Origin of the sequence: Polynucleobacter kasalickyi (assembly GCF_900176405.1) — a bacterium.
Taxonomy (GTDB): domain Bacteria; phylum Pseudomonadota; class Gammaproteobacteria; order Burkholderiales; family Burkholderiaceae; genus Polynucleobacter; species Polynucleobacter kasalickyi.
In genome coordinates this window covers 1-57671 of the sequence record NZ_FWXJ01000015.1, presented here as the reverse complement: position 1 = coordinate 57671, position 57671 = coordinate 1, and the positions used below count along the sequence as shown (strand labels likewise).

The 57671-nt window shown below is 38.1% G+C and carries 54 protein-coding genes, 1 tRNA gene and 1 pseudogene (1 of these 56 running past the window's edge); 23 read left to right on the top strand and 33 right to left on the bottom strand.

Going from position 1 to position 57671, the window contains the following annotated elements:
* The 3 genes in view from gcvT to gcvP are tightly spaced (at most 14 nt apart) and all read left to right on the top strand, a layout consistent with a single transcriptional unit that may run on beyond the window.
* Positions 1–790: the 3' portion of a glycine cleavage system aminomethyltransferase GcvT gene (gcvT, locus tag B8983_RS12165; protein ID WP_084285404.1), read on the top strand. 320 nt of this gene lie to the left of the window's left edge; only the last 790 of its 1110 coding nucleotides appear in the window; the start codon falls outside the window, past its left edge; the stop codon is at positions 788–790.
* Between the two features lie 14 nt (positions 791–804).
* Positions 805–1185 carry a glycine cleavage system protein GcvH gene (gene gcvH, locus B8983_RS12160; RefSeq protein ID WP_084285402.1) on the top strand — a complete coding sequence of 127 codons (381 nt, stop codon included), beginning with the start codon at positions 805–807 and terminating at the stop codon, positions 1183–1185.
* A 6-nt stretch (positions 1186–1191) separates the two neighbouring features.
* Entirely contained in the window at positions 1192–4068 is a 2877-nt protein-coding gene (gcvP, locus tag B8983_RS12155; RefSeq protein ID WP_084285400.1) for an aminomethyl-transferring glycine dehydrogenase, read from the top strand.
* Here the strand turns inward: gcvP and priA are convergent.
* The 27 genes from priA to dnaA form a co-directional block, all read right to left on the bottom strand.
* Entirely contained in the window at positions 4065–6152 is a 2088-nt protein-coding gene (priA, locus tag B8983_RS12150) for a replication restart helicase PriA (RefSeq protein ID WP_084285398.1), read from the bottom strand. The two genes, gcvP and priA, sit on opposite strands and share 4 nt — an antisense overlap.
* Positions 6153–6431: 279 nt before the next feature.
* Positions 6432–7568 (bottom strand): uroporphyrinogen decarboxylase, encoded by a 1137-nt coding sequence (gene hemE / locus B8983_RS12145; RefSeq protein ID WP_084285397.1) that lies wholly within the window; start codon positions 7566–7568, stop codon positions 6432–6434.
* Between the two features lie 6 nt (positions 7569–7574).
* Positions 7575–7991, bottom strand: a complete 417-nt coding sequence (locus B8983_RS12140) for a F0F1 ATP synthase subunit epsilon (protein ID WP_084285395.1) — start codon at positions 7989–7991, stop codon at positions 7575–7577.
* Positions 7992–8011: 20 nt separating this feature from the next.
* A complete protein-coding gene (atpD, locus tag B8983_RS12135; RefSeq protein ID WP_084285392.1) occupies positions 8012–9412 on the bottom strand; it encodes a F0F1 ATP synthase subunit beta in 1401 nt (466 codons plus the stop codon).
* A 41-nt stretch (positions 9413–9453) separates the two neighbouring features.
* Entirely contained in the window at positions 9454–10329 is an 876-nt protein-coding gene (gene atpG / locus B8983_RS12130; RefSeq protein WP_084285387.1) for a F0F1 ATP synthase subunit gamma, read from the bottom strand.
* Between the two features lie 25 nt (positions 10330–10354).
* The gene (atpA, locus tag B8983_RS12125; protein ID WP_084285381.1) at positions 10355–11896 is read right to left on the bottom strand and encodes a F0F1 ATP synthase subunit alpha; all 1542 of its coding nucleotides are present in this window, start codon (positions 11894–11896) and stop codon (positions 10355–10357) included.
* Between the two features lie 38 nt (positions 11897–11934).
* A complete protein-coding gene (locus B8983_RS12120) occupies positions 11935–12471 on the bottom strand; it encodes a F0F1 ATP synthase subunit delta (protein ID WP_084285376.1) in 537 nt (178 codons plus the stop codon).
* Position 12472: 1 nt separating this feature from the next.
* Entirely contained in the window at positions 12473–12943 is a 471-nt protein-coding gene (locus B8983_RS12115; protein WP_084285374.1) for a F0F1 ATP synthase subunit B, read from the bottom strand.
* Between the two features lie 67 nt (positions 12944–13010).
* Positions 13011–13280, bottom strand: coding sequence for a F0F1 ATP synthase subunit C (gene atpE / locus B8983_RS12110; protein ID WP_084285372.1), 270 nt, complete (start codon positions 13278–13280; stop codon positions 13011–13013).
* Between the two features lie 49 nt (positions 13281–13329).
* Positions 13330–14184 carry a F0F1 ATP synthase subunit A gene (atpB, locus tag B8983_RS12105; RefSeq protein WP_084285371.1) on the bottom strand — a complete coding sequence of 285 codons (855 nt, stop codon included), beginning with the start codon at positions 14182–14184 and terminating at the stop codon, positions 13330–13332.
* Positions 14185–14203: 19 nt separating this feature from the next.
* The gene (locus tag B8983_RS12100) at positions 14204–14695 is read right to left on the bottom strand and encodes an ATP synthase subunit I (protein ID WP_159460902.1); all 492 of its coding nucleotides are present in this window, start codon (positions 14693–14695) and stop codon (positions 14204–14206) included.
* An 11-nt stretch (positions 14696–14706) separates the two neighbouring features.
* Positions 14707–15588 carry a ParB/RepB/Spo0J family partition protein gene (locus tag B8983_RS12095; RefSeq protein WP_084285366.1) on the bottom strand — a complete coding sequence of 294 codons (882 nt, stop codon included), beginning with the start codon at positions 15586–15588 and terminating at the stop codon, positions 14707–14709.
* Positions 15581–16357 (bottom strand): ParA family protein, encoded by a 777-nt coding sequence (locus B8983_RS12090; RefSeq protein ID WP_084285362.1) that lies wholly within the window; start codon positions 16355–16357, stop codon positions 15581–15583. The genes B8983_RS12095 and B8983_RS12090 overlap by 8 nt, the downstream gene beginning before the upstream one ends.
* A gap of 14 nt (positions 16358–16371) precedes the next feature.
* Positions 16372–17055 carry a 16S rRNA (guanine(527)-N(7))-methyltransferase RsmG gene (gene rsmG, locus B8983_RS12085; RefSeq protein ID WP_084285358.1) on the bottom strand — a complete coding sequence of 228 codons (684 nt, stop codon included), beginning with the start codon at positions 17053–17055 and terminating at the stop codon, positions 16372–16374.
* Positions 17045–18970, bottom strand: coding sequence for a tRNA uridine-5-carboxymethylaminomethyl(34) synthesis enzyme MnmG (gene mnmG, locus B8983_RS12080; protein WP_084285356.1), 1926 nt, complete (start codon positions 18968–18970; stop codon positions 17045–17047). The genes rsmG and mnmG overlap by 11 nt, the downstream gene beginning before the upstream one ends.
* Before the next feature lie 64 nt (positions 18971–19034).
* Entirely contained in the window at positions 19035–19835 is an 801-nt protein-coding gene (locus tag B8983_RS12075) for a TSUP family transporter (protein ID WP_234987041.1), read from the bottom strand.
* 8 nt (positions 19836–19843) lie between these two features.
* Positions 19844–20806, bottom strand: coding sequence for a branched-chain amino acid ABC transporter permease (locus B8983_RS12070; RefSeq protein WP_084285354.1), 963 nt, complete (start codon positions 20804–20806; stop codon positions 19844–19846).
* The gene (locus B8983_RS12065) at positions 20806–21690 is read right to left on the bottom strand and encodes a branched-chain amino acid ABC transporter permease (protein WP_084285352.1); all 885 of its coding nucleotides are present in this window, start codon (positions 21688–21690) and stop codon (positions 20806–20808) included. Before B8983_RS12065 ends, B8983_RS12070 begins: the two co-directional genes overlap by 1 nt.
* Positions 21691–21699: 9 nt before the next feature.
* A complete protein-coding gene (locus tag B8983_RS12060; protein WP_143736178.1) occupies positions 21700–22896 on the bottom strand; it encodes an ABC transporter substrate-binding protein in 1197 nt (398 codons plus the stop codon).
* A gap of 24 nt (positions 22897–22920) precedes the next feature.
* Complete coding sequence (locus B8983_RS12055; RefSeq protein WP_084285350.1) at positions 22921–23622, bottom strand: ABC transporter ATP-binding protein; 702 nt, start codon at positions 23620–23622, stop codon at positions 22921–22923.
* Positions 23622–24383, bottom strand: coding sequence for an ABC transporter ATP-binding protein (locus B8983_RS12050; protein ID WP_084285348.1), 762 nt, complete (start codon positions 24381–24383; stop codon positions 23622–23624). Before B8983_RS12050 ends, B8983_RS12055 begins: the two co-directional genes overlap by 1 nt.
* A 73-nt stretch (positions 24384–24456) precedes the next feature.
* Positions 24457–26067, bottom strand: coding sequence for a GMC family oxidoreductase (locus tag B8983_RS12045; protein WP_084285343.1), 1611 nt, complete (start codon positions 26065–26067; stop codon positions 24457–24459).
* 4 nt (positions 26068–26071) lie between these two features.
* Positions 26072–26302: a DUF3717 domain-containing protein gene (locus tag B8983_RS12040; RefSeq protein ID WP_084285340.1), complete on the bottom strand. Its 231-nt coding sequence runs from the start codon at positions 26300–26302 to the stop codon at positions 26072–26074.
* A gap of 5 nt (positions 26303–26307) precedes the next feature.
* Positions 26308–26793: an SET domain-containing protein gene (locus tag B8983_RS12035; RefSeq protein WP_084285337.1), complete on the bottom strand. Its 486-nt coding sequence runs from the start codon at positions 26791–26793 to the stop codon at positions 26308–26310.
* Complete coding sequence (gene gyrB / locus B8983_RS12030; protein WP_084285334.1) at positions 26786–29287, bottom strand: DNA topoisomerase (ATP-hydrolyzing) subunit B; 2502 nt, start codon at positions 29285–29287, stop codon at positions 26786–26788. The genes B8983_RS12035 and gyrB overlap by 8 nt, the downstream gene beginning before the upstream one ends.
* 14 nt (positions 29288–29301) lie before the next feature.
* Positions 29302–30417, bottom strand: coding sequence for a DNA polymerase III subunit beta (dnaN, locus tag B8983_RS12025; RefSeq protein ID WP_084285332.1), 1116 nt, complete (start codon positions 30415–30417; stop codon positions 29302–29304).
* 273 nt (positions 30418–30690) lie between these two features.
* On the bottom strand, positions 30691–32157 hold the full coding sequence (dnaA, locus tag B8983_RS12020) for a chromosomal replication initiator protein DnaA (RefSeq protein WP_084285330.1): 1467 nt from the start codon (positions 32155–32157) through the stop codon (positions 30691–30693).
* A 254-nt stretch (positions 32158–32411) separates the two neighbouring features.
* On the opposite strand from dnaA, the gene rpmH reads away from it, so the two are divergent.
* The 6 genes from rpmH to B8983_RS11990 all read left to right on the top strand — a co-directional run bounded on the left by rpmH (position 32412) and on the right by B8983_RS11990 (position 38256).
* Positions 32412–32546: a 50S ribosomal protein L34 gene (rpmH, locus tag B8983_RS12015; protein WP_084285325.1), complete on the top strand. Its 135-nt coding sequence runs from the start codon at positions 32412–32414 to the stop codon at positions 32544–32546.
* Positions 32547–32593: 47 nt separating this feature from the next.
* On the top strand, positions 32594–32953 hold the full coding sequence (gene rnpA / locus B8983_RS12010) for a ribonuclease P protein component (protein WP_084285323.1): 360 nt from the start codon (positions 32594–32596) through the stop codon (positions 32951–32953).
* Positions 32904–33173 (top strand): membrane protein insertion efficiency factor YidD, encoded by a 270-nt coding sequence (yidD, locus tag B8983_RS12005; protein WP_369405860.1) that lies wholly within the window; start codon positions 32904–32906, stop codon positions 33171–33173. Before rnpA ends, yidD begins: the two co-directional genes overlap by 50 nt.
* Positions 33174–33228: 55 nt before the next feature.
* A complete protein-coding gene (gene yidC, locus B8983_RS12000) occupies positions 33229–34920 on the top strand; it encodes a membrane protein insertase YidC (RefSeq protein WP_084285321.1) in 1692 nt (563 codons plus the stop codon).
* 14 nt (positions 34921–34934) lie between these two features.
* A complete protein-coding gene (gene mnmE, locus B8983_RS11995; RefSeq protein WP_084285319.1) occupies positions 34935–36305 on the top strand; it encodes a tRNA uridine-5-carboxymethylaminomethyl(34) synthesis GTPase MnmE in 1371 nt (456 codons plus the stop codon).
* An 85-nt stretch (positions 36306–36390) separates the two neighbouring features.
* Positions 36391–38256, top strand: a complete 1866-nt coding sequence (locus tag B8983_RS11990; protein ID WP_084285317.1) for a phosphoenolpyruvate carboxykinase (GTP) — start codon at positions 36391–36393, stop codon at positions 38254–38256.
* Positions 38257–38259: 3 nt separating this feature from the next.
* On the opposite strand, the gene B8983_RS11985 is transcribed toward B8983_RS11990, so the two are convergent.
* Entirely contained in the window at positions 38260–39438 is a 1179-nt protein-coding gene (locus B8983_RS11985; protein ID WP_084285316.1) for a M23 family metallopeptidase, read from the bottom strand.
* A gap of 70 nt (positions 39439–39508) precedes the next feature.
* Here B8983_RS11985 and B8983_RS14235 point away from each other — a divergent pair.
* Positions 39509–40531, top strand: a pseudogene (locus B8983_RS14235) (FAD-dependent oxidoreductase); the annotation flags it as partial.
* A 17-nt stretch (positions 40532–40548) separates the two neighbouring features.
* Here B8983_RS14235 and B8983_RS11975 read toward each other — a convergent pair.
* Positions 40549–43218, bottom strand: coding sequence for a DNA topoisomerase III (locus B8983_RS11975; protein ID WP_084285312.1), 2670 nt, complete (start codon positions 43216–43218; stop codon positions 40549–40551).
* A gap of 242 nt (positions 43219–43460) precedes the next feature.
* Between B8983_RS11975 and def the strand changes: the two genes are divergently transcribed.
* Complete coding sequence (gene def / locus B8983_RS11970) at positions 43461–43970, top strand: peptide deformylase (protein ID WP_084285310.1); 510 nt, start codon at positions 43461–43463, stop codon at positions 43968–43970.
* Between the two features lie 10 nt (positions 43971–43980).
* On the opposite strand, the gene B8983_RS11965 is transcribed toward def, so the two are convergent.
* The 3 genes from B8983_RS11965 to B8983_RS11955 are packed head-to-tail and all read right to left on the bottom strand — an operon-like array spanning position 43981 to position 46134.
* Positions 43981–44793, bottom strand: a complete 813-nt coding sequence (locus B8983_RS11965; protein ID WP_084285306.1) for a ChbG/HpnK family deacetylase — start codon at positions 44791–44793, stop codon at positions 43981–43983.
* Positions 44790–45194: a GtrA family protein gene (locus B8983_RS11960; protein ID WP_084285302.1), complete on the bottom strand. Its 405-nt coding sequence runs from the start codon at positions 45192–45194 to the stop codon at positions 44790–44792. Before B8983_RS11960 ends, B8983_RS11965 begins: the two co-directional genes overlap by 4 nt.
* Positions 45169–46134, bottom strand: coding sequence for a glycosyltransferase family 2 protein (locus tag B8983_RS11955; protein WP_084285299.1), 966 nt, complete (start codon positions 46132–46134; stop codon positions 45169–45171). The genes B8983_RS11960 and B8983_RS11955 overlap by 26 nt, the downstream gene beginning before the upstream one ends.
* 100 nt (positions 46135–46234) lie before the next feature.
* On the opposite strand from B8983_RS11955, the gene B8983_RS11950 reads away from it, so the two are divergent.
* From B8983_RS11950 to B8983_RS11910, 9 genes are all read left to right on the top strand, one after another.
* Positions 46235–47845 carry a glycosyltransferase family 39 protein gene (locus B8983_RS11950; protein ID WP_159460901.1) on the top strand — a complete coding sequence of 537 codons (1611 nt, stop codon included), beginning with the start codon at positions 46235–46237 and terminating at the stop codon, positions 47843–47845.
* Entirely contained in the window at positions 47842–48831 is a 990-nt protein-coding gene (gene fmt, locus B8983_RS11945) for a methionyl-tRNA formyltransferase (protein WP_234987036.1), read from the top strand. Before B8983_RS11950 ends, fmt begins: the two co-directional genes overlap by 4 nt.
* A gap of 41 nt (positions 48832–48872) precedes the next feature.
* Positions 48873–49730 carry a zinc metalloprotease HtpX gene (htpX, locus tag B8983_RS11940; RefSeq protein ID WP_084285286.1) on the top strand — a complete coding sequence of 286 codons (858 nt, stop codon included), beginning with the start codon at positions 48873–48875 and terminating at the stop codon, positions 49728–49730.
* Positions 49730–51052, top strand: coding sequence for a 16S rRNA (cytosine(967)-C(5))-methyltransferase RsmB (rsmB, locus tag B8983_RS11935; protein ID WP_159460900.1), 1323 nt, complete (start codon positions 49730–49732; stop codon positions 51050–51052). Before htpX ends, rsmB begins: the two co-directional genes overlap by 1 nt.
* Positions 51052–51633, top strand: a complete 582-nt coding sequence (locus tag B8983_RS11930) for a DUF4390 domain-containing protein (protein ID WP_084285282.1) — start codon at positions 51052–51054, stop codon at positions 51631–51633. Before rsmB ends, B8983_RS11930 begins: the two co-directional genes overlap by 1 nt.
* Complete coding sequence (locus tag B8983_RS11925) at positions 51630–53855, top strand: sensor histidine kinase (RefSeq protein WP_084285280.1); 2226 nt, start codon at positions 51630–51632, stop codon at positions 53853–53855. The genes B8983_RS11930 and B8983_RS11925 overlap by 4 nt, the downstream gene beginning before the upstream one ends.
* Positions 53856–53916: 61 nt before the next feature.
* Positions 53917–54636, top strand: a complete 720-nt coding sequence (locus B8983_RS11920; protein WP_084285278.1) for a response regulator — start codon at positions 53917–53919, stop codon at positions 54634–54636.
* A 182-nt stretch (positions 54637–54818) separates the two neighbouring features.
* Positions 54819–55340: a hypothetical protein gene (locus tag B8983_RS11915; RefSeq protein WP_084285276.1), complete on the top strand. Its 522-nt coding sequence runs from the start codon at positions 54819–54821 to the stop codon at positions 55338–55340.
* Between the two features lie 122 nt (positions 55341–55462).
* Positions 55463–55538, top strand: a tRNA-Phe gene (locus tag B8983_RS11910).
* Positions 55539–55649: 111 nt separating this feature from the next.
* On the opposite strand, the gene B8983_RS11905 is transcribed toward B8983_RS11910, so the two are convergent.
* A complete protein-coding gene (locus B8983_RS11905) occupies positions 55650–56615 on the bottom strand; it encodes an alpha/beta hydrolase (protein WP_084285275.1) in 966 nt (321 codons plus the stop codon).
* Positions 56616–56735: 120 nt separating this feature from the next.
* On the opposite strand from B8983_RS11905, the gene B8983_RS11900 reads away from it, so the two are divergent.
* From B8983_RS11900 to B8983_RS11890, 3 genes are read left to right on the top strand one after another with little or no spacing between them, the layout of a single operon-like run.
* Positions 56736–56972, top strand: coding sequence for a CopG family ribbon-helix-helix protein (locus B8983_RS11900; RefSeq protein WP_084285272.1), 237 nt, complete (start codon positions 56736–56738; stop codon positions 56970–56972).
* Positions 56962–57246 carry a type II toxin-antitoxin system RelE/ParE family toxin gene (locus B8983_RS11895; protein ID WP_084285270.1) on the top strand — a complete coding sequence of 95 codons (285 nt, stop codon included), beginning with the start codon at positions 56962–56964 and terminating at the stop codon, positions 57244–57246. The genes B8983_RS11900 and B8983_RS11895 overlap by 11 nt, the downstream gene beginning before the upstream one ends.
* A 47-nt stretch (positions 57247–57293) precedes the next feature.
* Positions 57294–57503 carry a BrnA antitoxin family protein gene (locus B8983_RS11890; RefSeq protein WP_084285267.1) on the top strand — a complete coding sequence of 70 codons (210 nt, stop codon included), beginning with the start codon at positions 57294–57296 and terminating at the stop codon, positions 57501–57503.
* Positions 57504–57671: the final 168 nt, after the last annotated feature.

Here is a 57671-nt window from a genome sequence, read left to right as displayed (position 1 = left end):
TTATCGTTTAGTCATTAACGCTAGTACTGCCGAAGCAGATTTAGAGTGGATGAGAAGTGTTGCTAAAGATTTTCTCGGTATTGAAATTATCCCTAGGCGTTCGAATCTCCAAGGTATGCAAAGTCCTCTCGTCTTACTTGCCCTACAAGGCCCTCTGTGCCTTCATTTCTTGAAGCAAGTATTTCCACTGATATCTGAAGAAATTTCTGAAATACCCTATTTTGGCTCCAAGCGATTTGAAACTAATTTTGGTGAAATCATGTTTTCTCGAACTGGCTATACCGGTGAGGATGGTTTCGAATTATTTTTACCGATAGCATCGGGCTGTCAAATTTGGGATCTATTTATCCAACAAGGCGTTTTGCCTGCCGGTTTAGGGGCTCGTGATACCTTACGAATTGAGGCTGGTTACAATTTATATGGACAAGACATGAGTGTGGGAGTTAATCCGTTTGACTGTGGATTAGCTTGGACAGTAGATTTAAGTAACGAAAGAAATTTTTTGGGGTCATCCGCACTTCGGGCGTATACCAAAAAATTCGCATTCGTTGGTTTAGTTTTACTTGGTAAGGGTATATTAAGAGCTCATCAAATAATCAAGACTGAATTTGGTGATGGTGAAATTACTAGTGGTACCTTTAGTCCCAGCCTACAAAAGTCAATCGCTTTTGCAAGAGTGCCTCTTTTGGTTCCCATTGCATCCCAAGTTGAAGTTGTTATTAGAGATCAAACAATTCCCGCAAAAGTAGTAAAAACTTCTTTTGTTCGTCGCGGTAAAAATTTAATTTAATTTAGGAGATTTATATGTCATTACCTCAAAACCTTCATTATGCTGAATCACACGAATGGAGCCTTCTCAATGATGATGGCACTGTTTCTGTTGGTATCACTCACCATGCTCAAGATGCCCTGGGTGATATTGTATTTCTTGAACTTCCTAAAGTTGGAGCGGCTCTTCAGGCAAAACAATCCTGCGCTGTAGTTGAGTCCGTGAAGGCTGCAAGTGATATTTATGCTCCTGTATCTGGTGAGGTTGTCGCTATTAATGAAGATTTAGCCAGTCAACCTGAACAGATCAATTCAAGTCCATATGAGTCTTGGTTTTTTAAAATTGCACCAGCAAATGTAGAAGACCTCAAATCTCTTTTAGATGCTAATTCTTATAACGCTTTAATAGGAGGTTAGTTTTCGATGTCAATTTCTCATGCTAACGAATCAATTGGAAATTTTTTATCCAGGCACATTGGTCCAGCTGTTGAAGACCAATCTTCCATGCTGAAGAGTCTTGGTTACGCCTCCCTTGATCAATTTATTGATGATGTAGTGCCTGAAAATATTCGTGTTCGTTCGGAAATTAATCTGCATGGTTTTGACACCCCCCTAAGCGAGTCTGATGCACTGGCCTATTTATCAGAAATTGCAAAGAAAAATCAAGTTTTTAAAAGTTGGATTGGTCAAGGATATTACAACACTATTACGCCAACCGTAATTCAACGGAATATCCTTGAAAATCCATCTTGGTACACGTCTTATACGCCTTATCAACCAGAAATTTCACAGGGACGATTAGAGGCAATTATTAATTTTCAACAAGTGATTATAGATTTGACAGGCATGGATATTGCCAATGCCTCAATGTTAGATGAAGGAACTTCAGCTGCAGAAGCAATGACTTTAGCAAAAAGATCCTCCTCTTCCAACTCAAATAATTTCTTTATTGATTCTTCCGCTTTTCCTCAAACCATTGAAGTCATTAAGACTCGGGCTAAACCGCTCGGTATTAATATTATTGTCGATGACTTGAATCAAATTCATCAATATCAATTTTTTGGCGCCTTTATTCAATACCCTGGTGGTGATGGTGCCTTGTTTCCTATTGACACGTATCTCACTGTTAGCCAGTGTGTTCATCAACAACAAGCTCTTCTCATTGTTGCCGCGGATCTTTTAGCTTTAACCTTAATTGAGGCTCCCTCCTCTTTTGACGCTGATATTGTAATTGGCAACTCCCAAAGATTTGGTGTTCCATTAGGATTTGGTGGTCCCCACGCTGCTTACTTAGCAACCAAAGACAAGTTCAAGCGGAGTATGCCGGGACGGCTCGTTGGGGTTAGTGTCGATAAGTTTGGAAATCCCGCGTATCGTTTAGCCCTTCAAACCAGAGAACAGCATATTCGTCGTGAAAAAGCCACCTCTAACATCTGCACCGCCCAAGCCTTACTTGCAATTATTGCTGGCATGTATGCTACTTATCATGGGCCTGATGGCTTAAAGCAAATTGCGTTCAAAACTCACCGTCTAACAAGCCTTTTAGCACAATCTCTTATTTCTTCCGGCTTTGACTTAGTTCATCAATTCTGGTTTGACACTCTTTGTATTCAATCCCCTCAAGCTCAATCTATTTATCAAACAGCACAAGATCATGGAATTAACTTAAGGCTAATCAGTAACAGTCTTTTAGGCGTTTCTTTTGATGAAACGACCTCAATAAAAGATGTTGAAGCCTTAGTATCAATCTTTAATAGTTCGCAAGTCTCAGTTGCCTCTGAAGTTGCAGTGAATCTACCGCAGACCATTCTACGTTCGACCTCTTTCTTAACACATGCAACATTCCATCAATATCATTCTGAACATGAAATGTTGCGATATATGAAGAGGCTTTCAGACAAAGATCTAGCTCTAGATCGCACGATGATTCCGTTGGGCTCTTGTACGATGAAGCTCAATGCGACTAGTGAAATGATGCCAATCTCATGGCCATCTATTAACGCCATTCACCCTTTAGCGCCCTCTGAACAAACTTCAGGTTACTCTACCCTAATCGAACAACTAGAACAGATGTTATGTGGTGCTACTGGCTATGATGCTATTTCTTTACAACCAAACGCTGGCTCTCAAGGAGAGTATGCAGGTTTATTGATCATCAAAGCTTACTTGGACTCTATTGGGCAAGGTCACCGGAATATTTGTCTAATTCCCGCATCTGCTCATGGCACAAACCCCGCTTCAGCTCAAATGGTTGGGATGGAAGTAGTTCTTGTATTGTGTGATGAGCTTGGTAATGTTGATATTGCAGATTTGACAGCTAAAGCCTCTTTACATAGTAAAAATTTAGCAGCAATTATGATTACTTATCCCAGTACTCATGGTGTTTTTGAAACGGGTGTAATTGATATTTGCAATATTATTCATTCACATGGAGGTCAAGTTTATATTGATGGGGCAAATATGAATGCCCTTGTTGGAACTGCTCCTCCCGGACTTTTTGGTGGAGATGTTAGTCATCTAAACTTACATAAAACATTTTGTATTCCTCATGGTGGCGGTGGTCCTGGTGTTGGCCCTGTAGCTGTTAAGTCTCATTTAGCGCCTTTTTTACCATCCTCCTTTACGGGTAAAACAGTTGGCAAGTCCTTTCCAGAAGTACCACGTATTTCATCTGCACCCTTTGGCTCTGCTTCGATTCTTCCTATTTCATGGATGTATATTGCAATGGTTGGCTCTTATGGTCTTCGTAAGTCATCTGAAATTGCGATTCTTAATGCAAACTACATTGCAAATCAGCTCTCCTCCTTTTATCCAATTCTATATTCTGGACGTCATGGATTAGTTGCCCATGAGTGTATTTTAGACATTAGGCCTATTCAAAAAATCTCTGGTATCTCAAACGAAGATATTGCTAAAAGATTAATTGACTTTGGCTTTCACGCACCAACGATGAGCTTTCCTGTACCTGGAACCTTAATGATTGAACCAACTGAAAGTGAGTCCAAACAGGAGTTGGATCGTTTTATTGAAGCCATGGTAACAATTAAGGAAGAAATTAATCAGGTAATTCGTGGGGACTTTGACTCTCTGGATAACCCACTAAAAAATGCTCCTCACACAGCTTTATCTTTAATTCAATCTGATTGGTCCCATCCTTATTCCCGTGAAATTGCCGCATACCCTGTTAAACGGTTGATGGAAAATAAGTATTGGTCGCCAGTTGGAAGGGTTGATAACGTCTATGGGGACCGTAATTTATTTTGTGCTTGTATACCGGTTTCTGATTACACTACTGTTTAAAAACTGATGGGATCTCGTTCAATAATGATTCTTATTGAACGATTTTTACTTTTTTGCGCCTCAGCATAATCCAAGATTTTTTCTAAACAAGTTTGAAGTTTTTTTCGATCTGTTGACTCTAATAGAACCTGTGTTCTTTCCACTCCACTAACTCTTTGAATGCTTCTTGGAACGGGGTCATAGATAATGCAACCGTTGTTTTTATTGCCTATGTTTTCTAAGAAATTTTTCAACCCTTTTAATACTTCTTCATTCATTGTCTGATTCTTTGATTCAGCCATCACTAATGCTTGATATGAAAATGGTGGTAGTTGTGCAATTTTTCTTTCCTCAAGTAGCTCGTTATAAAACTCATATAGATTTTCATCTTTGATAGCATTAAAGATCTTATGTTCAGGAAATGCTGTTTGAATAATGATTTTAGAGTTTTCTAAATTATCACCTCTACCACCTCTTCCTGCGACTTGAACCAATTGCGCATACATTTTTTCTGTTGCCCGAAAGTCATAGGAATAAAGACTTTTGTCTATATCAACCACGACGACTGTTTCTACATTACTAAAGTCATGGCCCTTTGATAACATCTGAGTTCCAACTACTACATCTACTTCTTGTTGATGTATTTTCTGAAAGAGCTCTTCCGCTGAACCTTTAGACCTTGTGACATCCGTATCTATCCTTAATATTCGTAATTCTTGGAGAGTTTTTTCTATATTTTCTTCGATGCTTTGGGTGCCAACTCCTAAATGTCTAAGGTCTTGGTTACCACATTCTGGACACGCTTCAGGTATCCGTTCAATCAGTCCACAATGATGGCATTGCAACATTGGTTTTTTGTTTTTCCCACTAATTTTATGGAATACTTGCCACGTACTACAGTTTTTACATTCGGATTTCCAATTACAGGCATGACATGTAAGGATTGGTGCGTAACCTCTTCTGTTGATGAAGATTAACGATTGTTTTTTCCTTAATGCGGTTTTCTTTATTTCTTCTAATGTGTAATCACATAAACCAAGGTTTTTGAATTTACTTTGATTTACTTCATTTTTGATATCAATTATTTCTATGCTTGGTATTGTTGCGCCAGGTTTGGCTCTTTTTGATAAGGATAATAGGTCAATTTTTTTCTTTAACACCTTATCCCAGGTTTCTAAAGAGGGTGTCGCTGAACATAGCAATACTGGTATCTTTAAATCAGCTGCTCGCCATATTGCAACATCTCTAGCCGAATATCGCATTCCATCTTGTTGCTTATATGAATTGTCATGTTCTTCATCAATGACTATTGCTGACAAATTTTTGATCGGTGTAAATACACTCAGTCTAGTTCCAACAATAATTTGTCCCACCCCATTTTGAATTTTCCACCATGCATAATTTCTTTCGCTTGGCGTCAAATTACTATGTAGTATGACGACCTCTTTCCCTATGCAGATATTTTTAACTGTCTGTTCTAATTGTGGCGTTAAATTTATTTCTGGTACTAATACTAAACATTGTTTTGCTGTATCTTCAGTTATTCTTTTTATCCATTCTAAATATACAGCCGTTTTACCACTACCCGTAATTCCTTTCAAAAAGGTTATCGAGTATTTTCCTTCTTTACTTAGGTTGATGAGTGCCTCGATTGCTTTATCTTGTTCTTCATTAAATGTTAAGGTTAAGGGTTCTCTAATGGCTTCCTTTATCCCTAAATTCTCTTTCTTCTTGATTGATTTTTGTAGTTTTGGCCAATTAACTGGTTTTTTCCAATCTGAAGGAATTGATGAAAAAACTACTTCTCCAATTGGTCGTAAGTAATACTTTGACGCGAATTGAAATAGTTTTAGCTCAGCATCCTTAATTCTCGGACACGGGCTAATTTGTATTACTTCTTTGATTGTGTAAGCTGAGTTTTCTTTTTTGCTAATTGATTCAGAGTTTATCTCATAGACAATTCCAGAGACTTTCTTTTTACCAAACTCTATCTCGACAATGAGCCCTATCTCTGGTTCCTGACCAAGTTGCTCTGAATTCCAAGAATATTCAAAAAGTTTGAAAAGGGGGATGTCAATTGCAATTTGTACGAAATATGTTTTCATTTACATCCAGTTTACTGAAAGTTTTCGTTTAATCGTAAACCTGAACTTTTAAATTGCCTGTGGATAACTCTGTGGATTACTTTTAATAAGTTAAGTATAACTTTTGCGTGTAACCTTATAAATAAAACAACCCTTCTTGCTGTCCGTGAAATTTCTTAATTATTTCAAGTAGTTACACACTTAACTTATAAAGTAAATTAAGTTTATTCCACAAATCCTTGTTCTTTAAAACTTCTGAGTGGCTGTGTATAACTTTTGAAAAAATTTTTTATATCAGGACTAGATTTTAGCAAGTCTTAATTTTTTTGATTCTGTTTTAATCGTATCAATCAAACAAGTTACATTCTCAGGGGGGGTAAATTGTGAGATACCATGACCCAAATTAAAGATATGTCCATCTAAAGGTGATAGTTCAGAACTGTATGGGGCTGTGGTCGACAAGTCTTTTAATATTCCCGCAGCCTTCTGTTGGATAATATTATGACTACCCATTAGTACCATAGGATCTAAGTTTCCTTGTAGAGCAACTTGCGATTTTTTGGCTAATATTTGATTTTTAATGTTTCCAATAGAAACTGTCCAGTCAAGGCCTAAAACATTCGCATTTGAATCAGCTAAATCATCAATCCAAACCCCTCCACCCTTCGTAAAGAGCAAGATGGGTACATTTTGATTAATATGGGTATTTTGTTTTAACCTTTTAATAATTTCTTTCATCGGCTCAAGAGAAAACTTTTGATAATCTCCATTTGCTAACATGCCACCCCAGGTATCGAATAGCATTAAAGCTTGAGCACCTGCCTCTACTTGTAATTCGAGATATTTTGTAACTGAAGCAATATTAATATCCAAAATTCTTTGTAATAAATCTGGTCTTTTAAATAATAAGGTTTTTGTTTGCAAAAACTCTTTTGATCCACCGCCATCAACCATATAGCAAGCCAAAGTCCATGGACTTCCTGAAAAGCCAATTAACGGTACTCTTTGTTTACCATTTTGCATTAAGTCTTTTCTGATTAAAGAAACTGCATCAAAAACGTACTTTAACTGATCCATATCAGCTTCTTGCAAATCTAATATACTTTTTTCTGACTGTAGCGGATTGGAGAACCTTGGTCCCTCACCTTGTTCAAAGCTCAGTCCAAGGCCCATTGCATCAGGTATAGTTAATATGTCTGAAAAGAGAATAGCAGCATCTAATGGATAACGATCTAGTGGCTGTAGAGTTACCTCTGAACAAAAGCCAGGGTTTTTTGCAAGTTGTAGAAAACTTCCCGCCTTGGCCCTGGTTTTATTGTATTCTGGCAAATATCTGCCTGCCTGTCGCATAAGCCATACAGGCGTAGATTCTACGGGCTTTAAAAAACAAGCCCTCAAAAAACTATCGTTGATAAATTGGGATTGATAGTTTTCCATAGAATTTTATTTCTTTCTTCTTAACCTTGCTATTGTTGCTAACTCAGCCGCAGCCATCGCAAATTCAGATTGAGCTGTTGCAAAATCAATGTCTGATTGACGATTTGCTAAATTCTCTTCTGCTCGTCTTTTTGCTTCTAGTGCTTTAGCTTCGTCGAGATCTTTGCCACGTATTGCCGTGTCAGCTAAAACAGTAATGCATTTAGGTTGAACTTCTAAAATACCACCAGCCACGAATACAAACTCATCAGTTCCGTCTTCTTTTTCAATACGAACTGGACCAGGTTGAATTCGTGTAATTAGTGGAATATGTCCAGGTAGGATACCAAGCTCACCAGACTCTCCTGGCAAAGAAACAAACTTTGCTTCGCCAGAAAAGATGGATTCTTCAGCACTTACTACATTAATATGTATGGTTGACATGTATCACTAAACCTTTTTTATTAAAGCTTCTTCGCTTTTTCAATTGCTTCGTCAATCGTTCCAACCATATAAAATGCTTGCTCAGGTAAATGGTCTAATTCACCGGCTACAATCATTTTAAATCCTCTGATTGTTTCTTTTAATGGAACGTATTTTCCTGGTGATCCTGTAAATACTTCAGCAACGTGGAAAGGCTGAGATAAAAAACGTTGAATTTTACGAGCACGTGCAACAGATAATTTATCTTCTGGAGACAACTCATCCATTCCTAAAATTGCAATGATATCTCTTAGTTCTTTATAGCGCTGTAAAGTAATCTGCACACTACGTGCAACTTCATAATGCTCCGAACCAACAACTAATGGATCTAATTGACGGCTTGTTGAATCTAATGGATCAACCGCTGGATAGATACCTAAAGCTGCAATGTCTCTTGACAACACGACTGTTGAATCTAAATGTTGGAACGTCGTTGCTGGAGATGGATCTGTTAAGTCATCAGCTGGCACATAAACTGCTTGAATAGAAGTAATAGAACCTGTTTTTGTGGATGTGATACGTTCTTGTAAACGACCCATTTCTTCTGCTAAAGTTGGCTGATATCCTACTGCTGATGGCATACGACCCAACAAAGCAGACACTTCAGTTCCAGCCAATGTGTAACGGTAAATATTATCAACGAAGAATAGAATGTCTCTACCTTCATCTCTAAAACGTTCTGCCATTGATAATCCAGTTAATGCAACACGTAAACGGTTTCCTGGAGGCTCGTTCATTTGACCGAAGACCATTGCTACCTTGTCTAGAACATTTGAATCCTTCATTTCGTGGTAAAAGTCATTACCTTCACGTGTACGTTCACCAACCCCTGCGAATACTGATAAACCAGCGTGTTGTTTAGCGATGTTATTAATAAGTTCCATCATGTTCACTGTTTTACCAACACCGGCACCACCGAACAAGCCAACTTTACCGCCTTTTGCAAATGGGCAAACTAAGTCGATCACTTTAATACCAGTTTCTAACAAATCTACTGATGGTGAAAGTTCATCAAATTTTGGGGCTGGTTGATGGATAGCACGGCGCTCATCTGTTGCAATTGGACCAGCTTCATCAATCGGTCTGCCTAATACATCCATAATACGACCAAGAGTTGCTTGACCTACAGGAACTGAAATTGGAGCTCCTGTTGATGTTACTGACATGCCTCTACGTAAACCATCACTTGAACCTAAAGCAATCGTTCTAACAATACCGTCACCTAATTGCTGTTGAACTTCAAAGGTTAACCCTTTTTCTGCAAATGAAGCTTCATTGTTTTCATCTAAAACTAAAGCTTCATAAACTTTAGGCATACCTTCGCGTGGAAACTGGATATCTACTACAGCTCCAATACATTGAACGATATTTCCGTTACTCATTGCATCTCTCCAATCAAATCAATATTTACAATTCTTATAAATTAAACAGCGGCTGCTCCGCCAACAATTTCTGATAGCTCTTTGGTAATGGCAGCTTGTCGTGTTTTGTTGTAGACCAGTTGTAATTCACTAATAACATTTTTGGCATTATCAGAAGCAGCTTTCATGGCAACCATTCTTGCTGATTGTTCTGATGCAATATTTTCTGAAACAGCAACATAGATCAAAGACTCAATGTATCTTTTAACTAGCTCATCAATTACAGTTTGAGCATCTGGTTCATAGATATAGTCCCATCCTGATTCTTCTCTAGCACCACCTTTTGTACCAAGTTCATCTGCAGAAATTGGCAGGATTTTTTCGAGAACAGCTTCTTGTTTCATTGTGTTGATAAATCTGTTGTAAGCGATATAAACCTCGTCTACTTCTTGATTTTCAAATGCATCCAATTGAACTTTTATTGTCCCAATCAAATCTTCAAAACGGGGATAGTCCCCAATGTGTGATGCTTGAGATAAGATGTTGCCTTTTACTCTATTTAAAAACTGAATACCCTTAGAACCAATAGCAGTGCATAAAACATTAACGTCTTTGCCTGACCATTCTTTCATTGAGTTAACTAGAGTTCTTAAAATGTTTGTATTTAAACCACCACACAAACCTTTGTCTGTGGTTATTAAAATTACTCCAACATTTTTTACAGTTCTAGTTTCTAAATAAGAAGGACGGTATTCAGGATTAGCTTTACTTAAATTTGCTGCAATCGTTTTTACTTTTTCAGCATAAGGTCTAGCCGCACGCATCCGTTCTTGCGCTTTACGCATTTTAGATGCGGCGACCATTTCCATCGCTTTAGTAATCTTCCGCGTATTTTGTACGCTTTTGATCTTATTTCGTATCTCTTTTGTTCCAGCCATTGAGGCTCTCCCTTAGCTTCTTAATTTAGAAAGAAGCAGAACGCTTGTAATCCTCAACAGCTGCTTTGAGGGCAACTTCGTCATCCTTGCCTAGGTCTTTTGTATCTTCGATACGACCAACTAAATCAGCAAATTTTGACTTGAGGTGCTCTAGCAATCCCTTTTCAAAAGGCAGAATATTTTTGACATCAACATCATCTAAATATCCATGATTAGCAGCATATAAAACTGCTGATAACTGCCATACTTGTTGTGGAGAGTATTGAGCTTGCTTTAAAAGTTCTGTCACTCTGCGACCACGCTCTAACTGCTTACGTGTAGCATCATCCAAATCTGAAGCGAATTGAGCAAAAGCTGCTAATTCACGATACTGCGCTAAGTCCGTACGAATACCACCAGACATTTTCTTTACAACTTTAGTTTGTGCAGCTCCACCAACGCGAGATACTGAAATACCGGCGTTAATAGCTGGACGAATACCAGAGTTAAACAAGTCAGTTTCCAAGAAAATTTGACCGTCTGTAATTGAGATTACGTTAGTTGGAACGAATGCAGAAACGTCGCCAGCTTGAGTTTCAATAATTGGCAATGCAGTTAATGAACCTGTTTTACCTTTTACTTCACCATTTGTGAACTTCTCGACATAATCAGCATTAACTCGAGCTGCGCGCTCTAGTAGTCTTGAGTGTAGATAAAACACATCGCCAGGGAACGCTTCACGTCCTGGAGGTCTTCTCAACAACAATGATACTTGACGGTATGCTACAGCTTGTTTTGTTAAGTCATCATAGACAATCAATGCATCTTCACCACGATCACGGAAATACTCACCCATCGTACAACCTGAATATGCTGACAAATATTGCATCGCTGCAGATTCTGACGCAGTGGCGGCAACTACGATTGTGTAAGATAAAGCGCCATGTTCTTCAAGCTTTCTAACTACGTTACTTACTGTTGAAGCCTTTTGACCAATAGCTACGTATACGCAATATACGCCTTTACCTTTTTGATTAATGATTGCATCTACTGCAACAGCTGTTTTACCAGTCTGTCTGTCGCCAATAATCAACTCACGCTGACCACGACCAACAGGAACCATTGCATCAATTGACTTTAACCCAGTTTGTAAAGGTTGGCTAACCGATTGACGCGCGATAACGCCCGGTGCAACTTTTTCAATAATGTCGGTCAACTTTGCATTAATAGGACCTTTGCCATCAATTGGCTGACCTAATGCATTAACAACACGACCTAATAGTTCTGGACCTACTGGAACCTCTAAAATACGGCCTGTACACTTAACTGGATCTCCTTCAGAAATCAGTTCGTACTCACCCAATACCACAGCGCCAACTGAATCGCGCTCGAGGTTCAATGCTAATCCAAAAGTATTGTTAGGGAACTCTAACATTTCACCTTGCATCACTCCAGATAGACCATGAATACGACAAATTCCGTCCGTAACTGATATTACCGTGCCTTGATTACGAACTTCTGTATCAACGCCTACTCCGCTGATTTTACTTTTGATCAGTTCACTGATCTCAGATGGGTTAAGTTGCATTTATAACTCCTAAGGTCTTTTAATTTCGTTTATTCTCATTAAGCTGACATCGCAGCTTGCATCGCTTGTAGTCTTGACTTTACTGATGAGTCCAACACCTCATCGCCAACCTGAACTCTCACACCACCAATTAATTCTGGATCTATGGTTACGGTTGGACGTAAGTTTCTGCCACCAAATCTTTTTGTTAGTGAAGCAAGTAAAGTTGCCAATGTTGCTTCATCAATAGGAAAAGCACTGGTAATCATTACTTCCGCAGCACCTTCTCTTTGATTCTTAATTTGCTCAAACTGTATAGCAATTTCAGGAATCGCAGAAATACGATGGTTCTGTGCAACTAAATTAATGAACTGTTTAATTGGTTCACTTGCAGTTGTCTTTATCCCAGTCGTCAAAAGCTCACAAATTTGCTGAATAGAAACATTTGGGTTGTTTGCTAAAGAAGCTATGTCCGGATGTGAGGCTAGCTGTGCCAGCTCGAACAAAGATTCAGACCAATTTACTAATTCAGTATCTTTAGCCAACTCGGACAATGCTTCTGCGTATGGGCGTGCTATTGTGGCGATATCTGCCATATTAGAGCTCAGCTTTCAATTGATCTAAAAGTGCTTGATGAGCATTTTGATCTACCTCACGGCGTAAAATTTGCTCTGCACCTTTAATGGCTAAAGAAGCCACTTCATTCCTAAGAGTATCTCTAGCGCGGATTATTTGTTGATCTGCTTCAGATTTAGCTTGAGCAATAATACGAGCTGCTTCATTTTGTGCATTTGACTTAATCTCATCTGCACTCATTTGAGCTTTTTTCTCTGCTTCAGCAATTCTTTGAGCACCTTCATTCTTAGCATCAGCTAAGGCTTGATCAGCACGTTTTGTGGCAATTTCCAAATCTGTCTTGCTTTTTTCTGCTGCAGCAAGACCATCTGCAATTTTAGTTGCTCTTTCATCTAAGGCTTTTACTAGGGGTGGCCAAACAAATGTAGCCACTACCCACCAAAGTATAAAAAACACAACCATTTGCGCGAATAGGGTCGCGTTCAGATTCACGGCTTTTCCTTTCGGTTGATTTTAATAACTACCAGATTGTTCTGGTAGTTTTCCAAATAACTAATTATTAGCTACCTAATTTTGATAACAATGGGTTTGCGAACGCAAACAACATAGCGATACCAACACCAATCAAGAAAGCCGCATCAATCAAACCAGCTAACAAGAACATTTTTGTTTGTAATGGCTCAATCAATTCAGGTTGACGTGCACATGCTTCAATATATTTACCACCCATTAGTGCGATACCTAAACAAGCGCCGATAGCACCTAAACCGATAATGATACCGATAGCGATTGCTGTCATACCTTGAATGTTAGCGATGAATTCTTGCATTGTTGACTCCTAGTGTTAAAAAATAAAAAATGAAAAATGAAACCGTAAATTAATGATGACTATGCGCCTGACCAATATAGACCAGAGTCAACATCATGAAAATAAATGCCTGTAACAAAATTACCAAAATGTGGAAGATGGCCCATGCTGCACCAGCTATGACGTGGCCAATGAAACCCAAGATTGTCAAATCTACACCAAAGGTCCAAACACCACCTAAAAGTGCAATTAACATGAAAATTAATTCGCCGGCATACATATTACCAAATAGTCGCATACCCAACGAAACTGTCTTCGCAACATATTCGATAATATTCAACATCAAATTGAATGGAGCCATATACCACTTAGCACCGAATGGCGCGGAGATTAGCTCATGGGCAAAACCACCAACACCTTTGATCTTAATGCTGTAATAAAAAATAATCAGCAGAACAGATAATGACATTCCCATTGTTCCATTTAAATCTGTAGTTGGAACAATCTTATGATGAGGAATATGCAAATGAAAAACACCGAGAAGGCCGTTAACACCATTAATCCAATCAATTGGAATTAAATCAAGTGTATTCATGAAAATGATCCAGCAAAACACAAGTAAAGCTAAAGGGGCGATAAATGTTCTGTCGCCATGCACAATACTTTTCGATTGAGCCTCAACTAACTCAACTACCAACTCAACTAAGCCTTGGAATCGACCTGGGACACCGGCAGTTGCCCTGCGTGCAGCAAATATTAAGAAAGCAATTGTTAATAGTCCCATCATTGTGGACCAAAAAACTGTATCGTAGTTAATGATGCTGAAGTCTACGATTTTTGATTGAACCTCACCTAGATTATTTAGGTTCGTTAAATGTTCAATAATGTATTCGGTTGGTTGCAAACCTTCAGCTGGTGTTGACATTACTTTTTATCCTGATAACTTATCGTAAAAACTTCAATTTTAACCCTCGCAGCCAATTCGCCTGCAAAGTAATTATGAACATACCCAAAAAGGGTAACCACTTCAATTGAGGAACATTGCTTACTACTAGAAACATGATAATTAACAAAAGTGTAATTTTTATGAATTCTGCAGAGACTAGAGTATAAACAAACTTTTCTGCAGACTCTTTGTAATTACTTTCGCTTATTTTCATACGCATTATAAACGCAACATTAGGGAATACCCCTAAAATTGATCCAAGTAGTACTGAAATTACAACACCTTCAACCTTTAATTTTACATTAATTAGAGCAACTAGGATTGTAAACAATATTGTCAAATAACATTGCAAAATAACTATTTCCCAAGGAGAATTAATTCTTGGTTTTAAGTTTTCTCCAAATAATTTTATGGCCTGGTCTTCATTTAGCGGCTTAAAAGCATCATCAAATAACCCATTCTTATCAGGATCGTCTCTGTGTTGTTGCAATTTTTTTCCTTTTAAGACAAGTCTAATTTCTTTAAAAAACTATCCAGTTCATCAGGGTGCGAGAATTTTATTTTGATCTCACCGCCTTTTGATTTTGTTTTAATTTCGACATTTAATCCAATCATGTCAGACATTCTAGTTTGTAAATTTTGAATATCTGGGTCGTGTTTTATGATTTTTACTTTAGCTATTTCATCTGGATTTTTTTTACTCGACTGGATAATTTGATTTGCTAATTTTTCTGTTTCTCTGACGGAAAGGCCTTGTGCTGCAACTCTTTGAGCCAAACCAACCTGTCTAGCCGCCGGAACATTCAACATTGCTCTAGCATGCCCCATATCGATGTCCCCGGCCATTAAAAGTGCTTGGACATGCTTTGAAAGTTGCGTAAGTCGAAGTAAATTCGTTACTGCACTTCTTGATTTTCCAACCACCTTAGCTGCCTGCTCATGAGTAAAGCCAAAGTCAGAAATTAATCTAGCTAAACCATCAGCCTCTTCTAATGGATTTAAATCTTGACGTTGCATGTTTTCGATCAAGGCCATAGCTGCGGCTGTTTGATCATCTACTTTTTTAATCAACGCTGGAACCGACTCTAAGCCAGCTAATCCAGCAGCTCGAAAACGACGCTCTCCGGCAATAATCTCATATTTACCCTCAGCAATTTGCCTTACCAGCAGAGGTTGCATGATGCCCTGTTGCTTAATACTCTCTGAAAGCTCTTGTAGCTCACCTTCTTTCATTTGCATTCGAGGTTGATATTTTCCTCTTTGCAAATCGGACAAGTTTATAAACTTAATTTGATCTGCGCTGTCAACGCTTGAAGAGCCCAAATCTAACGACTCTCCCAACAATGCTTCAAGCCCTCTACCTAAACCTTTTTTCTTAATCATTTTTTATCCCTGCTCGTTGAATCATTTCTTGGGCAAACTCAACATAAGCTTTTGCCCCCCTTGATGCCTTGTCATAAACGACCCCAGGCAACCCATAGGACGGGGCTTCGGCTAAGCGAACATTCCTTGGAATAACCGTCTTAAAAACTTTGTCACCGAAGTGATTAATTAATTGATCTGACACTTGTTGTTGCAATGCGGTCCGAGGATCAAACATTACTCTTAATAAACCAATAATCTTCAGATCACTGTTTAAATTGGCATGAACTTGTTTAATACTATTTACCAAATCTGATAATCCTTCTAAAGCAAAATACTCGCATTGCATCGGCACAATTACACCATTAGCTGCGCACAACCCATTAAGCGTGAGTAAGGATAATGCGGGCGGACAGTCTATCAAAACAAAATCATAATTAACATGCTCCTTAGCTAATGCAGCCCTAAGAAGGGACTCCCTATGCTCAAAATCTACTAGCTCAATTTCAGCACCTGCTAAATTTCTATTAGCAGGAAGAACATCGTAACCACCTGATTCTGAACGATATTTAGAATTTTGTATATCCTCTAAACCGAGTAACACTTGGTACACAGAGCTTTTTAATTGATGTTTATCAACACCTGATCCCATGGTTGCATTTCCCTGTGGATCTAAGTCAATTAACAAAACACGTTGTTTTAAAGTAGACAAACTCGCAGCCAAATTAATCGCCGTAGTTGTTTTTCCCACCCCACCCTTTTGATTTGCTATACAAAAAACTTGTGCCATTATATGTCCCTTTTTTAATATTTTCTCATGGAAGAGATGACCAATAAACATCTATAGGCATCAAAACTTGGTATTTTTAATTCGATATTTTCGATGAGGTTCCACTCATCAATTACACCTTTTAATTCCTCTTCAACTCTTTGAGATTTCATAGCAAATACGTAAGAGTCCTCTTTTATCAGAGATTGAGAATATTTCAAAAAATTATTTAACTCTGTAAAAGCCCTTGAAATTGTTGCATCAAAAATATTAGGCTGTTGTTTGGCATAAACTTCAATTCGCTGACCTACAACCTCATAGTTTTCGAGCTTTAGTCGAGTTTTTATATTTTGCAAAAATGCTGTCTTTTTCTTAATAGATTCGATTGCATAAAAACTGATGTGTGGCAGTAATATCGCCAACACCACACTAGGAAAACCTCCTCCAGAGCCTAAATCGGCAACCTTCATCTTGCTGAGATTTTTTAACTTTTTTAGATAACCATCTACTGGTGAAATTACCGCCATTGAATCTAATAGATGCGCTCTCATTAGAGATTCAAATGAGTTTACTGCGCTTAAATTATGAACGGCATTCCACTTAATAAACTCATTGATAAATGTCTTTAATTGCTCCACTTGAAGTCTTGACAACTTTAGAGAAAATTGATGGCTTCCCTCCTCAATTATTTGGTCAAAAACCAATGGATCAAATTGCATCCGTTTGAGCCTTTCTTCCAACACCTCTTTTCAAGTGAACTAACAACAGGGAAATTGCAGCTGGAGTTACACCAGAGATTCTTGAGGCCTGCCCTAAAGTTGTTGGCTTGCCTTTATTTAATTTTTGTTGAACCTCATTTGACAACCCCAACACATCGCCATAATCTAAACCAACTGGCAACTCTAAATTCTCATAATATGAATGACGGTCAATTTCAATCGTTTGACGATCAATATAACCCTGATATTTAATGCCAATCTCCACCTGCTCCTGCAGTTGTTTTAGCAAAAGCTCATCATACTGATTTACTGAACTAGCCCATCGCCCATCTAAAACGCTTGTTAAGTGGTCATAAGTTATTTCTGGCCGCTTGAGCAATTCAGCGAGGCTATACTCATGTGATAACACCTGCCCAAAGACACTAAGGCTATCTTCTGGAGTAATATTTTTCGGCGACACCCAAGTTGATGCAAGCCTAGATGTTTCACGTGAAACACCCTCAAGCTTCCTACTAAAAAACTCCCACTGCTTATCACCAACCAAGCCCAAAGATCGCCCAATCTCAGTTAAACGAATATCTGCATTATCTTCACGCAAACTAAGACGATACTCAGCGCGACTTGTAAACATTCGATACGGCTCTTGAACACCCTTAGTAATCAAATCATCTACGAGAACGCCAAGGTAGGCGTCGCTACGCAACGGATGCCATGATGGCTTACCTTGCGAATGAAGGCCAGCATTAATTCCTGCCAACAAACCCTGAGCGGCAGCCTCTTCATAACCAGTTGTACCATTAATTTGACCAGCAAAGAAAAGTCCCTTGATACTTTTAGACTCTAATGATGGATTTAAAGACCTAGGATCAAAATAGTCATATTCAATCGCATAGCCTGGACGAAGAATATGAGCGCTTTCCAACCCAGGAATACTATGTACTAAATCAATTTGAACATCAAAAGGAAGGCTCGTTGATATTCCATTTGGATAAAACTCGTTTGTAGACAACCCCTCAGGCTCCAAAAATATTTGGTGGCTATTTTTGCTGGCGAATCGATGTATCTTATCTTCTATTGATGGACAATATCTAGGACCAACCCCCTCAATAACCCCCGTATACATTGGAGAGCGATCCAGACCACCACGAATAATATCGTGAGTTTTTTCGTTAGTATGCGTAATCCAACAAGGAACTTGCTTAGGATGCTCTTCAGGCCGCCCCAAAAAAGAAAATACAGGAACTGGATCCAGATCGCCTGGTTGTTCAGTCATTACCGAGAAATCGATAGTTCTTCCATCAATTCTAGGTGGAGTACCCGTTTTTAAACGACCTTGTGGTAATTTAAGTTCTTTTAATCTTGAGGAGAGTCTAACCGAAGCAGGATCACCTGCTCTACCACCGGAATGATTATCTAAGCCCACATGAATTTTCCCATCCAGGAAAGTACCCGCAGTTAATACAACTTGCTCGGCATAGAACTTTACTCCCAGCTGGGTTATTGCACCTTGCACTTGATCACCAACCACAATTAAGTCATCGACTGCGGCTTGAAATAAAGTTAAATTTTGTTGATTCTCCAACAGGGTGCGCATTGACGACTTATATAGAGCACGATCTGCTTGAGCCCTAGTAGCGCGTACAGCGGGTCCTTTACTGGAGTTAAGAATCCTAAATTGAATGCCTGACAAATCGGTAATATGAGCCATGGCTCCACCTAGCGCATCAATTTCTTTTACCAAATGCCCTTTACCAATTCCACCAATTGATGGATTACAACTCATGGTACCCAATGTTTCAATATTATGAGTGAGAAGTAAAGTTTTACACCCCATCCTAGCGCTTGCTAATGCGGCTTCACAACCGGCATGACCACCGCCTATAACAATAACTGCGAATTTTTCTTGATAGTCCATAGATGAATTTCCCTTAGGGAAAAGATAATAACACTTAAACAATGTTTCACGTGAAACAAAGAATTTAAATAGTTATCAATTGTAACCAATGGTAGGAGTCATTGGATGTTTTTAAGATTAAAAGAATCACAACAAGAATAAATACTTTTCTAACTAGAGTACTGCCCTTAGCAATCGCAAGTCGGCTTCCAGAAAAACTACCTAAAATATTAAAAAACATCATCCACAAAGCAATAGTCCAATTGATATGTCCAGTAGGGATAAACAATGCAAGAGCCGCAAAATTAGTTATGCAATTAATCACCTTCGTGGCGGCCGCACCATTAATAAAGTCAAAACCAAGAAACTGAACAAATAAAAACATGAGGAACATACCGGTTCCGGGACCAAAAAACCCATCATAGAAACCAATCAAGCCAGTTCCAAAAACCAAAAGAGAAAATTTTTGCTTAGTATTAGTAAAGGGCTGATGGACCATGCCCATATTTTTATTAATAAGAGTAAATATTAACAACGCGACAAGAAGAAAAGGCAAACACTGACGCAAAAAATTAGCAGGGGTTTGGGTAACAGCCCAAGCGCCAAAAAATGAACCCAATAAAGCAAATAAACCACCAAGCAAAAAAACTTGCCTTGGTAACTGAACAGATGACAGGAACTTTTTAGCAGCAACAGCAGTGCCGCCCAAGGAAGCTAATTTATTGGTACCGAATAAGGTTGCTGGGGTTTCACCGGGAAAAGCAACAAACAACGCAGGAACTTGTATTAAGCCTCCACCACCAACAATGGAGTCTATAAATCCAGCAATAAATGCTAAGGCACCAAGAAAAAATATAGATGCATCAAAAAATTCAGAAAAGGACAAAATTTTACTTACTTAATTTTCGCTAAAATTTCGCCTACAATTCCTTTGCGAAACAGCATAACGCAGACCACAAAAATTAAGCCAGTTACAATAGTAACGGACTCTCCAAGCGATCTAAACCACTCGACGTTGGTCAGATTATAAAGACCCACCCCAATATCACCAACCTTATGCTCTAATACTGTAATTACAACCGCACCAACAATGGGACCGATGAGTGTACCAACACCACCTACTAGAGTCATAAGAATTACTAGGCCTGACATTGACCAATGTGAATCTGATAAGGTTTCAAAGCCCATCATTAAAGCTTGTAAACTTCCAGCAAGCCCCGCCAAAGTACCAGATAAAACAAAAGCAAGCAATTTAAATCTATTGACTTGATATCCAAGAGATATCGCTCTAGGTTCATTCTCTTTAATAGCAAATAATACTTTACCGAAAGGCGATGAAACAACGCGCGCAATTAAAAGCATAGCTAATACAGTAAACAGTAAGAAAACATAATACATGTTCAAGTCATTACTTAAATCAATTAGGCCAAGAAAAACACCACGAGGAATGCCCTGCATTCCATCTTCACCACCCGTAAACTTGGCTTGCAAAAAGATAAAGTAAATCATTTGAGCCAAAGCCATGGTTATCATCGCGAAATATATACCTTGTCGGCGAATCGCCAGACTACCCATAATCAAACCTAAAATAGCAGCAAATGAAGTTCCCGCTAATAAACCAACCTCAGGTGAAAACCCTAAATCACGAATAAAGTAACCGCAAATATATCCGGCCCCCCCCAAAAAGGCTGCATGACCAAAGGATAACAAACCGGTATACCCCAGCAATAAATTAAAGGCCGCGGCAAATAAAGAAAAACACAAAATCTTCATTAAAAAGATCGGATAAATAATTACCGGAGCAACTAGAGAAAACCCAAGCAAAAGAATATAAAAAAGTTTACTAGTAACTTTCATTACCTCTCCCGACCAAAAAGACCAGCTGGACGAACTAAAAGAACCATTGCCATAATCACAAAAACAACGGTACTAGAAGCCTCGGGGTAAACGACTTTAGTAAGAGCCTCTATTAGTCCAAGCCCTAAACCAGTAAAAATAGACCCTAAAATTGAACCCATTCCACCAATAACAACAATCGCAAAGATTGTGATAATTAGATTAGAGCCCATTAAAGGAGAAATCTGAATAATTGGCGCTGCTAAAACACCGGAGAGAGCTGCTAAAGCAACTCCGAAACCATATGTTAGTGTCACCATTACAGGAAAGTTAATTCCAAAAGCTTGAACAAGCTTAGGGTTTTCTGTACCAGCTCTTAAATAGGCACCTAGTTTCGTTCTCTCAATAATAAACCATGTACCAAAACACACAACAAGAGATATGAGCACAACCCAAGCGCGATAAATTGGAAGAAACATAAAACCAACATTAATTGCGCCACTTAAGCTATCAGGAACACTATATGGCATACCTGAAACACCATAAAACGACCTAAAAACTCCCTCAAGAATAAGAGTCATTCCAAAGGTTAAAAGAAGACCATACAAATGATCTAATTCATATAAATGCTTTAACAAAAGTTTTTCAATAAGAACACCGATCAAACCAACAACGAGAGGTGCCAAAATTAACATCTGCCAATAAGGAATGTTAAATGCGGAAAACCCAATCCAAGTAAATAAAGCGCCCATCATGAACATTGCACCATGAGCAAAGTTCACAACGTTCAATAAGCCAAAGATCACGGCTAAACCAAGACTTAACATGGCATAAAAACTACCATTAACCAACCCCAAAAGGAGTTGGCTAAGAATAGCTGAAACAGGAAGACCAAAAATTTCCATTTAAATCAATTACTTAACAAGTGGACACTTTGATTCGGCAAGCGTATTAAAAGCCTGTTCACCAGAAATCTTATTAACAACTTTGTAATAATCCCAAGGCTTAGTAACTTCTTCAGCTTTTTTGGTTTCAAACAAATACATGTCGTGAACCATTGTTCCATCTTTACGGATATATCCACCTTTAGTAAACAAGTCATTTATTTTCATTTTGCGAAGTTCTGTCATGACTTTATCTGGATTGTCTGTACCGGCTGCCTTCACAGCTTTTAAGTAAGACAACATTGAAGAGTAGTCACCGGCATGCACAGAGGTTGGCATACGCTTGAGTTTTTGGATAAAGCGGCCAGCAAAAGCTCGGCTTTCTTCGTTTAAATCCCAATACCAAGCTTCCGTTGCAAGTAAACCAGCTGCATTCTTAATACCAATACTATGAATATCTGTAATAAAAACTAATAAACCCGCGAGTTTCATTGACTTATTGATACCAAATTCAGCAGCAGCCTTCACAGAGTTAATCGTATCACCGCCAGCATTAGCTAAACCAAGAACTTGGGCTTTAGAACTTTGAGCCTGTAGTAAAAAAGAGGAAAAATCACTTGCATTAAGTGGGTGCTTTACAGAGCCAAGCACTTTTCCACCATTATCTAGAACAACCTTTGTTGCATCCTTTTGAAGTTGCTCACCAAAAGCATAGTCAGCTGTTAAAAAATACCAGTTTTTATTTCCTTTATCAACCATAGCCTTACCAGTAACATTGGCTAAAGCAATTGTGTCGTATGTATAGTGAATAGTATAAGGAGAACACTGCTCATTAGTTAATGCTGAAGTACCAGCGCCATTATTAATATAAATACGCTTCTTCTCTGAGGTAACCTTAGCAGTAGCTAAAGCAGTTCCAGAATTCGTACCACCAAAAATCACATTAACACCTTCTTGATCGATCCACTCGCGCGCCTTCGAAGCAGCAATATCAGCTTTATTTTGATGATCAGCATATAAAATTTCAACTTTACGACCTAAAACGGAGCCTCCGAAATCGGCAATCGCCATCTCCATGGCTTCTTTACCACCAATACCATCAATATCAGAATATAAACTAGCACCATCAGTAATAAAACCGATCTTGATTGGCTTATTGTCAGCAGCGCCAGCTAAACCCGTTGCACAAAGCAACGAAAGAGCAGATACAATTTTTTTAATCTTCATATTTATCCTTAAACTTGAGATTGATTAAACACCCAAATAACTATTCAGTAACTCAGTTTTTTGAGTTAATTCACTACTTAAAACAGTTTCGACAACCTGCCCATGCTCTATTACATAATGACGATCGGCCAATGGGGCAGCAAATCTAAAATTTTGCTCCACCAAAATAATGGTGTAACCCTTTTCACGAAGATCACGCACCACTTGTCCTAATTTTTGGACAATCACTGGCGCCAAACCCTCAGTAATTTCATCTAATAACAGTAGTTTCGCACCTGTTCTCAATATCCTAGCCATGGCCAACATTTGCTGCTCACCACCACTCAAACGAGTACCGGGACTAAATCGACGCTCGTACAAATTAGGAAACATACTATAAATCTCATCTAAACTTAAACCACCAGGTTTAACAACTGGAGGTAGCATTAAGTTTTCCTCAGTCGACAAAGTTGAAAAGATGCCACGCTCCTCAGGACAATACCCGACCCCTAAGCGAGGAATCGTATGAGTACCCATATCGATGGTTTCATGATCATAAATCTTAATCGAGCCAGTCCTTTTTCCAGTAAGACCTAAAATTGCCCTTAAAGTACTTGTTCGACCAGCCCCATTTCTACCAAGAAGAGTAACGACCTCCCCTTCCTGGACTGATAAATTAATTCCATGCAGAATATGTGACTCACCATACCAAGCATTTAGATTATTGATTTCAATCGCAAAAGTCATTAATGCTCCTCCGAAGAGCCCATATAGGCTTCTAAAACTTGTGGATTCTTCGAAACCTCGGAGTATGAACCTTCCGCTAAAACAGCACCACGTTGTAAAACCGTAATTTTATTAGCAATAGTCGATACAACTTTCATATTGTGCTCTACCATCAGTACGGTTCTTCCCTTTGCAACAGTGGCAATTAAGTCTGTCACCATCATTACATCTTCGTGTCCCATACCCTGTGTAGGCTCATCCAATAACATTAGTGAAGGACTCATCGCTAAGGTTGTTGCGATCTCTAAAACACGCTTTCTACCATATGGAAGATTTACAGTAAGCTCGTCGGCATATTGTTCTAAACCAACCAACCCGAGTAATTCCATCGCCCGATCATTCAACTGGTTTAGTGATTTTGAAGACCGCCAAAATGAAAACTCAATTCCCAAGTTTTTTAATAAAGCAACCCTGACATTATCTAAAACCGATAAATGAGGAAAAACTGCAGAAATTTGAAAGGACCGAATAATTCCCAAATTGGCTATCTGGGCAGGAGCCAACGAAGTAATATCAGATCCTTTAAATAAAATAGACCCACTACTTGGAATATGAAATTTTGTTAACAAGTTAAAACAAGTGGTTTTTCCAGCACCATTAGGGCCAATTAAGGCATGAATAGAGCCCTCTTCAACTTTTAGATTAACGTCATTAACTGCAACAAAACCTTTAAATGTCTTAAAAAGATTTTTGGTTTCAAGGATGTAATTTGTTTTATTCATAAAATTAGATTATCTACAATATTACATATTTAACGCGGCATATAAAGACAAAATTACTAGGGGTTTTTACCAATTAATTAGCGCGTAATAATTCAGCTACGCGGTATGCGATCATCATCGTGGGCGCTGCCGTATTACCAGAGGTAATAGTAGGCATAGCAGAAGCGTCTACCACCCGCAATCCTTTAACCCCACGAACTCTAAGTTCCGAATCTAATACGGCATTTGCGTCATTAGAACTACCCATCTTACAAGTTCCAACAGGGTGAAAAATAGTTGTTCCAATATCGCCGGCAGCATGAATTAACTCGTCGTCACTCGTTAAATGGACCCCTGGTTTATATTCTTCTGGATGATAAGCCATTAAAGCTGACTGTTGAATAATTTTTCTCGTTGTTTGGATGGACTCAATTGCTACGGTTTGGTCCTCTGAAGTCGAAAGGTAATTTGGGTCAATTTTGGGCTTAGCGAAAACGTCATTTGACGTAATGTGTATAGACCCTCTTGAAGTCGGTCGTAAATTACAAACGCTAGCTGTAATTGCATTAAAAGAATGTAAATCTTCACCGAATCGCTCTAAAGAGAGTGGTTGAACATGATATTGAATATTTGAACGTGTGTGGTAGTCAGCACTTTTTGTAAAAGCACCTAACTGCGATGGAGCCATTGACATGGGTCCACTTCTATTCAAAAGATATTGCAACCCAATTAAACCTTTTCCGATAAAAGAGTTAGCTTTTGTATTTAAAGTTGATATACCACGCACTTTGTAAATCATGCGAAGTTGAAGATGATCTTGCAGATTCTCTCCTACCCCTGGAGAGTTAACAATTGTTTCAATGCCTAAAGAGCCTAAATGTTTTTCTTGACCAATTCCAGATCGCTCCAGGATTTGTACTGAACCAATGGAGCCTGCACTTAATAAAATCTCTTGATGAACCTGGGCAGTATGATGATGGTCACCACCCAGAAAAGAAATACCGGTAGTTTTTTTGGTTACTGGATCAAAGTGAATTTTTTCAACCAAAGCCCCTGTGATCAACGTCAAATTTGGTCTTTTCGATGCCATTTTGAGAAATGCTTTAGAAGCATTTAACCTAAAGCCATTCTCTTGATTAACATCAAAATAACCAATTCCGGAATTATCACCACGATTAAAATCGTCCGTATTATTAATTCCATATTCATTAGCAGCCTGTCGGAAAACATCAAGAACTTTCCAATGCAAACGCTGACGACTTACACGCCATGGGCCATTGCTACCATGCCATTGATTGGAACCCCCGTGATAATTTTCGAAGGCCTTAAAACGATCTAAACAATGATTCCAAGACCAAGAATTATCAGTTGTTTGGTTGACCCAGTCTTGATAATCCTGCTCTTGACCTCTCATATAAATCATGCCATTGATTGAAGAGCTTCCACCAAGTACCTTTCCTCTAGGATAAATTAAGGAACGGGAATTAAGACCTTTGCTCGGCTCTGTTTTAAATTGCCAATCTGTTCTTGGGTTGTCAATGCAATACAAATAACCAACTGGAATATGTATCCAAAGATAATCATCTTTAGCACCAGCCTCTATTAGCAAAACACGATGATTGGGGTTTTTTGTTAATTGATTAGCTAATAAACAACCTGCGCTGCCTGCGCCAATAATAATGAAGTCAAAGGTGCCGTGATCCATAAAACTAGCCTTTTCTATTAAAACTTTCTTGAAGATATCTATTCCATGCATCCAATTCATTGGGATCTAAATTATCAACAGATATTCTTTGAGCACCTTGCAAAATTAAAATTGCATAAGGCTTTGCTAAGGCAGAAGCTTCTTTCGATAAAATAAGCGAATCGCCAACGGAAGGGGATTTATTTCTCCAAAAATTTATTGCATTTTCTAGTTCAGGTAAGCTGATAAATAACATGATTTTTACTTGTTAGCTAACATAGTTTTCCGGCAATTCTTTTTGCCACAAAGACACTTGTAATTTAATTGCTCTTCTTTCGTATGCTCTGCATCTAACTCTAAACCATAATCATAAAATAATTCATCATCTTTATTTATATTACGTTTTGCAAAGATGAACACCCGAAGTTTATTATTTTTATCTTTAATTTCTTTTGTTTCACAGTTCGGTTTACAGGAGTGATTAATCCATTTGGCGATATTTCCATTGACGTTTCCATCAATGACCTTGCCATTTGTTAAAGAAAAATAAAACGTATGAAATGGTTGAAGAGGATCATGAGGATGCCTTTTTAAAGCTTCTTTCCATGAAATTCTTTGTCCTAAATACTCAACAATGCAGTCATTTTTTTTTATCTTTTTAGTACTATAAACTCCACGACCATGAATAGTAGAATCTCTAACTTCAATAGAATCTGAAGATAGAGACTCTGGAAATTTCTTAGACATCAATGTTTTTAGCAATTAAAGCATTTGATTCAATAAAAGCTCGACGAGGTTCAACGTCATCACCCATTAAAGTGGTGAAGGTTTGATCTGCAAAAATTGCATCATCAATCTGAACTTTTAATAAGGTACGTGTATTTGTATCCATCGTTGTTTCCCACAATTGACTTGGATTCATCTCACCTAAACCCTTATAACGCTGTCTAGAAACTGTACGTTCGGCTTCGCTGATTAAAAATTCAATTGCCTCTTGGAAATTAACGACTGCTAATTCTTTAAATGATTTCTCGGGGTCACCACGTACCACTTTAGACCCGACACCAATTTGTCCACCGACTGAAGTAGAAAAGGCTTGAATAGACTCGTAATCCGAACCAGAAACAAAATCAGAGTTAATGAAAGATAGTTTTAAATTACCATGAATTCTTCTTGAAATAAGCAACCTAAAGCGTTCTGTTCTTTCTTCTAATTGAACGGTAATTTCTAAGTTTTGACTGTTATCACCAAGCCGTTTATTTAAACCTTCTTTTAATTGATTAGCAGAATTTTGTGCTTCTTCTTGGCTATCTAAATTAATCGTAATGCCTTCACTAATAACTCTTAGAACATCGGAATCAAGGGTTCTTGAAAGACGCTCAATAACACTTTGTGTTTTGTAATATAAATTTGTAAGGTCTCTTAACTGATCACCAACAAATATTTCATTATGTTGATTAATAATTTGAGCACCATCTAATGCAATCGTTACTAAATAATCGGTTAAAACTGCATCATCTTTAATATATTGTTCATTTTTACCATGTTTAACTTTATACAAAGGTGGCTGAGCGATATAAATATGACCTCTTTGAATCAACTCAGGCATTTGACGATAAAAGAATGTTAATAGCAATGTGCGAATATGACTTCCGTCTACGTCCGCATCGGTCATGATAATAATTCGGTGATAGCGAAGTTTTTCAATGTTGTATTCGTCAGCACCAATCCCCGTACCTAGGGCAGTAATAAGAGTAACCACCTCTTGGCTAGCTAACATCTTATCAAAACGTGCTTTTTCAACGTTTAATATCTTTCCTTTTAAGGGAAGAATTGCTTGAAATTTTCTATCACGTCCCTGTTTAGCAGAACCACCCGCAGAGTCTCCCTCCACGATGAATAATTCTGATTTGGCTGGGTCTTTTTCTTGACAATCTGCTAATTTACCAGGGAGGCCTAAACCATCCAAAACACCCTTACGACGGGTTAAATCACGTGCTTTACGTGCGGCTTCTCTTGCACGGGCAGCTTCAATGATTTTGTCACAAATCTCTCTTGCATCAACCGGATTTTCTTGAAGGTATGCAGATAAACTACTAGAAACTACATCTTCAATTGGACCTCTTACCTCGCTAGATACTAATTTATCTTTTGTTTGACTTGAGAATTTAGGTTCTGGTACCTTAACAGACAAGATACAAGTTAAACCCTCTCTCATGTCATCACCAGTAACTTCTACTTTTACCTTTTTAGCTATACCATTTTCATCAATGTATTTATTGATAACTCGAGTCATTGCCGCACGTAACCCAGTTAAGTGTGTACCACCATCTCGTTGCGGAATATTATTGGTAAAACATAAGACTTGTTCACTATAACCATCGTTCCATTGCATTGCGACCTCGGAGGTAATCATACCTCCAACTTCAGCAGCCTTTTCACCAATTGCATAGAAAATATTTTTATGAAGAGCTGTTTTTGATTTATTAATATACTCAACAAAGCCCTTTACGCCTCCAGAAAAAGCGAAATCTTCTTCTTTTCCAGAGCGCTCATCCACTACACGAATATGAACACCATTGTTTAAAAAAGAAAGTTCTCTAATTCGTTTTACTAGAATTTCATAATGAAACTCTACTGTTCCAAATATTTCTTCATCGGCTGAAAAATGAACTTCGGTTCCTCTTGTGTCCGTTGTACCTATAACCGGGATTGGCGAAACAATTAATCCGTTCTCTTCAAGAATTGTTCTATTTTGAACAACACCTCTTGCAAACTCCAAAAAATGAGTTTTTCCATCTCTTCTTACCGTTAAACGTAACCATTTTGATAAAGCATTTACACAACTAACACCTACGCCATGCAGACCACCTGATACTTTATAACTGTTTTGATCAAATTTTCCACCAGCATGCAGTTCAGTCATTACAATTTCAGCTGCACTTCTTTTGGGGTCATGTTTATCATCATACTTAATTCCCGTTGGAATTCCACGACCATTATCAATAATAGATATTGAGTTATCTGTATGAATTGTTACTGTAATCTCTGAACAATGACCAGCAAGCGCTTCGTCAATAGAATTATCTAAAACTTCAAATACTAAATGATGAAGACCTGTACCATCGGAGGTATCTCCAATATACATACCCGGTCTTTTTCTAACAGCTTCTAAACCTTCTAAAATTTGAATGGATGAGGCACTATATAAATCAGTTACTGATTGGTTTTCTATGGTCATGTGTTCTTAGTTAATTAAATACGCATTGGCATTACGACATACTTGAAATTTTCATTGTCAGGTATGGTGATGAGGGCACTTGAATTTGAATCACCCAAATTAATTTGAATACTCTCATTCTTAACATTCGATAGAACATCAAGCAGATAGGTAACGTTAAATCCGATATCTAAATGATCGCCTTCGTATGCTGTTTCAATTTCCTCTTGTGCTTCTTCTTGTTCTGCATTCGTTGATTGAATAACTAAAAGGTTATCTTTTAATGAACAACGAATACCTTTAAATTTATCTGTAGTAAGAATTGCAGCTCTTTGCAATGCTGATTGAAAAATTTCTCTAGGAACAATAAAAGAATTTTTATGACCTTTAGGAATTACTCTTTGATAATCAGGGAACTTTCCTTCAACTAATTTAGATAAGAGTTCAATCGTATTAAATTCAAACTTAATTTGAGTTGGACTAATAGAAACTTTTAAAGGTGCGTCTACATCATCTAACAAATGTTGGCATTCTAAAATTGTTTTTCTTGGCACAATAACTTCAATTTTATTCGTTTCGCCAACTGGTGGTTTTTCTAAAATGATTTGACCATAAGCTAAACGATGACCATCCGTTGCAACTGCAATCAGCTTATTATCATCTAGAACCATTAACATTCCATTCAAATAGTAACGAATGTCTTGTTGAGCCATCGCGAAGTGAACTTGGCTAATTAATTGTTTAAATTCTTTTTGAGAAATTTCAAAAGATCTTACATTTTGATTATTTTCCAACATAATTGGAAATTCACTGGCAGCTAAGGTTTGAAGAGAAAATCTACTTTTTCCGCTTTGAACTACCATGCGGTTTTCCTTCATTGTGAGACTAATTGGTCCTTCTGGCATTGCACGAAGAATATCTAAAAGCTTTCTAGCTCCTACAGTTGTACTGAAGTCATCGTCACCTACACCAAAGTCAGTAATCGTAGTGATTTGAATATCAATATCAGTAGAGATAAATGAAATAGACTCATTGTTCTTACGCATTAGTAAGTTAGCGAGAATTGGTAGAGTATGACGTCTTTCCACAATACCGCTTACAAATTGTAAGGGTTTTAAGAGACTATCTCGTGTTGTACTGACCAGTTGCATATTCAATTTCCTGAATGATAATTTTTTTGTTTAGTAGTAATAATAAGGATTCAAATTTCAGTGGATAATTTAAAAAAACTTTCTAATACAATAACTTATTAAGATTAAAAGTTGTTGATAACTTCTGTATAACTTAAGAACAAATTTTGAATAACTATGCTAATTACTCTATTTTGCATGAACTATTGAAATTATCCACAAATTTTAAACAACTTATACATTAGTTGTTAACAGACTTCTACACTACTTATTAACAACCTTATCCACAGTTTATTACGCCTTTAAAGTTTGTTCTAAAACATGCAGTTCATGATTTAACTGACTGTCTAAAGATCGTAACTCAATTATTCGTCTAACGGCGTGTAAAACGGTAGTATGATCTCTACCACCAAATAGCTCTCCAATCTCAGGTAAGCTCTTTTGGGTCAGTTCTTTCGCAATGTACATAGCTATTTGTCGCGGTTTGGCAATATTTGCTGGTCTTTTCTTTGAATACATATCAGCAACTTTGATGCCATAGAAATCAGCGACTGCTTTTTGAATGTTTTCAACAGAAATTTGCCTGTTTTGGATGGATAATAAATCTTTTAAGGCCTCTTTAGCCACATCAATATTCACTTCTTTGCCGTGAAACCTTACATAAGCAAGAATTTTACGCAAAGCCCCTTCTAATTCACGAATGTTTGATCTTAAATGTTTGGCAATAAAAAAAGCAACGTCTTCGGACATGGGTACAAACTCTGCTTGAGCTTTCTTCATTAAGATAGCAACTCGCATTTCAAGTTCTGGTGGTTCAATGGCAACAGTTAATCCAGAGTCAAACCTTGAAATCAAGCGATCATCAATGCCGTCCATCTCCTTTGGATAAGTATCAGAGGTAATGATAATTTGAGATTTGTTAGAAATTAAGGCTTCAAATGCATAAAAGAACTCTTCTTGCGTACGATTTTTCCCACTAAAAAACTGAATATCATCAATTAACAATAAATCTAACGAATGATAGTAGGATTTAAACTTATCGAAAGCTTTTTGTTGATAAGCTCTCACCACATCAGAAACATATTGTTCAGCGTGTATGTAACGTATTTTTGCGTTTGGTTTTTGTTTTAAAAGATAATTCCCAACTGCATGAATTAAATGGGTTTTTCCTAGACCTACACCGCCATATAAAAACATTGGGTTATAGGACGTACCAGGATTATTAGCAACTTGAATTGCTGCAGCCCTAGCTAATTGATTTGCTTTACCATTCACAAAAGTATCGAACGTCAAGATAGGGCTAAGTTTGGAAAAATCTTCTACGTTAATCTTGAAATTAATACTTTCAACACTGTCAATATCGTCATCAGCATCATTAACTAAAATATCAGGCTCTGGGCTTTTGTTAATGAAATTATTGGATGATGAATTGTCAGCTTCTTTAATAGAGCATGCTTGAGAGTCAACAATTAATCTAATTTGTGTACCTGGCGATAAAAAATCCTTCGCTATATCATTGATTTTATTTGTAAATTGGTTTTTTATCCAATCTAATTTAAACTGATTGGGAACAGCAATTACAAAGATATTTCCGGAATTATCCAATCCAATAGGTGCCAAAGGTTTTATCCAAGTCCTAAATTGAGAACTTGGCATTTCTTTCTCCATAGTAAGGACAAAGTTGTTCCAAAATCTCACAGAAGCTGATTCAACATTTAAAGTTGATTCAGTCTCAGGATTGTTGCCCAGGTGGTTGATCATAGATGTAATAAATAGAACTTTAAGAGATTTAGATTGTAACGAACTTTGATACTTATCAACAACCTAAAATCCTGTGCAAAACCTGTGGATAACTTGTTAACAACTTCTCTTAAATTCAGTAATTCAATCATTTAGTGATCTTTGTTGAATTGAAAATAATTTATTATTGCAATTAAACTAATTCTAAATTGACATATGCATCAAAGTCATGGAAAATAATCGGTTATCTAGTATTTTAACTGTGGTGAAATCAAATGAAACGTACATATCAACCTTCCGTAACGCGCCGTAAACGTACCCATGGCTTTCTTGTTCGTATGAAAACCAAAGGGGGACGTAAAGTATTGAATAATCGTCGTGCAAAAGGCCGTAAACGTTTAGCTGTTTAAATTTAACAGTTAAGTTGTTGCGGGAAAGTTTAAATTCTTCTCCGCGTATGCATAAACATTCAAAACCGCACAAGCTATTACTTTCGCAAGAAATAGCGGAAACCCTAAAGATGCCAGGTCCTAAGACCTCGCATCTTTCTTTTCACCTTAAAGAGTCTATTGAACAAGAAAATTCAAGGCTTGGCTTAGCTATACCTAAAAAAAAGGCTAGACGAGCAATCGATAGAAATCGAATCAAAAGATTAATTAGGGAAAATTTCAGAAAAGCTTCAATTAGCCCTAATACCGATATTGTAGTGAAACTGAATAGAGCTGTAGGCCAACAAACTAGAGGTCGATTACGAGAAAAAGAAAGAGTTGCTATTAGAAAACAAATTCAACAGCATTTTCATAGTAGTTTTGAGTAATTTTATTTTTATCCTTATTAAGATTTATCAATGGGTTTTTAGACCTTTATTAGGTAATAAATGTCGATTCCACCCAAGTTGTTCAGAATATTTTAAAGATGCAGTAATGCTTCACGGACCTTACTCTGGTTCGTATTTAGGAATAAAAAGAGTTTGTCGTTGTGCCCCCTGGAGTCTTGGCGGTTACGATCCAGTGCCACAAAAAAAGATTAAGTTATAAGTTTATATTCACGCACTACAATCAACCATCATATTAATTTTGTAAAGTCATCAAAATGGAAATTAAAAAAACCTTACTTTGGGTTGTCTTCTCTGTATCAGGGATTATGTTGTTTAATAACTGGCAGATTGCTCATGGAAATAAACCCTTACCCTTCCTTGCACCGCCATCTGCAACAAATAGCACAACGCCTAGCAATGTTAAGGATGCTGAAAACGGAGCTCAATTACCAAATACTCCAAGCTTAAGTCAAAAGCAAAGTAATATTCCAGGAGGTGTTGCCAAAAACACCATGGAACCAATCGCGATTAATACGATTCATTTAGAAAATGATGTTCTAGACCTTGAGATCAGTTCAAAAGGCGGAACTATTACAAAATCATCGTTGAAAAAGCATCTTGATAAAGGTGATAAGGGCGACCCAGTTATTTTGATGGAGAATAAAGCTAATCATATTTACTTAGCTAGAAGTGGTCTTATTTCACAAGGTTTAGATGTCCCAAACCACAATGACTTATTCTTGCAAAAATTAGGGTCAGATGGTACAACTCTCGTTCTAGTATCCGAAAAAAATGGAATCACTTATGAGAAAACCTATACTCTCAAACCAAATAGTTACGTATTAGAAGTAACACATAAAGTTACTAATAAAAGCAGCAGTCCTATTCTCTCAACAATATATGCAGAGTTAGTAAGAGATGGAACCAGCATTGATGAAAGTGAGTTTTATAGCACTTTTACTGGTCCTGCAATGTTTACAGAAAAAGATAAGTTTAAAGAAGTTGCCTTTAAAGACATTGAAAATAATAAAATTCCTCCGCCAGCACCATTAGGTCTTGAAGAGCCAGGTTGGGTGGCAATGGTTCAACATTATTTTGCTAGTGCTTGGATTCCTGAAACAAATACAAAAAGAGAGTTTTATTTCGATAAATTAGATAAAAATTTATATCGAATTGGTATGACCTCTTCATTGGATACGATTGCTCCAGGGGCTACTCAAAGCCAAACCGCTAAGCTATTTATTGGCCCAGATGATGAAACAATATTGAGACCAATTTCACCAGGTTTTGAATTAATTAAAGACTATGGTCGATTAACCATTATTGCTAAACCAATTTTTTGGTTTTTGACACAAATTCATAGCGTTGTTGGTAATTGGGGATGGGCAATTATTATCCTAACGGTATTAATTAAATTAGCATTCTTCCCATTATCAGCAGCAAGTTACAAGTCAATGGCTCGTATGAAGGAAGTTCAACCTAGACTTGTACAGATGAAAGAGCAATATAAAAATGATCCAACAAAACTGAATAAAGAAATGATGGAGATGTATCGTAAAGAAAAGATTAATCCATTGGGGGGTTGTTTACCGGTAGTGATTCAAATACCGGTATTTATTTCTTTGTATTGGGTACTATTATTAAGTGTTGAGATGAGGGGAGCACCTTGGACTTTATGGATCCATGATTTGTCAGCACCGGATACTTCTTTAAGTGATCTAGTCGGTTTAAGCATTCCTATTGGAATATTGCCAATATTGATGGCTATTTCAATGTTTGTTCAAACAAAATTAAACCCTGCCCCACCTGATCCAGTACAAGCTAAAGTAATGCTATTTATGCCACTTGCCTTTTCTTTGATGTTCTTCTTTTTCCCATCCGGTTTAGTGCTCTATTACATTGTTAATAACCTTTTATCAATTGGTCAACAGTGGCAAATTAACCGGCTTTATGGCTCTAAAAAATAAAGAGTAATAACGCAGTGAACACAAGTTTAGATCCGATTGTTGCCATAGCAACGGCAACAGGGCTTGGTGGTATTGGAATTGTGAGAGTTTCTGGAAAAGAACTTTCACAATTATCACTAGTACTTTTTCGTAAAAAACTAGCCCCAAGAAAAGCTGAATTAGTCACAATTGTAGATAACCAAAAAAATACCATAGACAGTGGTATTGCTTTATTTTTCCCTGGTCCAAACTCATTTACAGGAGAAGATGTTCTGGAGTTTCAAGGACACGGTGGAACAGTAGTTTTAAACCTCGTATTAGAACGTATTTTAGAGGTGGGTCAATCTATTCAAATGAGGGTTGCAAGACCTGGAGAATTTAGTGAAAGAGCCTTTTTAAATAACAAAATTGATTTAGCGCAAGCGGAAGCAATTGCTGATTTAATAGAGGCTTCAACAGCGGTGGCGGTCAAAAGTGCTAATAGAACACTTTCAGGAGAGTTTTCAAGTGCTATCAATGAGGTTGTACAAAAAGTAACCCATTTAAGAATCCTAGTAGAAGCCACTTTGGATTTTCCAGAGGAAGAAATCGACTTCTTAGAAAGTGCTAAAGCAAAAGAACAGTGGTTAGAAATTAATAAAGCGGTTGAGAAACTTCTTCAAAAGACTAAACAAGGGTCTATCCTAAGAAATGGTGCTTTAGTTGTTTTAGCCGGTGAGCCTAATGTCGGAAAAAGCTCCTTAATCAACCAGTTGTCAGGTACTGAAGTCGCAATAGTCACGCCGATTGCAGGTACCACGCGAGATAGAATCAAAGAGACAATACAAATACAGGGAGTGCCAATTCAGATAATTGACACTGCGGGACTTCGAGAGACCATCGATACTGTAGAAAAAATAGGTGTTGAAAGGTCCTGGGATGCAATTAAAGACGCAGACCTGATTATTCATGTAAAAGATGCAACACAGCAAAATTTCGAGACTAGCCAAGACTTACAACTACAAATCGAAGCAAAATTACTGGAAGTGCAAAAATCAATACCAATTATTGAAGTATGGAACAAAATCGATTTATGCGAAGAGTCTAGTGACTTAACGGGTATTAAAATTAGTGCAAAATTGGGCAGTGGGGTTGATGAGTTAAAAGTATCTATCTTGAATCATCTCGGTTGGGAGGATCAAGTTGAGAATATTTATATCGCTAGAACTAGACACCTTGATGCAATTAAGAAAGCAAAAATTCATTTAATTGAGGCGGGAAAATATTTGTCTCAAGGGAATAGTGCTTTGGAGCTATTTGCCGAAGAGTTAAGACTCTCTCAAGACTATTTAGGTGAAATAACAGGAAAATTGTTAGCAGATGATTTATTAGGAAAAATCTTTAGCTCCTTTTGTATAGGAAAGTAAAAAGGCATACATTGCACTGCAACAATGTGAATTCAGAAAAAATGAGAAAATATCAAAAAATTAATTAACTTCAAAGAAACTATCTATGACTACTAACAACCAGCAGGAAACGATTCAACTGAATGTGCCAGGCTATATTCAGCACAAAAAACTTATTAATTGGGTCAATGAAATTGCAAAAATAACACAGCCTGACCAGATTTACTGGTGTGATGGCAGTGAAGAAGAATATGATCGCCTTTGCCAACAAATGGTAAATGCTGGAACAATGAAAAAATTGAATCCAGAAAAAAGAAAAAACTCATACTGGGCTTGTTCTGATCCAACGGACGTAGCACGTGTTGAGGACAGAACTTTTATCTGTTGGGAAAAGAAAGAGCAAGCAGGACCAACTAATAATTGGATCGATCCGATTGAGATGCGTTCAACCATGAATGGTTTAATGACGGGCGCAATGAAAGGTAGAACAATGTATGTTGTTCCCTTCTCAATGGGACCGCTCGGGTCACCAATTGCACATATTGGCGTTGAGTTAACAGATAGTCCATTTGTCGTTGTGAATATGAAAATCATGACTAGAATGGGCAAAGCAGTATTTGACGTACTTGGTAATGAAGGCGAGTTTGTACCTTGCGTTCACTCCGTTGGTAAGCCATTAGCTGCTGGGGAAAAAGATGTGAAATGGCCATGTAATGAAACAAAATACATTGTTCATTATCCAGAAACAAGAGAGATCTGGTCTTTTGGTTCAGGCTACGGTGGTAACGCTTTATTAGGTAAAAAATGCTTCGCTTTGCGTATTGCATCGATTATGGGTCGTGAAGAAGGTTGGCAAGCTGAACATATGCTAATTTTGGGTGTAACTTCACCTGAAGGTAAAAAACATCACGTTGCAGCCGCATTCCCTTCCGCTTGTGGAAAAACTAACTTTGCAATGCTTATTCCTCCTGCAGGTTTTAATGGTTGGAAGGTTACGACGATTGGTGATGACATTGCATGGATTAAGCCAAGAGTTGATCCAGTTACAGGAAAAATTAAGCTTTATGCGATTAATCCAGAAGCTGGATTATTTGGCGTTGCTCCAGGCACAAACTCTGTGACTAATCCAAACTGCATGGCTTCACTAGATAAGGATGTCATTTTTACAAACGTTGGACTTACTGATGATGGCGATGTTTGGTGGGAAGGAATGACAAAAGAAGCCCCAGCACACTTGATTGATTGGCAGGGTAATGATTGGACACCTGCAGATGGTGCAGCTGGTAAAAAAGCGGCGCATCCAAATGCAAGATTTACAGTTGCTGCAATTAATAACCCAGCTTGTGATGAGGAGTGGAATAATCCAGAAGGTGTTGCAATTGATGCCTTTATCTTCGGTGGAAGACGCTCAACGACAGTGCCATTGATTACAGAAGCCAGAAACTGGGTTGAAGGTGTTTACATGGCAGCAACGATGGGATCTGAAACAACGGCCGCAGCAACTGGTAAGACAGGTGTGGTGAGAAGAGATCCGTTTGCAATGTTGCCATTTGCAGGCTACAACATGAGTGAGTATTTCCAGCACTGGTTAACCATTGGTGAAAATTTAACAGCTGCAAATACAACTCTACCGAAATTCTACTGTGTTAACTGGTTCAGAAAAAATGACGCAGGTCAGTTCGTATGGCCGGGTTATGGCGAAAATATGCGCGTTCTAGCTTGGATCATTGGTCGTATTGAGGGAAGTGCCGAAGCAAATGAAAATATTTTTGGCTACTCACCAAGTTTTAAAGATCTCAATTGGAATGGCGTAGACTTTTCTGAAGAGCAGTTTAACCAAGTGATTTCAGTTGATAAAGCATCTTGGAAAGAAGAGTTAAAGTTACACGAAGAGTTGTTTAACCAACTTTCTTATAACTTGCCAGAAGTATTAAGAACAACGAAAGCTAAATTAGAAGATTCATTAAATTAAGTTTTAGTTATTGACTAAAGAGCGGCACTCTTCCCGAGTGCTGCTTTGTAATTTATGATCTTTGTCAACATACGTACAATCATCTGACAGTGCGTTTTTATCTTTAATAGCCTTCATTCTGCCCTCTTGAAAACGAGAGATCAATAAATCTTTGGCTTTTTTGCCACCAGATAATAGGCACTCCTTCATTAGAGCGGCATTCTCATCAACGACAATCAATAGTAATTCGGCACATCTAGATTTAGCCTCAGCGTTAACTGCTGCCATTGCAATTGGGCTTGGTTTAACTTTCAGAGCTGATGCACCACTTAAAGGGTCTACCTGAGTGCCACCAATGCTTACTTCAAAGTGTAAGTGTGGTCCGGTAGATCTTCCGGTGTTTCCAACGGTTCCTAAAATTTCACCACGGTTTAATTTTTGATTTTGACTTACTAGGATTTTATCCAAATGCCCATATTTAGAAGTAGTTCCATTTTGATGGCTCATTTCAACATAGTTACCCAGTCCGGTGCGATCTGAATTGGTGACTACTTTGATTACGGCTCCTGGCTCAGATGCAACCACATAGGTTCCTCTGAGTGCGGCAAAATCCAGACCAGTGTGAAACTCATCTTTTAAGGTAAAGGGATCTGGTCGAATACCAAAACCACTTGAAAAGATATACTCCCCCAAAATTGGCACCCCACTAGGTAGGTTTGTATTTTTATAGATTGCCAATGTCATCGATCCTTTAATTAAAGGAATATTGTTCTCAAAGATATCTAAGATAGCCTGCATTGACTCAAAAGAAGTTTGAACATCATAGGAGCTATCCTTAAAGTTAAGTAAGCTTACATGTGGCTCAGAACCGCCCTTACCAAGATCCTTCGATGATTTTGGAATTGGTTTTTGTTTAGGGAGATTTTGTAATTCGAGTTTATCTTTTAAAACCGAAAGTTCATTAAATTGAATAACCGCATCATTAATTTGATTTTGCAATTGTTCAAACCTTACAATCAATTCTGAACTAACCGGTTCTGATTGGTTAGGCGGAGGAGAAAATCCTACATACAGACCCAAACTAAAGAGGTACAAGACAACGCAAATAAACAAACCAAAAACAGAGATAACACCAATTAGCAGGTGTTTTTTTCTAACTTGTAGGTACAAATTAGTTTGATCATCATTTATTGGATCAAGCATAATTCAGTCATTATGAACTAAATTAAAATTATAAATCCTTAATGATAAAAATATTAGAAAAAAACTATCCATGCATGTGATTGTCCTAGGTGCCGGAATTGCAGGATCTTTGATTGCAGAAAAGCTAGCCACAAACTCGAGTTACAAAATCACTGTTGTCGATCAAGCGCATGAAGCTGCAACCAAAACCTCTGACCATCAACTGGCACTTGTACATCCGCAAGTAAATAAGAAAAGTACAAAATTACAACGATTTACTCAAATCGCAAATCGTTTAATTTGGCAAAAATTTCAGTCTAGCCTTCGATACCCTGGAGTGTATCAGCCTAATTTTGATGTTGATGTTAGCCTTGAAAAATTAAGTGAGTTACTACTTACTCTCAGTTTTGACCCTTTAGAAATTACACCTCTTGATTCTAATACTGCACTAGAAAAAATTAATCTTCAATGTCCAGGCCTTTGGTTTAATACTGCGGGTATTTATGATTTAAAAAAAATCTCATGTGAAGCAATTCAAACTTTAAAAAATCAACAACATCATTGGGGTGAGAAAATCATCCGCATTCAAAAAAATAAGGGGTTATGGGAGTTAATTAATTCCAAAAATGAAACGGTCTGTGCCGGAGATGCGTTAATTTTGGCAACCAATTTCCAGACAAAAGAGTTATTAAAAACCATTGATATAGAGTTGCCATTACGACCAGTAAGGGGACAGTTGAGTAGATTTATTATTCCCAAACAAAGTCAAGTTGGTAAGTGCTTACCTAAAACGGTCATGCGAGGAGATGGATACTGTTCTCCGGCAACCGAATGGGATGATGATCATTGGTTATGGGAAGTTGGTTCGAGTTATGAGGAGGATAATGATTGTTTAACACCTTCTCAGCAAAGTGCGCAGGCCAATCAAAAGAAGGGTTTATTGTTAATAGGTTTAAATAATAGTGAACAAAAATTTGTCGAACATTCAAATTTTGTCGGACTTAGGAGTGCCTCGAAGGATCGTCTCCCATTGATCGGCCCTGTTCATGAACACCCTGGATTATTTCTAGCAACTGCATATGGCTCACGTGGATTAATTTGGGCAACCTTAGGTGCTGAATTAATCCACGCTTATTTAGCGGCCTTTTTTGCAGGAACAGATTTTTTGGCAGCAGGTTTTTTAACAGCGACTTTTGCAGAAACAGATTTAACAGGTTTAGAGTCAGAGTTAGCGTCATCCGTATCCCCCGCTCGTTTCTTTGCCGGCGCTTTAACCGCACGAGCTTCAAACTCAAAGCCTACCTTTCCTTCCGGACTTAAAGCTAAATAAGCTTTAAAAATACGACCATTTCTTTGTGACTTAAAATTCGTCAACAAATCCGTTTTACCGGAAGTTAGTAACTTTTGAATTTGTTCAGAAGAAATCTCTTGTTGCAGAATAACTTTGCCAGTTGAAAAGTCGCAACTACGGTCAGGACCTACTGACCTTTCACAAATATAACTCATGCCGTGCTCATAGATTGCTCCTGAACACTTTGGACATGCCCCCAAGGCTTGAAGACCTGTGAAGTCAACGGGTTCATCGTTATCTGCGTTATTCTGACCAAAATCAAATTCAAGCTTATATCCTGCATTTGGATAATCTTTATCATCCATCGGAATTTCAGAAAGCTTAATAATCGCGGCAAAAGGGCGCCCCATTTTGCTTCGAAAGCCTTGTAATGGGCCAACTTTTTTCTCGCGTATCAGCTCTTCCGCTTCAACATACTCTAAAGCTTTTCCACCCGGAATTTTACTAATCGAAAAACCACACTTTTCGCAAGAAAAACGCCGATAGTTTTCTTTTACTGGGCCACCACAATTAGGACAAGGAGATTCTAAGGTAATGTAATCCCCTGGAATTGTATCGCTATCAAACTCTTTGGCTCGTTTAACAATTCGTTGTGTCATTTGAGCAATTTCTTGCATGAAACTAGACCTTGGAATTAAGCCTTTTTCCATTTGTGATAATTGAAACTCCCAACCTCCAGTTAAGGCTGGTTGAGTAAGTTCTTCAATTCCCAATCCTCTTAACAGAGTCATTAATTGAAAAGCTTTTGCCGTCGGAATCAATTCGCGGCCTTCTCTAAAAATATATCTTTCAGCCAGTAAACCTTCAATAATTGATGCTCTAGTGGCAGGAGTTCCTAAGCCTTTTTCAGCCATCGCCTCTCGAAACTCATCCTCTTCCACCAGCTTACCAGCACTTTCCATCGCAGATAGTAAAGTCGCTTCAGAAAACCTTGCCGGCGGTTTGGTTTTCAAACCAACTAAATCTACGGATTCAGTTTGAACTTTTTCACCTGGTGCAACTACCACTAATTCTTTATCATCTTGACTATTACGACCGTACACTGTCAGCCAACCAGGATTTACTAAAATCTTTCCTTCAGTTTTAAAGGAGTGACCACTTACACTTGAAATTCTCGTTGTTATTAGGAACTCTGCTGGTGGGTAGAAAACAGCTAAAAACCTTCTAACCACTAAGTCAAACAGTTTTTGCTCTGGTTCAGAAAGATTTTTTGGAGCCTCTTGAAGGGTAGGAATAATCGCAAAGTGATCAGAAATCTTAGAGTTGTCAAAGATCTTTTTATTCGGTTTTATCCAATTATTCTTCTGAATCTGAGCAGCAAAGGCAACATAATTGTCGGAAACTTGACCGAGAGATTCAACGGTATCTTTGACTGTCTGAATATAATCCTCAGGGAGTGCCCTTGAGTCGGTTCTTGGATAGGTTAATACTTTATGACGCTCATATAAGGCTTGGGCAAGGCCAAGAGTGTTTTTAGCAGAAAAGCCAAACCTTGCATTGGCTTCTCTTTGTAAGCTAGTTAAGTCAAATAATTGAGGGGCTTGTTGGGTCGAAGGTTTAGACTCTTCAGTGACCGTAGCTTGCTTATTTTTACAGGCAAGAACAATGCTCTTAGCTTCCGCTTCAGACCATAAGCGCGTTTCACGTAATTCCGGATCAATGACATCATTTTTGCCTTGCTTTTTAAATTCAGGATTAAACCATCTTCCCTCATAAATACCAGCAGCAGCAATAAACTGTGCACGCACCTCCCAATAGTCACGGGATATAAATTTACGAATACTTTCTTCACGCATTACCATAATCGATAATGTTGGAGTTTGTACACGACCTACAGTAGTAAGAAAGAAGCCACCACTTTTACTATTAAAAGCAGTCATGGCTCTAGTACCGTTAATACCGACCAGCCAATCAGCTTCGGAACGACACCTTGCCGCATCCGAAAGAGGTAGCATTTCTTCATCGGAGCGTAAATTAGCGAAGCCTTCTCGAATGGCGCTAGGCGTCATGGATTGCAGCCAAAGTCGCTTTACTGGTTGAGTCGCCTTCGTTTGCTGAGCTATTAAGCGAAAAATTAATTCGCCCTCTCGTCCCGCATCGCAAGCATTAATAAGTGCCGATACATCTTTACGTTTAATTAACTTTTGTAAAGCTTTTAAACGAGACTCGGTCTTAACAATAGGCCGTAACTCAAATCGGGGCGGAATAACGGGTAAATTATTAAAAGACCACTTACCGCGTTTCACCTCAAACTCTTCAGGTGCAGTAATTTCAAGTAGGTGACCGACCGCAGAAGAAACGATAAAGTTATTACTTTCAAAATAATCATCGTGCTTCGTAAACCCACCTAAAGCCCGAGCGATATCTGCCGCGACCGAAGGCTTTTCAGCGATGATTAACGTTTTTAAATGATCAGTTTCTACAGCGGAGTTACTAGGTTTTTTGGCCAATTTTCATACCTTAAAATTAAATTTCTCTTTTTTATTATTACCCGAAGACGAGAAAAAAATGTAATTTTTTCAATGTGTGCAATAAAAATTTCAAAAAATTATTATAAACATATGATTATTATGGCTTTAATTTTAAGTAAATTTTTAGGAGATTCATGTATAAATTCAGTAGAAATTATCCTTTTGCACGCTATACTAATTTCAATTAGGTAAAATAATAACTTCTAACTTGTATTCTATATATGGCATTACTACCTATTATTTGTTATCCAGATCCAAGGCTACACAAAGTGGCAAAGTCAGTAAAGACATTCGACGATCGCCTCAAAAAAATTGTGGCTGATATGGCTCATACCATGTATGAGGCTCCTGGAGTTGGACTAGCTGCAACTCAAGTGGATATTCATGAGCGTATTATTGTCATCGATACATCAGATAGTCGGGAAGAATTAAAGGTTTTTATCAACCCTGAAATTATTTGGCAAAGTGATGAACATAAAATTTGGCGTGAGGGATGTTTATCGGTGCCAGATTATTTTGATGAGGTTGATAGACCGAACAAAGTTCGTGTAAGAGCTTTTAATGAAAATGGTGAGGTTTTTGAATTAGAGGCAGAAGGTTTGCTATCTGTATGTATTCAACATGAAATGGATCATTTGATTGGTAAAGTATTTGTGGATTACCTATCCCCTTTAAAAAGAATGAGAATCAAAGGGAAAATGAAAAAAAGAGAAAAGCTCTACTCCAACTAATATCTATTCGTTAATTGGTGCCAATGGAGATGTTAAATAACTCCAAGTCTTCTTGGAAAGCATCCGAGCTTAGATAGTTAAATTCAATCGGTCTTTGGTGACCAATCGCATCATTTACAACAGAACTTACAGCTGGGTGACACATGATTAAGGTATTACTTCGGGAATTCTTTAGCCAAGCTTGAGCCAACGCTCGATAAGAAGCTTCTGTCGGTGCATTAAAGCCATAAACACCCAAAAAGCCAGCGTTGGAAGGAATATTTGTCATGCTTAGAAGTTTTTTAAATTGTTTCCCACCAAGTAATTGCAGAATAAGACATTTAGTGACTTGTGGAATGTTTGTGGCCCCACTTGGTAGCAAGGTATTTCGAATCCAAGGTAGTTCGTTCTTTGAATAACGATTGAATACTTCATCAAGAAGGACTTGACCAATCCCAGAAAACTGATGGACATGTTGATGCCCATCAATGTAGTCGGGCATAAAACCAAAAAGATCTTCAAATCTTGATAATTGGGAGACAAAAGCCTGACGCACCTGATTCGTATTAATCAGTCCTAGTTGACTTAACAGAATCCATTGAAACAGAGGCTTAATACATTGCCCCTCAATATTAGGAAAATTCAGAGTTAAATTAAAATGTAAGCCTACCTCAAGGCCATTATTATGCGCCTTCTGAATATCTTGAATGCAGGAAGTAACGTGAGAGCCCTCAATTAAAACGCTCGTGGCAGAGAGGCGTTTGGCCTCAAAGAGTTTGAAGATAGCTTCGTTAATAAGTGGGTCTTGCCCAAAATCGTCCGCACAAATTTGAATGATGGTCATTGGGATAGCTTAAAAGCCCAGCGTTTTGTAACGATAAACGTACCAATTGCAACCAATAAAACGATAATTGGTAAAGCGATAAAGTAAGGTGCGTGTAAGTGATAAATAGAGACGAAGAACAAGCCTTCATTAAACATAAACGAACATGCAGAAACAAAAAAATACCGTTTTAAAGAATAGTAAAAAGATTGATTCGAGTCAGAAAATGTCAAATAGCGTTGACCTAAAAAACTAAAACAAAAGGCAATGAAAAAAGCAAAAATATTGGCCAACATGGCTGGTACAGCGAAAAGCTCTACAAAAAAAATTACACTGAAGAAATGAACTGCAGCCGCCCCGCCCCCTACGATGATAAAAAGACTGACTTGAGGGAGTTTACGAATCCAAGGAACTATTATCATGATCTTTTGCAATCAAGTAGAGAGGCCGTTGTTTAACCTCATCAAAAATACGGCCGATGTATTCTCCGAGGATTCCAATGGATAATAGTTGCACACCAGAAAACAGCATTAAAGCAACCGTAATCGTTGGCCAACCACCAACAGGGTTGCCATAAATGAGGGTGTCAAAAACCACATAAATAGCATAGGAAATAGCAACTAGCGAAATAAATCCACCAATAAAAGTCCATAGCCTCAAAGGTAGGGTGCTAAAAGCGGTAATGCCTGAAAGGGCTAATTTGATCAGACTCGTTAATTTAAAACTAGACACGCCACTAAAACGGTCGGCTGGAATAAAAGGCATGCCGATTGATTTAAAACCGACCCAAGCATACAAACCTTTCATAAAACGATTTCTTTCCGGCAACATCTTGAGTGCATTCACTACTTTACGATCTAACCACCGAAAATCCCCTGCATTTTGTGGGATTGGAACATCTGTTCCAGCGCTCATTAAAGAGTAAAAAAAGCGGGTGCCAAAGCGTTTTAAAAATGATTCATTACCACGATCAACAATTACACCATAGACCATGTCATAACCACTTTGCCAAAGGGAGCACATTTCGGATAGTTTTTCCATCGGATGTTGAAAATCCGCATCGATCAACAAAACAGCATCGCCTCTTGCGTGATCAATCCCTGCAGATAAGGCGGCTTCTTTGCCAAAATTTCTGGAAAATGAAAGGTAGCGAATGCTATTTTCTTGGGCTAGTTGGACACCAATTTCATCCGTATTGTCGCGACTACCATCATTGATAATGATGATCTCGTAAACAGGGGTAATTTTAGAAACAGTTAATCTTAATGTTTCGACAAACTTTATTAAATTAGTCGATTCATTATAAGCCGGCACAACAACGCTTAAAGAAAAGTTGGTTAAACGAGAAGGATTAATAGGCATATTCAAATTTTACAGTTAAATCTATAATTACAGACTATAAATCATAATTAAGAGAAAGCCTCCGTTACTAATGGTGGAAAATGAAAAATCCCAAAAGTTAGTGAAAAACGCCCTACCAATATTCTTGCTGATTGCATGTATTTGGTTTTTCACCACCGTTGTAACGCGACATGCGCCTGAATGGGACAACATGGAGGAGCTGGTTTGGGCTAGTTCATTTGAGTTGGGATATCAAAAACACCCACCACTCCCTTCATGGATTATTTATCCCTTAACGATGCTCATCGGTAAGGTCCTTTGGTTACCCTTTGCCTTAGGCTATCTCAGTGTGCTCTTCTCCCAACTGATTGTTTTTGATCTTTATAAAAAAATATGCAAACAAAGTAATCAATTAATTCCAAGTTATGCGCCTTTGGTTTTTGTTTTAACGGGATCAACGATTATTTATTACACCACTAGAGGTGGAGACTACAACCATAACAGTGTCCAACTCTGGTCAATTGCAGCCATGTTTAACTTTTATTATTCTTCTTGGGTGCAGGAAAGAAAAATAAACTTTGAGACTTCTAATAAAAAGAACTACTTCTTGTACTGGATTTTATTAGGACTTGTAACTGGCTTAGCCCTTCTAAGTAAATATAGTGCAATCGTACAAATCAGTGTTTTGCTAGTTCACTTTCTAGTTGATAAAAGGTTCCAAAAGAAAAGTGCCCTACTTGGTATGATGATGAGTATTGCCATTTGTTTACTGATAATGGGTCCCCACTTGCTCTGGCTTTATGAACAAACGAACCAAGGTCAAGGCCCACTTTTTTATGCGAGAGAATCTCTCGCGGAGTCCTCCTCTTATGGCACAAAGTTATTTGAACTTTTTAGTGGTTTCTTTTTAACCCAGATTTACCGAGTGTCGCCAATAATTATTGGGATTTATTTGCTGATTCATTTGGCTCAGAAAAATAAAGATTCGCAGTTGCAATTAGTAGAAAAAAATCATTTGAAAACCACGTGGTGGCATCGATTTACACAACAAGATCGTATTTTTTTGATTTTTTTTGCCCTTGGCCCAACTGTTATTACTCTCATGATTGGTATTTTGCTAGGTCAAAAAATTGAGGCGAAGTGGGCAGTTACTTTTTATTTAGGTATTGGCTTTATTGGTTCTTTTTTTGTAAGTGATATTTCAATCGTCAGCTTTATCAAAAAAATACTGTGGATACATTGCCTTTTTGCGGTTGGTTATGCTTTGATTGTGGGGCCGGGAGCCGATTATTTAGGTAAGCAAGGTAGAGGAAATTTTCCAAGTAAAAAATTAGGGGACGCTATCAATTTACGCTGGCAAGAAAATAGTGCTTTTACCCATGGTCAACCGATTAGTTGGATTGCAGGTGACACCTGGATTATTGGTAATGTCATTATTAATGACCCTGTATCTAAGGGTAGAAAAATAAAAGCTTGGATTGATGCGAATGATTTAGAGTCGCCATGGTTAATGCCCTCTGATAGAAAAAAGCCCCTCTTAATTTTGATGGACCATGCCCCAACGCCTGCGGGTCAATGGTGGCGAGGCGGACATCCACCTTCGGCAAAAGTGATGGAGTTATTTGAAAAAGCACCCGTTAAAGGTATTGTTTCTGTACCGTGGACAAGTAAAAAAGATGCGCCCCCACTTCAGGTAGAATGGGCGATTTTGCCAAGTGTGGAGGAAAATTGAGACCTTTAAAAATCGTTTATGCAGGTACCCCAGAGTTCGCAAAAATCATCTTAAGTAGTATTTTGCAAACAGCGCACCAGGTTGTTTTAGTCATGACTCAACCAGATAGGCCCTCTGGCAGAGGGTTAAAAATACATCCAAGCCCTGTCAAAGAAGTAGCACTAGATAAAAATATTCCCCTACTTCAACCAACCTCTTTAAAACTTGATGGGAAATACCCTCAAGAAGCCTCAGAAGCTAAATCCATATTAGAGCAATTAGACTTTGATGTAATGGTTGTGGCGGCTTATGGACTGATCTTGCCAAAATGGTTGTTAGCGTTGGCGGAGTCTAAATCGCAATTAGGTTGTATTAATGTCCATGCTTCACTATTGCCAAGATGGCGTGGGGCCGCACCGATTCATCGAGCGATTTGGTCCGGAGATGTGGAGACTGGCACATGTATTATGAAAATGGCAGAAGGCTTAGATACTGGACCCATCATTGCGCAAGATCGTCTTAACATTCAAACGTTTGATACCACTCAAACCCTACATGATCGATTAGCATCTCAAGGCGCAAGATTGTTAAATGAAACTCTAAACGACGTTGCGCACGGTAAAGAGTTTCAATTGATTAACCAGTCAGAAATTGGTGTTACTTATGCTCAAAAAATCCTCAAGGAAGAAGCTTTAATCGACTGGTCGCAAGATGCTCAAATAATTAATCGCCAAATTCGAGCATTAAATCCAGGGCCGGTTGCTTTTACTCATTCCTTGGATGTACTTTATAAGTTCTGGTTAAGTGAGGATATCTCCGACGTAGTTACCCAGCATCGCTCAGCTACTCCTGGGGAAATTCTAGAGATTAATGAGCTTGGTATTGAGATAGCCTGTGGCAAAGGAGTTTTACGCATCCTTGAATTGCAAAAAGCGGGTTCTAAAAGGGCTACTTCTAAGCAGTTTATTCAAACGAATAGCTTCCATGTTGGTCAGAAATTTAACTAAAAATTTGATATATTGATACTTACATTTGAGAGGGAGGAACAATGTTTAATTTAGCTAAAACCGCAGTTTTAATGGCAGTCATTACTGCATTGTTTATTTTTATCGGTGGTGTCTTGGGCGGTGGGCAAGGTGTTTTGATTGCATTTTTATTTGCTGTTGGCATGAATTTCTTTAGTTATTGGAACTCAGACAAGATGGTCTTAAAGATGGTTGGTGCCATCCAAGTAGATGAGACAAACTATCCGAAGTACTATCAGATGATTAGAGAGTTATCACAAAAGGCTGATTTACCAATGCCCAAAGTGTATATTATTGAGGAAGATGCACCGAATGCATTTGCCACAGGTCGGAATCCGGAGAATGCAGCTGTTGCAGCTACCACGGGTATTTTAAGTATATTGACCGAAAGAGAGTTGAGAGGTGTCATGGGCCATGAGTTAGCTCATGTTAAACATCGTGATATCCTGATTTCAACAATTGCGGCAACAATGGCTGGTGCGATATCAGGCATCGCCAATTTTGCGATGTTTTTAAGCCCCAGAGACAGCGAAGGAAGATCAAATCCGATTGCTGGAATATTAGTGATGTTGTTAGCGCCTCTTGCTGCTAGTCTAATTCAAATGTCGATATCAAGAGCTAGAGAATATGATGCAGACCGTGGTGGCGCTGAAATAAGTGGAGATCCTGAAGCATTAGCAATGGCTCTCCGAAAAATAGAGAACTATGCATCTGGTATTCCTTTTCAAGCGGTTGAAGAGCATCCAGCAGTTGCTCAAATGATGATTATGAATCCTTTGTCCGCAGGTGGTTTACGTGGATTGTTTTCAACCCACCCAGCCACTGAACAGCGAGTTACTAATCTTTTACAAATGTCTCAAACAGGAATATATCCAAATTAGTGAATAAGACGACCCCCCCAAAAAAAACTGAATTAAGTAATGTGCCAAATGAATTAAAAGGAGCTAATTTAAGTCAAATTCTCCAACATTCTGCAATCGCATTAAATGCTTTAGAGACTGGTATGACTTTGACTGAAAGCTTTGTTAATCTGCCTAAGGAATTACGTTCTGCAGTTCAGAGTTTTACTTTTACAACACTTCGCCATAAAGCTAGGTTGTTGCACGTTATTTATGAGTTTATTACTAAAGAACCAGAAATTGAGGTCGAGAACTTACTTTTAGTTGCTGCTAGCGTCTTGCTACCAGATTCTCCGAATAAATATAACTCTCATACCCTAGTAAATGAAGCGGTAAATGCAGCGACTCTATCCACTAAAACGCAATATGCTAAAGGTTTAATCAATGCTGTGTTAAGACGCTGTGTGGAAAACCCAAATTTATTTATTGGACCTGTTCGGGACGATGTCGAGTATTTTCAACAATGGTGGGTGAAGCGCCTTAAAAAAGCGCATCCTAAAGATTGGTTAAATATTCTTGACACCAACTTACATGAGCCTGGTTTTTACTTACGTGTTAATACAACAAAAATTACGAGACGCGAATATCTAGATTTACTCGAAAACCAAGCAATTGAGACCATTGAAATCCCAAAGGTATATTTAAAACTGGCGCCACAGGCAATTCGTTTGGCTCATTCGATACAAGTACAGCAATTACCTGGATATGATCAAGGTTATTTTAGTATTCAGGATTTAGGCGCGCAATTTGCCGCTCACTTATTACCTTTAAAAAAAGATCTGCGTGTTTTGGATGCTTGTTCAGCGCCGGGTGGTAAAACGACGCACTTATTAGAGTTGACGCAGCTTGATTTAACTAGTCTTGAGCTTGACCCATCGAGAATCCTTCGAGTCCAAGAAAATCTTAGTCGATTAGATCTTGCTTCGAACGTTATTCAAGGCGATGCTTGCGATTTAAAAAGTTGGTGGAATGGTCAGTATTTTGACGCCGTCCTGGCCGATGTCCCTTGTTCTGCAAGTGGGATTGTAAGAAGGCATCCAGATATTTTAGAATTGCGAAGAGATGAGGACTTTCAACAACTATCTATTACTCAAAAGAAAATCTTGGGTAATTTGTGGGAGGTGCTCAAACCCGGCGGTTTTTTGCTTTATGTAACTTGCTCAGTGTTTCCTGAGGAGGGTGAGAATCAATGCCAATGGTTAATGAGAACCTACAGCGATATTGTGCGGTTAGATTGTTTAGGACAGCTTTTACCAAATCAATGGCATGATGGTTTTTTCTATGGGTTGTTTCAGAAAAAATAATGACTTATTTACGAAAATTTCTTCTTGTAATATGGGTGCTGATTGCGGGATTCATCAGTGCTCACGTATTTGCAGAAGGAATTAAGTTAAGACAAATTCAATTGGAACCTATCGAGTCGAATTGGTTTTTAAATGCCTCTTATCAAATAGACTTGCCGACAGAGTTAGGCGATGCTGTTAGAAAAGGGGTTAATTTTCACTTTTTAGTAGAACTTGAAGTTACTAGAGGCCGTTGGTATTGGTTTGAAGAGCGACCGATTCAAGCGATGAAACATATTCGATTATCTTATCAACCATTAACTCAGCAATATAGAATTAATGGTGGTGGACTAACAATCTCTACGGCAACTCTCGAAGAGGCATTATTACAACTTGGCTCTATCGGTGGGTGGCAAGTAGCAGAATTGGCAGCTCTGGATAATAATAAAACATACCAAGGCGCTATTAGAATGCGCCTAGATTTAAGCCACTTGCCAAAACCATTTCAAATAAATGCATTAAACGCAAGGGAGTGGAATCTCTCTAGTGATAAACATGTGTTCTCATTTACGCCGCACTATAAAGTACCCCTCAGTAAATGAAAACATTTAAATCCGAAGCTAGTGAAAAAACCTTTAGTGGGCAATATCGTCTAAAGCGTGATTTAACCGCTTTCATTATTGTGGTTTTTATTTTAGCGATTCTTTTAATTAGTCTTTTAACAGGTATTAGTGCAGACGCTCAAATTTTAGGCCAATATTTTGTTTGGCTGTATACAGCCAATATTATTATCGGAGTTGCACTTTTATTACTCATCGTCGGCTTAGTTGTCACTCTTACAATCCGTTGGCGTCAAGGATATTTTGGTACACGACTCATTGCAAAATTGGCGATGATTTTTGGTTTGGTTGGTGTGCTGCCGGGAGCTATTTTGTACTCAGTATCACTCCAGTTCGTTGGGCGTAGTATCGAATCTTGGTTTGATTTAAATTTGGAGTCAGCTTTAGATGCTGGTTTAAATTTGGGTAGAACTTCTTTTGAAATGGGGCAGAAAGATTTTTTAAATACAGGCCACCAGATTATTCAGAAAATTTCCGTAGAGAACTTTAATGAGACAACCCAAAATTCTTTATGTAAGCAATTTAATTTACTTGGCATTGAAATATTGAATGAACAAGGTGGGCAATTAGTGACAAAGCCCTGTACTTCTGAACCCTTGGTAGAGAACTATGCCTATTTAGATGTCCTGCCTATTTTAAAAAGAGATGGTCAAGTGGCATTGGTGGATGATTTTGGTGGAGGTAATAGTGTCGATAACTATCGTTATATTGCTTTATATAAATTATCAAATAATAAGATAATTAAGTTAACAAAAAAGATGCCGATTGAATTGGCTGAAAATGCGAAGGTAGTTCAAAATGCTTATAGTGAGTACCAAGAAAAGTCTTTAAGTCGGGTTGGTCTGCGCAAAATGTACATTGGGTCTTTAACCTTAACAATGTTCATCGCCCTATTTGTGGCAATTACTCTAGCATTAATTTTGGGGCGCCAATTGGCTCAGCCTCTATTAATGTTGTTAAGAGGAACGCAAGCGGTAGCACAGGGTGATTTATCACCTAAGCCGGAAATCAATTCGAATGATGAATTAGGCATGCTAACTCGTCAATTTAATAACATGACAAAACAACTTCGAGAAACGAGGCAGTCTTTACAGGAGTCAAAAGATTTTTCAGAATCAGTTCTCACAAATTTAACGGCAGGTGTTTGTGTTTTTAATCAGGACTTTCATTTGCTAGTTGCAAACGAGGGAGCTAAAAGAATTTTAGAGCGCGATTTAACACCTGTTATTGGTAAAACACTGAGTACGATTCCGGAGTTGGTTTTCTTTGAAAAAAATATTAAAGAAGCTTTTAAAGCCAATTTAATTTCAATTGGTGGTGAGGACGGACTCAATACTAGTCTAGGAATTCAATCCTCTTGGCAAAGGCAACTCCCTTTGTATGATAACCCGCTCGAAGAGGATAAAACAATTCCTACATTGTTGACGAGAGGTACAGAATTAATTGGCCAACAGTATATTATTGTCTTTGATGATATTACCGAGGTCATTACCGCTCAACGCGCCTTGGCGTGGGGTGAAGTCGCACAGCGCTTAGCTCACGAGATTAAAAATCCACTTACCCCGATTCAATTATCTGCTGAGAGAATTTACCAAAAATTGGCAGGGAAAATTTCTGTTGAGCAGGAAGATATTGTTGCAAAACTCACGAATACAATTATTCACCAAGTTCAGGCCATGAAGACGATGGTGAATAACTTTAGAGACTTTGGTAAAAAGCAGTCGCCTAATATGCAAGAGATTGATTTAAATTTACTAATTAATCAAATTATGGGGCTTTATGAAAACAATCAAATTGATTTGAGGTTAGACTTAAATTGCCCTCATATTATTGGTGATCCAACTCAAATCCGGCAAGTCATCCATAATATTTTACAAAATGCTTTGGATGCGGCAATAGAAATTCATTCAGAACCTGAAATTGAAATCAAGACTGAAGCTGTGAGTCATGAGGATCATTTAGGTAATATTGAAAAATTAGTACGGTTTTCAGTTGCGGATAACGGGCCAGGCTTTTCTCCTCGAATTTTAAGTAGGGCTTTTGAACCCTATATCACTTCAAAATCAAAAGGGACTGGGTTGGGACTTGCAGTGGTTAAGAAAATTGTCGATGAACACGGAGCAAGAATAGAGTTAAAAAACAGAATGAGAAAAGATGTGATTCGTGGAGCAAGAATTTCAATTTTGTTTCAAAAGTTGGCTTAATTAAGTGCAATATCACCGCACCTTATTGACGTATTAAAATAGTTTTACAGGAAGAAAATGAATGGCAAATATATTAGTGGTTGATGATGAAATGGGAATCCGAGAGTTGCTTAATGAGATATTAAGCGATGAAGGTCATGTGGTTTATTCCGCAGAGAACGCACAACAAGCGAGGACCGTGCGCGACCAGCTCCAACCAGACTTGGTCTTGCTAGATATTTGGATGCCAGATACGGATGGGGTCACACTACTAAAAGAGTGGTCAAAGGATAATAAGTTGACGATGCCAGTTGTGATGATGTCCGGTCATGCGACCATTGATACCGCCGTAGAAGCCACTCGTATTGGCGCATGTAATTTTCTTGAAAAACCAATTGCATTGCAAAAGTTACTGAAAACGGTTAATCAAGCCTTAGAAAGAGTTCTACCTAAAGAAGATGTTTTTAAGTCAACATCAAATGTGATTAAAGAATATTCAACAACCATGCTTGTTAATGCCGCCGAAAAAACCGGAATATTTGATGCGTCAAGGCAAGTGATTGATGGTGAGTCTGTCTTGCCGGGATCTGCTGATGCAGAGTTAAATCCGGGTCATTTTGATTTACCACTTCGTGAAGCAAGAGATATTTTTGAGAAAGCTTATTTTGAGTATCACCTCAAAAAGACCGGCGGTAGTATGACCAAAGTTTCAGAATATACGGGGCTTGAGCGGACCCACCTATATCGAAAGTTAAAAGCTTTAGGCATTGATGTGCGCAAAGCAGGCAGTAATGGTAATTAGCAAACTGGAGAATTAACAAGCTCAAATAAATCAAGTCCAACTAGAAAGTTGGAAAGTAATTTAGGCATCAGTTTTAAATTTTTTAATTACTTACTTTAAGTTGACTATTCTTGTTATGATGTAAAACACAGTAGTTAATCTGGATTGTGTAAAGAAAATTTCTTACAACTTGAAAGGTTAAAATGAAAAAGTATTTGTTAATGATGTCTCTCGCAACATTAGGCGCTATGGTTACTCAAAGTGCAGTTGCAATCCCCCCACCAAGTTGTACAGATACCTATAGCTCTTCAAGCCGAACGGATAATCGTATTTATGCTGGCTTATCTTGGCAACTCAATGGAAGTAATGGATTTGTGCCGGATATCATTTTTGGTGCTCGATCATTGAATGTTAATTCTGATAATGCTGTTAGTGGCGCTGATTTTAATATCAGACTTCTCATTAAAAAAGATGTTAGCCTTGATAGCGTGAAATTAAGCTATGTTGGTGGAAGTCGTAATCTCTTGGGTAATGCCGGTCTAGGCTATTCTTTTACGAACACCGGAATTTTTGCGACCGCTGCTGCACAGTCTGCATTTTCACGTCTGGGAGCAGATTATCAATTTGGTAGCGAACGATTTACGCCCTATTTGGAAGGTAATACCCTCTACTCCCCTAATGAAGAGCCATCAAGAGTTACCGCCATGTGTTCAACCCCAATCTAATTTAGATTCACTTTAAATTAACGGAAGATAAAGTGTATGGAGTGGTTTTGCAACTGAGTTGAAGAGTCTGATTAACAGACTTCTTTATCTCTTGTAGAACTTCGGTTATAATATTTGATTATGGCCTGGTAGCTCAGTCGGTAGAGCAGAGGATTGAAAATCCTTGTGTCGGTGGTTCGATTCCGCCCCGGGCCACCAAAATCAAATAATGCCCTGCTTCGTGCGGGGCATTTTCTTTTACGGCTTGGATCGGTTAGACGCCATAAGTCTTGGATATCCCTATTAAGAAATGTCCTTTAAAAGGACAGATTAAATAAGCTTCATTTGTTTCAAAACTAACTTACCTAAAATGCCATATGGATTAGCTATTGTTTCAGGCATCTCAAAATGGTTATAGTTTTGACCAACTATATAGTCAACAGGTTTACCCACGTCCTTAACTGCTTTAGCAAAGTCTCTGCTTTGTCTTTGAAAATCAGGAGTTTCTAGACTGCCATGAGCAACGATGATTGGAGTATTTAAAAACTCAAGATGTCTTTGGGTGCTTAGGGCATCTTCCATGCTGTCAGTAAATTTTACATATGAACTTCTGGCTGACAGGCGGGCAGGTTTTAAATCATACATCCCACTACACAAAAGACCACCTTTAATGATATTCATTGGTAAGTCATAATTTTTTTCCCAATTTGTGACTAGGGTTACACCGGCTAAATGACCTCCAGAGGAATGTCCGGATAGATAGATCTTATTGGGGTCACCATTAAAGCTTGAAGCGTTTTTATAAACCCATGCTACAGCACGTCTTACTTGATCGATCATGGGCATTAAATCGCCACCAGATTCAAAAGCGTTAATAAAATCAGGCACCACAAAATGAGCGCCAGCATTTACAAAAGTCTCAGCTTTAAAACCAAAGTTTTTGGCTAATCCAGAACGCCATGCTCCACCATGAATAAAAATATTAATAGGTGCTTTGGGACGATCGCAGAGATAAACATCAAGACCCTCTATTGGGGTTGGCCCATAAGCAAATCGTTTTGGATTACCTAGACGGCTACGAGTGATATCGCTATTGGAGGCATATCGACTTTGAATTTGCCTAATATTTGGAGCATAAACACTTTGATCATAAGAGGCATCAAGTTCTGCCTGATCCATATCTAGCCATACCAAGGGCCCTTTTTGTTTGGGTGGGGTTGAAGATGTAGATTGGGCAAAGGCTGAAGAAACAATTCCAGCTCCCATTGTAAAAAGTAGTGATCTTTTTGTATTCATATTGTCCCCTTGTGATTCTTGATTATGGGGGAATCTGTTAATAAAGGCAAAGGACTGGATTAGACATCCTCAGCCCTGTTCGTATATAATGTATACAAAGTATTCTTTAGGGAAAATATTATGGAAACTTCGGTTTTAACCTTACGGGTTAGCAATAAAACAAAGTCAATGCTAGATAAATTGGCAGAGGCCACTCAACGCACAAAATCTTTTTTAGCTTCAGAGGCAATAGAGCGCTATTTAGAAGTTGAAGCTTGGCAGGTTAATGAAATTAAGGCCGCCTTAAAAGAGGCGGACAACCAAGACTTCATTTCAGAGAAAGAGTTTGCTAAGTTAGTGAAAAAGCATGCAGGTTAAGTGGTTACGTAATGCCGCCAAAAACCTAAATGACGCTACAGAGTATATTGCGGATGATAACCCTAAAGTAGCTAGAGAATTTTTTATTCATACCATTGAAAGTGTTAATAAATTAGCTCAATATCCAGAGCTTGGCAGAGCCGGTAGAGTCCCAGGAACTAGGGAATTGGTTATTTTTGGATATCCGTATATTGTCCCGTACCGTATTAAGGACGGAAATGTGGAAATATTGCGAGTATTTCACACGTCAAGAATGTGGCCTAAAAAACTTTAAATTACATTTAGTAGAGATTAATAGTGATAGCTGATTAAAGGTGACATATGCGTAAAGAATATGATTTTTCTAATGCCCGAAAAAACCCATATGCTTCAATGTTAAAGAAGCCTATTACGATTCGTTTAGATGAGGATTCGGTGAGTTACTTTAAGACAATTTCAGAAGAGGTGGGCATTCCTTACCAAAGCCTCATTAATCTTTATTTAAGAGATTGCGCCGCTTCGCATAAGAAATTGAACCTTAGCTGGAAGTAGTCTAGAGGTAGGATTAGATCTCCTGAGGGCCTGGTTCGATTCCGCCCCGGGCCACCAAGAAACACTAAAACCACCTTCTGAACTGACCCATAAAAGTTGGACAGTTTAATTAGGATAGCAGAAGGGATTGATTTCGGTAATTAACCGGACTCAATCCCTTTAACTTTT

Coding starts and splice junctions, on each gene's coding strand:
- rsmG (WP_084285358.1), bottom strand. CDS start 17,055: ATGCAATTTGATCCATTGGTTTTTGACCAAATAATTGAGGAGGGAAGC.
- rnpA (WP_084285323.1), top strand. CDS start 32,594: ATGCATAAACATTCAAAACCGCACAAGCTATTACTTTCGCAAGAAATA.
- B8983_RS11925 (WP_084285280.1), top strand. CDS start 51,630: ATGAAAACATTTAAATCCGAAGCTAGTGAAAAAACCTTTAGTGGGCAA.
- yidC (WP_084285321.1), top strand. CDS start 33,229: ATGGAAATTAAAAAAACCTTACTTTGGGTTGTCTTCTCTGTATCAGGG.
- B8983_RS12045 (WP_084285343.1), bottom strand. CDS start 26,067: ATGGATCACGGCACCTTTGACTTCATTATTATTGGCGCAGGCAGCGCA.
- gyrB (WP_084285334.1), bottom strand. CDS start 29,287: ATGACCATAGAAAACCAATCAGTAACTGATTTATATAGTGCCTCATCC.
- B8983_RS12050 (WP_084285348.1), bottom strand. CDS start 24,383: ATGAATAAAACAAATTACATCCTTGAAACCAAAAATCTTTTTAAGACA.
- def (WP_084285310.1), top strand. CDS start 43,461: ATGGCATTACTACCTATTATTTGTTATCCAGATCCAAGGCTACACAAA.
- B8983_RS11985 (WP_084285316.1), bottom strand. CDS start 39,438: ATGCTTGATCCAATAAATGATGATCAAACTAATTTGTACCTACAAGTT.
- B8983_RS12090 (WP_084285362.1), bottom strand. CDS start 16,357: ATGGCACAAGTTTTTTGTATAGCAAATCAAAAGGGTGGGGTGGGAAAA.
- B8983_RS11890 (WP_084285267.1), top strand. CDS start 57,294: ATGCGTAAAGAATATGATTTTTCTAATGCCCGAAAAAACCCATATGCT.
- atpB (WP_084285371.1), bottom strand. CDS start 14,184: ATGTCAACACCAGCTGAAGGTTTGCAACCAACCGAATACATTATTGAA.
- B8983_RS12055 (WP_084285350.1), bottom strand. CDS start 23,622: ATGACTTTTGCGATTGAAATCAATAATCTAAATGCTTGGTATGGTGAG.
- dnaA (WP_084285330.1), bottom strand. CDS start 32,157: ATGATCAACCACCTGGGCAACAATCCTGAGACTGAATCAACTTTAAAT.
- B8983_RS11905 (WP_084285275.1), bottom strand. CDS start 56,615: ATGAATACAAAAAGATCACTACTTTTTACAATGGGAGCTGGAATTGTT.
- B8983_RS11955 (WP_084285299.1), bottom strand. CDS start 46,134: ATGCCTATTAATCCTTCTCGTTTAACCAACTTTTCTTTAAGCGTTGTT.
- B8983_RS11920 (WP_084285278.1), top strand. CDS start 53,917: ATGGCAAATATATTAGTGGTTGATGATGAAATGGGAATCCGAGAGTTG.
- B8983_RS11965 (WP_084285306.1), bottom strand. CDS start 44,793: ATGACCATCATTCAAATTTGTGCGGACGATTTTGGGCAAGACCCACTT.
- atpA (WP_084285381.1), bottom strand. CDS start 11,896: ATGCAACTTAACCCATCTGAGATCAGTGAACTGATCAAAAGTAAAATC.
- htpX (WP_084285286.1), top strand. CDS start 48,873: ATGTTTAATTTAGCTAAAACCGCAGTTTTAATGGCAGTCATTACTGCA.
- B8983_RS11915 (WP_084285276.1), top strand. CDS start 54,819: ATGAAAAAGTATTTGTTAATGATGTCTCTCGCAACATTAGGCGCTATG.
- B8983_RS11990 (WP_084285317.1), top strand. CDS start 36,391: ATGACTACTAACAACCAGCAGGAAACGATTCAACTGAATGTGCCAGGC.
- B8983_RS12070 (WP_084285354.1), bottom strand. CDS start 20,806: ATGAAAGTTACTAGTAAACTTTTTTATATTCTTTTGCTTGGGTTTTCT.
- gcvP (WP_084285400.1), top strand. CDS start 1,192: ATGTCAATTTCTCATGCTAACGAATCAATTGGAAATTTTTTATCCAGG.
- B8983_RS12035 (WP_084285337.1), bottom strand. CDS start 26,793: ATGTCTAAGAAATTTCCAGAGTCTCTATCTTCAGATTCTATTGAAGTT.
- B8983_RS11960 (WP_084285302.1), bottom strand. CDS start 45,194: ATGATAATAGTTCCTTGGATTCGTAAACTCCCTCAAGTCAGTCTTTTT.
- B8983_RS12095 (WP_084285366.1), bottom strand. CDS start 15,588: ATGATTAAGAAAAAAGGTTTAGGTAGAGGGCTTGAAGCATTGTTGGGA.
- B8983_RS11930 (WP_084285282.1), top strand. CDS start 51,052: ATGACTTATTTACGAAAATTTCTTCTTGTAATATGGGTGCTGATTGCG.
- B8983_RS12040 (WP_084285340.1), bottom strand. CDS start 26,302: ATGTTATTTATCAGCTTACCTGAACTAGAAAATGCAATAAATTTTTGG.
- B8983_RS12120 (WP_084285376.1), bottom strand. CDS start 12,471: ATGGCAGATATCGCCACAATAGCACGCCCATACGCAGAAGCATTGTCC.
- atpE (WP_084285372.1), bottom strand. CDS start 13,280: ATGCAAGAATTCATCGCTAACATTCAAGGTATGACAGCAATCGCTATC.
- B8983_RS11895 (WP_084285270.1), top strand. CDS start 56,962: ATGCAGGTTAAGTGGTTACGTAATGCCGCCAAAAACCTAAATGACGCT.
- gcvH (WP_084285402.1), top strand. CDS start 805: ATGTCATTACCTCAAAACCTTCATTATGCTGAATCACACGAATGGAGC.
- atpG (WP_084285387.1), bottom strand. CDS start 10,329: ATGGCTGGAACAAAAGAGATACGAAATAAGATCAAAAGCGTACAAAAT.
- priA (WP_084285398.1), bottom strand. CDS start 6,152: ATGAAAACATATTTCGTACAAATTGCAATTGACATCCCCCTTTTCAAA.
- atpD (WP_084285392.1), bottom strand. CDS start 9,412: ATGAGTAACGGAAATATCGTTCAATGTATTGGAGCTGTAGTAGATATC.
- B8983_RS11900 (WP_084285272.1), top strand. CDS start 56,736: ATGGAAACTTCGGTTTTAACCTTACGGGTTAGCAATAAAACAAAGTCA.
- B8983_RS12065 (WP_084285352.1), bottom strand. CDS start 21,690: ATGGAAATTTTTGGTCTTCCTGTTTCAGCTATTCTTAGCCAACTCCTT.
- B8983_RS12140 (WP_084285395.1), bottom strand. CDS start 7,991: ATGTCAACCATACATATTAATGTAGTAAGTGCTGAAGAATCCATCTTT.
- B8983_RS12060 (WP_143736178.1), bottom strand. CDS start 22,896: ATGAAGATTAAAAAAATTGTATCTGCTCTTTCGTTGCTTTGTGCAACG.
- mnmG (WP_084285356.1), bottom strand. CDS start 18,970: ATGGACTATCAAGAAAAATTCGCAGTTATTGTTATAGGCGGTGGTCAT.
- rpmH (WP_084285325.1), top strand. CDS start 32,412: ATGAAACGTACATATCAACCTTCCGTAACGCGCCGTAAACGTACCCAT.
- dnaN (WP_084285332.1), bottom strand. CDS start 30,417: ATGCAACTGGTCAGTACAACACGAGATAGTCTCTTAAAACCCTTACAA.
- hemE (WP_084285397.1), bottom strand. CDS start 7,568: ATGGAAAACTATCAATCCCAATTTATCAACGATAGTTTTTTGAGGGCT.